The organism is Sphingomonas sp. Leaf21 (assembly GCF_916858675.1).
In the GTDB taxonomy this organism is placed as follows: Bacteria; Pseudomonadota; Alphaproteobacteria; order Sphingomonadales; family Sphingomonadaceae; genus Sphingomonas.
The window spans coordinates 1-57,671 of record NZ_CAKASM010000012.1; the positions used below are offsets into that span (position 1 = coordinate 1).

A 57,671-nucleotide genomic window follows, 5' to 3' on the forward strand; every position below is an offset into this window, starting at 1 on the left:
CGCGGTCCTTGCTTCGCGATCCGCCTCGGCATCTTCTGCCTGGATCGCCGCCACCGCAACGACCCTATATGTCCAGGCCTCGCGGCTAAAGGCGCCGGCGCATGTTCAAGCATGTCTCAGGGCCCGGTTCGGCGGCACAGCCTCGCCATCGACGGAGCTTTTGTACCGCTTGCCCGCCTTGCATTGGGCATCGGACGCGATAAGCTGGCAGCGTGCGGACCCCGGTCCGCATCGAGGCTTGAGGACCTTGCCTGGGATATTTTGGCCGGGACGAACGATCGTTCCGGGCTGCTGGCGTAGATGTCCAGGCCGCGCTCGTCGGCTAAAAACGCCCGCCACGTCCCTTGCGCGAGTGACCCGATCGCCGGCCCGGCCGGCTCGCCTCGGCGCTGGAGGCGTCCCATGTCTTCCGCAGACGCTGTCACGCGCGCCGCGCCGGCGCGTGTCCGCTGCTCGCCATGAGCAGTGGATCGGCACTCCCTCGCGCACGTCGCGCCAAGGACGACGATGCGCTCGTCGAGACGCTGTACGCGGTCGAGGCGCCTCGCCTGGCGCGATCGCGTGCAAGGCGCTCCGATCGCCAGGATGCCTTCGACCTCGTCCATGACGCGTTCGTGCGACTGCTCGGACTGGGGCCGGAGCGATTACGATCCCTGGCGCAGGAGAAACCGGTGGCGTATCTCTGGAGGATCGCAACATCGGTTGGACTGGACCAGGCCAAGCGCGACGTTCGCCGCGCCTCGGACATGCACGTCCCGCTCGACGGCGTCGAACTCGTTGCCCCCGATGTCGAGCGGCAACTCGAGGCGCGCGACGAATTGCGACGCATCGAACGCGCCGTCCAGGCCATGCGGCCTCGCACCCGTGCCATCTTTCTCGCGCACCGCGTCGACGGCATGAGCTATGCCGAGATCGCGCAGGCCTGCGGGATTGGCGTGAAAGGGGTCGAGAAGCAGATGAGCCGGGCGATCGCCATTCTCGCCCATGAACTGGATCAGGCCGACAATGGCTGACGATCGACGGCTCCAGCGCGAGGCCGCGGCATGGCTCGCGCGTCTCCAGGCGCCCGATGGCGAACGCGATCGGGCCCGCTTCGAGGCGTGGCGCAACGCGGACCCTGCGCATTCCGCCGCCTTCGCCCGGGTCGAACGGCACTGGCAGGACAGCACCATCATGGCGCGGAGCGGCCTGCGCTACGGCGCACCGCTGACAAGGCCCTGGTGGCATGTCGGTGCGTCCACGCCCGCCCGCCTCGCCTTCGGCAGCGCCGCCGCCATGGCCCTTGTCGTCGCGGCATGGAGCATTTCGGATGCGCCGCGCGTCGTCGGGCCGGAACGCGTCGCCAGCGCCGTCGGCCAGCTTCGTAACATCCGCCTTCCCGATGGCTCACGCGTCACGCTCGATACCGACAGCACGCTGGCGATCCGTTACTCGGCCCAGGTCCGACAACTCGTGCTCGAGCAGGGCCGCGCGCGATTCACCGTGGCCCATGATCCGCGTCGCCCGTTCATCGTGGCGGCAGGTGCGATGACCGTCGTTGCACATGGCACGGTCTTCGATGTCGACACGCGAGCGAGCGGGGCGGGCGTGACGCTGATCCAGGGCATCGTCGAGGTCATCGCCCGATCGGCAAAGTCGCCGGAGCAACGCGTCCGGCTGACGGCCGGCAAGCAGGTCACCGCCACGGCGGATATGACCCGTCTCTCCGCGCCAAGGACGGTGCCAGCGGGCGCGACAGGCTGGACGAGCGGAATGCTCGGCTTCGATTCCGCGCCGCTCGATCGCGTCGTTGCCGAAGCGAACAGCTACACGTCAACCAAGCTGGTCCTTGCCGATCCCATGCTCGCCCGGCTGCGGGTCACCGGGGCATTCCCCGCCGACAAGCCCGAGGATCTGGCGGCCAGCCTTGCCCGCATGTTCGGCCTGCGCGTCGAAACGCGAGCGGATGGTGCCATCCTGCTGCTGCCGACCGGCGGCACCTCACGTGCGTCGCAAGGGGGGTAGATGGATCGCGTGTCGTTGAACCCGGTGGAGCGGCGATCATGCCGCAGGGGGAACGACGATGAATCGCTTCTATCTCGGGGGTGCCGGCCTTGCCTGCCTGGCCTTTGTTGCACCGGCCAATGGGCAGGCACGCGACGAACACGCCTATGACCTGCCCGCCCAGCCGCTGGGATCGGCGCTCATGGCGATCGCCCGGACGACCGGGCAGGCCGTCATGGTCGATGCGGCCCTTGTTGCCGGGCGCCGCGCGCCGTCGCTCAAGGGGCGATTCGATGCTGCGGGCGCGCTGGCACGCGTGCTCGCCGGGTCGGGCCTGCGGGCGGAGCCGATCAACCAGGGATTCGTGGTTCGGCCGAGCGGCACGCCGCAGGTCCGGGCCGAGGCGGAACAGTCCCCGGACACGGACATCGTGGTCACCGGAAGCCGCGTTCGCGGCGCCCCGGTCGCCTTGACGCTGATCGTCCGCACCGCCGACACGATCCGCAACGAAGGCCAGGCGACGCTTGCCGACGTCATCCGGACCATCCCGCAGAATTTCGGGGGCGGCCAGAACCCCGGCATCGGCGCCAATGTGCCCGCGGCAAGCGGCGTCAATGTCGGGAGCGGATCGTCGCTCAACCTGCGCGGCCTCGGCAGCGACGCGACATTGACGCTGCTCAATGGCCGGCGGCTCGCCTACAGTGCCTCGCGCCAGAGCGTCGATGTCTCCGCGATCCCGGTAAATGCGGTCGAGCGGATCGAGATCGTCGCGGACGGCGCTTCCGCGCTCTACGGGTCGGACGCGATCGCCGGGGTCGCCAATATCCGGCTGCGGCGCGACGCCCAGGGGCTGACCACGAGCGCTCGCCTTGGCGCCTCCACCGACGGCGGCAATGTCGAGCAGGTGTACGGCCTCGTCGCGGGAAAGCGATGGTCCGGCGGCGGCATGCTGCTCGCCTATGAGTTCGGGCGCAGCACCGCCATCCGCGCCGTCGACCGCGACTATGCCCGCGACTGGGTGCCCGGGCTCGATCTCTACCCATCGCTCCGGCGGCACAGCGTGGTGCTGAGCGGCCACCAGGGGCTCGGCGACGCTGTCGAGCTGTCGCTCGACCTGCTCTACAACAATCGCCGCAGCTTCTCCCAGTTTCCGTTGAGCGCCGCCGGGGTGGCGCCCTTTCGACACGCCGAGCAGCCCTCCGAGAGCGACTCGGCCGCGATCGCGCCGGCACTGCGCTGGTCTCCGGGCGCGTGGCGCTTCGAACTCGCGGGCAGCGCGGGCCGGGACCGGGTCCATTATGCGACCAACCAGTTCACCGGCACCCAGCTGACCAGCCGGACCTTCGGCTGCTATTGCAATGATGCCCATAGCGTCGAGCTCGCGGCCGATGGCCCGCTCTTCGCCTTGCCCGGCGGTCCTGCCAAGATCGCGCTGGGCGTCGGCTATCGTGATAACCGGCTGGTCAGCCAGCGCGGCGATAACAGCGCACAAAACGTCGATGCGCATCAGGACAGTCGCTACGCCTATGCTGAGGCCAGCCTGCCACTCATCGGCCCCGCCCAAGCCGTCCCGCTTGTCCATCGCCTCGATGCCAGCCTGGCCCTTCGCCATGAAGACTATCCCGGCATTGATGCGGTCACCACCCCCAAGCTCGGCCTAGTCTACGCACCGACGCCCGACGTCTCGTTGAAAGCGAGCTGGGGCCGGTCCTTCCGTGCACCGACCCTCCTCCAGCGCTACCAGCCACTGGTGGTCGCCGCACTTCCGGCCACCGTATTTGGCGGGACCGGCCTGCCATCGGGGGCCACGGCCCTGCTCTTGTCCGGGGGACGCGATACCCTGCAGCCTGAGCGTGCACGTAGCTGGTCGACGACGCTGGCACTGCATCCCGGCAAGGTCGACGGGCTGAGCATCGAGATCAGCTATTTCGAGACGCTCTATCGGGATCGCATCGTGGCACCGGTCACCTTCATTGCCCGTGCGCTCGCCGATCCCGCCTATGCCGACCAGGTGCTGCGCTCCCCCAGCCTTGCGACCCTCGAGAGTCTGCGTCTCGGGGCGGGGCAGTTCCTCAACGCCACGGGTCGCGCCTATGACCCTGCGAGCGTGGTCGCGGTCATCGACAACGCCAACCGCAATGCCGGGCGGCAGCGCGTAAAGGGCCTCGACATGCTGGCCCGCCTCGATCGCAGCGTTGGCGCCGGGCAGATCAACGCCACCCTTTCCGGCGCCTATCTGCAAAGCGACCAGCAGCTGACGCCGGCACAACCCATCGTCGATCTGGCCGGCACGATCTTCAACCCTCCTCATTTTCGCGGACGAGCCACCCTCGGCTGGACCCAGGGCGGCTTGACGATCACCGGCGCGGTGAGCCGGATCGGCGGGGTCGAGGACCGACGGACCACGCCGGCGCGCCGTGTCGGCGGCATGACGCAGGGCGACCTTACGCTTCGCTATCGCACCGGCCCAGGACCAACATGGTGGCACGGTGTCGACCTTGTCGTCACCGCACAGAACATCCTGGATGCCAAGCCCAGCGCGATCGCGACGACGCTGCCGTACGACACGCCCTACGATTCGACCAATTATTCGCCCTTCGGGCGTGTCCTCGCGATTTCGGCGACCAAGTCGTGGTGAGCGTTATGCTGCTGGCCGCTGGCCTCGCTGTCGCTGATATCGATGCCGCGCCCCCGCCATGCCCCAGCATCATGCCGGCATTCACCCCGGCCGCCGCAGCGGGACGGCCGGTCTCGCTCGACGATCTCCTGGCCTTGCGGGACATCGGCCAGCCCGACCCCTCGGTCGGTGGACCGAGCCCGCTCGCCGTCTCGCCCGATGGTCGCCGGATCGCGTTCGTCATCTCTCGCGCCGCCCCCGTGGCCAATCGCGTCTGCCAGGCCTTGGTCGTGCTCGGCCTCGAGCCGCAGGCTCGGCCACGGATCGTCGATGAAGGCGGCGAGGCGATACGCGCGGAAAATGTCGTGCGCGGGTCGCGGACCGGCAGCGGCCTGCCTGCGACCATCGTCCCGGCATGGTCGCCCAATGGGCGATACCTGGCCTATCTCAAGCGTGTCGGCGGCCGGACGCAGGCCTGGCGTGTCTCGGTCGACGACGGCACCGCCGTGCGGATCACCGACGCGCCGGTCGATGTCGAGGCCATCGCGTGGAGCGAGGATGGGTCAAGGCTTGTCTTTGCGACGCGGCCCGGGCGAACGACCTTCGCCGACGCGGTGCGCGCCGAGGGGCGCAACGGATTCCTGTTCGACCATCGCGTCATCCCGCCCAACGGCTTTGCACCGCAGCTGCCGGGCAACCTCGATAGAGTCGTTTGGTCGGTTCCCCGGGAGGGCGGATCGGTTGCGCGTGCCGGTCGCCAGGACATCGCACGCCTGGGTGGTGAACCGATATTGAGCGAGCCCTCTCCTTTGAATGCCGTGACATCGGACGGGCGGAAGGCGGGCGCCGAGGCGGACGGTCCGTCCCCCTTTGCCGGCCGCCGGATCTGGGCCGACGGGAACGGCGGCCGGCTGGCCTGTATCGCCTCCGAATGCCATGGCTCGATCCGCGGGATGTGGTGGGGCCCCGATGGCCGCAGCCTTCTCTTCCTCCGCTATGAGGGCCCGAACAACGAGCGTACGTCGCTCTTTCGCTGGACGCCGGGCGAGGCTGCAGTCCGTCGCATCTTGATTACCGAGGATGCGCTGGTCGGCTGCACCATGGCGCCCCAGGAGCTGCTGTGCCTGCGCGAAGCATCGCTGGCACCACGCCGCATCGTGGGAATCGACCTGGCCAGCGGTACCGCACGAACCGTCCTCGACCCGAACCCAGAGTTCGCGTCACTAGCCAAGCCCCATGTCGAGCGCCTGCGCTGGACGAACCCTGCGGGCCTTCCCGCCTGGGGCGATCTCGTCCTGCCTGCAGGACGACCGCCCGCCAGCGGCTGGCCGCTCGTCATCGTCCAGTACACCAGCCGCGGCTTCCTGCGCGGCGGCACGGGCGACGAATATCCGATCCTGCCGCTGGCGGCGAATGGGATCGCGGTGCTGAGCTTTCAGCGGCCGCCGCTTGTCGTGCAAGCCAAGCCCAACCTCTCGAGCGCCCAGGCCGTCGCGGCAGTCTTGCGCAACTGGGACGAGCGCCGCAGCACCCATGCTTCGCTCGAAGCGGGATTAGCGAAGCTTGCCGCGCGCGGCGACATCGACCGCGACCGGATGGGCATCACCGGGCTGAGCGACGGATCGACCACGGCGCGCTATGCTCTGGTCGCCGGCATGCCGTTCCGCGCCGCGTCGCTCAGCACCTGCTGCCGCTACCTGCGAAGCGACCTCATCTACGGAGGCGCCGTCCTCGCCGACGAGATGCGTGCCATGGGCTTCCCGAAGGTGACCGCCGACGATCCCGCATTCTGGGCGCCGATATCCTTGCCCCAGGCGGCCCACCGGCTGCGGACGCCCATTCTCTTCCAGCTGGCCGACGAGGAAGGCCTGTTCGCGCTCGAGACATTCGCGGCCCTGCGCGAGAACGACGTCCCCGTCGAGCTGCGCATCTTCCCGGACGAGCATCACATCAAATGGCAGCCGGCGCACCGGGCCGCGGTCTATGCCCGCAATCTCGACTGGTTCCGCTTCTGGCTCAGGGGGGAGGAGGATCCCGATCCCGCCAAGCGCGCCCAGTATCGGCGGTGGCGGGACTGGCGCGATCATTCGGCACTGACCCGACCTCCGGCATCAGCCCCATGACCGCGCCCACGCCTCGGCGTCGGCGAGTTGCAGAAGGCGGGCAAAGCGCAGGTCGCGGGCCGGTCCCGGCGCCAGCGCGGCCTCCACCGTCGCCCGGTCGATGACGCCATGGACGGCCAGGCATCCGTCGAGCAGGAAAGGCCGCAACATGTCGGCCTCCCGCTCAACCAGTCGCGCGAGGAAGCCGGTCGGCGTCCCCTTGGATCGCCGCCCCACCACCGATGCGGGCAGGCGAGCGGCATAGGCTTGTCGGACGGGCACGCGATTGCGTCCCTCTTCGAACCACATCCAGCTCGGCACTCGAAGCGCGGCCTCAGCAATCGGCTGCGAGACGAGGGGCGACAGGAGCGCCGGCTGTCGGTCCGGATCGAGGTCATCCGCGACCGCCATGGCGGCAAGAAGCAGGCCGACCTGCGCGGCCTTGCCCGGCGGCGTTCCTCGCGGCGCCTCGAGCCATGGATGAGAAGGATCAAGGCCATCGACCACCCGGGGGTCAAGGAGACTGTGGTCGACCGGCCAGCGATAGGCCGCACGACGCGTCATCAGGCGCGCGCCGGCGCGGGCCAGGACAGCGGCAAGGCTGACCTGGGCCATCCGTGCGATAGAGGCCGCCGTTGCGAGTGGTCGGCCCCCCCTGGCCGTGGCGAGCAGGGCGTCGACTACCGGGGCCACGCTTTGCAGCGAGCAGAACATGTTGTCGCCGCCACCGCCATCGATGACCAGTGCCGAGCCGGTTTCTCTCGCCAGGTCGTCCGCGGCAGCAAAAGTGGCCTGGCGGAACTGGGCGCCGGTCGGTCGTGGCAAGCCACGCGCGAGGGGACGGGTAAGATCGACTTGCCGAGGATCGCGAACGACCTCGAACAACGGGACGTCGAGATGGCGCGCCACGGTCCGGGCATGGTCGCGTTCGTCGCCCTGCGCGTCCGCGACCGCCATTGTCAGGCAGGTGAAGCGGCGTCCGCTGGACGCCAGCGCCGCCGCCACGACCGACGAATCCAGCCCGCCGGACAGGAGCAGGATCGCCGGCACGTCGACGGGGGGGCGTGACACGACCGCAGCGTCGATCGCCCCCGCCAAGGCGTCCGCCGCCACATCGCGCGTATGGAATGCCTGCGCCCGGTCGGCCCATGACCAGGGAGACCAGTACCGCTCCAGGTGAATGCCGCGGTCGGAAACCTGGATTGCCTCGCCGCCGCCAAGTTCCTCGACGCCGTGCAGGCAGGTGCGCCCATTGCGAAGGTCGGTGGCGGCGAGGAATTGGCCCAGGGCATGCCAGTCGACAGCCGGAGTCGTACCCCCGAATGCGCCCAATAGCCGAACCGAAGAGGCCAGGACGACATAGTCGGGCGTCTCATGCCAATAGCATGACAAGCTGCCGAACGGCGCGCGCAAGGCGTAGGGGCCGTCACGCGAGGTGCCGAAGGCAACGTAATCGCCCCAATGGTCACGCGTCAGTTCACTTGCCGCGCTTACAGTCCCGGACGAGGCGCGGAGTGTCGCTTCCGTCAGCGGCGTGGCCTCTCCGCGTCGGAATAGCGATCCGACAATCCAGCTTCCCGGCGTTGGAATCGCATGCGACGCTGCGATCATCATCCGATCGTCGATGTGGCATAGCCCAAGGCCAGCCCCGCTGGCTGCCTTGGAAAAGAGAGCTTGCTCTCCTGCGCCGAAGGGCTTGGGCTTGGCCAGCCATGCAGCGAACGCCGGCCTGATCATATCACCAGGACCGGCGTGAACGCGTGAACGACATGCAACTCGTCGTTGAGCACTTCGGTGTCGCGCTGGACCCAGGCATGCGCCGCGAACGGGTTCAACTGCACGCCGAAGACAAGCCGGGCATCGGTAGAAGCACACCGCCGGGCCAGCGCCAGCGACAGGGGAAGACAGTTCCCCGCCGGGCTGACCAGCAGGCGCAGTCGCGCAAAGGCGCCCGCATGGCGATCGGCATGGCGGGCAGTTCCGCTCCACCGCTCTCGCCGACGCTGAAGCCCTGCAAGTTCACATCCTAGGCCACGCCTGCGTATGCGCCAGGTGCTCGCCGCGAAGCACAGTCCGGCAATCATCGTCGAGGACCCGGGCTTGGTGTCGATTACCTCGAGGCGACTGGTCCGCGCGCGCGGGAAATCGCAAGGCACAAGAGGCTCTCCCTTGGCGCTGTCGAGCAGTCCGGCCCGGACGAGTGCGAGGAGCGGTGCCGCCTCATCACCCGCAAGTTCTGCACCGGCGCATTGTCGGTTAAGGGCTTGGCTCATTGCGACTGGAAGCATCCAATAGCGATCCAAGCGGGCATCGAGGAAGATCACGCTCTCGCCGATTGAGCAGAAGCCGACCAACGGGGGTAGGAAGAACCTCATCGCGAAACGGCGGGGTGTTCCCGGGAACACCCCGCCACCCTTTTAATCGTCGGCCAAGCCGGCGCCGAGGAACCCCTGGACCTCGTCAATCGGGGTACCGGCCGGCCCCTGGGTCAGGGCACGGGCATCGCCCAGGTCGACCAACGTCGGGGCGTTGTCGTTATCGCGTTCCATGACGTTCTCCTTGAATTGCCGCGATCATTCGCGACCCTAGGAGAATGTGCAGGTTGGACAGATATACGAACTTTATACGGGCTTGATATCTCGAATGTCGGCGCTGCTGGCGCACTGAGTCGATCCCAGTCGTTCCAAATGGGCGTGACTCAGACAACCGCTCTCGGCTCATGGAATGCAGCTAACGCTGGCCCTTTACAGCCCATTGTCCGTTTATGACCGGGTACCCTGCATCACTGATAGTCCCTGACCAACGGCCCGCTTCGGGAAAAACAATCATGAACATGTCATTGGAAATTGGCTGCGAGAAGCGACTGCCGCTAACCTGCTGCCGGTTTTCTAGACCGCTTTGAGCTGAAACATTTCAGTTATGATGGAGGGCCGGGGAAGCGGAGCGAGCAATGAAGAGGTCGAAGTTTTCGGAGGCGCAGATCGCCTTCGTGATGAAGCAGGCCAAGGACTGCACGAACGTTGGCGAGGTGTGCCGCAAGACCGGGATCGGCGAAGCGACGTTCTATGCCTGGCGCAAGAAGTATGCAGGGCTGATGCCGTCGGAGATGTGACGGCTGCGCCAGCTTGAGGAGGAGAATGCCAAGCTGAAGCGGTTGGTGACTAATCTGAGCCTCAACAAGGCGATGTTGCAGGATGTCGTCTCCCGGAAGCTCTAAGGCCTGACCGGCGTCGGCAGTTCGTCGACGCCGTCGGAAGTGCATGGCAGGCCAGTATCAGGCGGGCCTGTGGAGTGCTCCGGCGGTCGCCGCCCTGCGACTTGGCCGCCGGCGTGCCGTGCTGAACGACCAGTTGCCGCCAGCGGATCGCGCCCGCTGCGCTCACCCCGAACCGCGCTGCCGCAGCCCGGCATGACATCCCACCATCAATCGCGGCGACCATCCGGTCCTGAAGGTCCTGTGATAGCACTCGCGGCATCGGTGCCGGCCTCCTGACCCGGCCCAGAGCTTGAATCAGAAAAACCGCGCCCGTGTGAATCCTCAAAGAATCAGAAGGCGCGGAGATTGATCTACTATATAACGCGCCACGTTTCCATTGTGGAAATAGAACTAATGGAGCGTCTTCAATACGATTTATCATCTATCTTTAAAGCAAGGCGAATAATGATAAAAACATCAGCTCCAACAAAGGGAGTAAGCGCCATATAGAAGCCATTTAATCCAGATTTACTCATTAAAATAGCTATCGGAAAATGGAGTAACACAACAATTAAGAAGAATGGAATGAACCACTTCTTCCTCCTGAGAGGCCAAAGCATTCTAATCGATATTGCGACGGCTAGCATACAAAAAGACATCATAACGGGAAGCGCAGAAGAAAAGAATCTTCCTATTATTTCTGATGAAGCGATAGCCGCCGCCGCTATTAAAAATGCGTCTAGCGTGGTTAAGTCTTGAGTCCTGTTAGGCATTTCACCTACTTCTTTATGCAGTTATCATAATTAGATTTCACAGATTGATAATCATAATAAGTTCCGACCAGAGCGCCAGCCAGGCCGATCTTACCCCAGTTTCTTGCGACAAGGCTGCGTGCTTCCGATAGTTTCGCTTGTGCGGATCCACCAGCCTGTAAAAACCCAAAGGTCGAAATTGAGAGCGACCGAATAGATCCCCACATATCTTTACGGTTGGTCGTGATGCCGGATGCGATAAGAGAGGTCCCTGATAGAGCCAGTTGAGCAAGGTATGCTTCTGGCGCAAATAATCCAACACCAATACCAAGAGCATCCAAACCGAGTGCCACTCCTTCTTTTGTCCATAAGGCTCGGCCAATACATCCAAATGTAGAAGGCTGAACTGTCGGGGTTCGTTGATAGGTGCCAGCCGGTAGATTAAATTGCGTTGAACCATAGGGTATGCTGAGCTGCAAAGGGTCATCAGGAATGTCATATGTGACATCGTGACACCTGACCCCAGTTACAACAATATCGCCATTTGTCGCGGTGTCGGATCGGCCAGAAGGCACGGGAGCCGGGCAGAAGCTATAACGCAAGGTGGTAAGCCCGGTTGGATCTACATTATTTATTGGATCACCTTGTGCGTAAGCATACCAATTTAGCCCGTCTCCGTAGCCGATGGGGTCGGTCTGCATGAACCGGCCCAGGCTCGGCGAATACATTCTTGCCTTGTAATCCCACATACCGAGCTCCGGCAGCCAAATCTGGCCCGTATAGCCCAATCGGCCCTGATTATTCGGCGCCGGAATCCCGTACTCGTCGTAGCTATTGATCGTAGCACCACCAGATCCGTTTGTCACAGCCACGATGCTTCCCCGCTCATCGGCCAAGGGCCACCGCCTGTCAGTTGTGCCCGATCCCTCATACCACACGAGCAGTTCATCCGGACCAGACCCATATACATAGCGCCTGAGTATATGATCGCTCGATTCTTGAGCGAGTTGTCCATTGACCCAATCGTAATTTATGCCAGGGGTCTGTCCTAAGTATCCCATCGGGCCACGATATATAAGCTGACCCGAACCGTTCATAAACAGCTGGTTTCGTGTATTATATTGATAAGAGTTGCCACCTGACTGCGTGAGATTTCCGCGCGTATCATAATTAAAATTTATACCGCCAGCACTGGTGTACTGATTAAGTGCGTTAGTAGCGTACGTGCGGTCAGCGCTAGTGCCGCTCGTCCAAACAAACGCATCGTTGTTGCTGCTGCGGCCTGTGATCTGTCCTGCGGCATTGTAACTAAATGTGTAGGTGTTTGGCGCCGCCCCGGTAAACGAAAGCGTTCCAAGCAAACCGTTGGCATTATAGGAGTAACTGGTTGATACGCCGTTTCCCCGAGAAAGAACTATTCGCCTGCCAAGATCGTCGTAGCTCATAGAAGCAAGGACAAAGTTACCGTTCTCACGGACAGTCGATAACTGACCTGCGGTATCATGTTCATACGTTACGAAGAACCCATCAGCCCACGTCTGTCGAATCAGCGCCCCAGATGCGTCGTATAGCAAGCTTGTGCTTGATACGTTGCTTGCCTGCGTTGTAGCCCTACCTAAGGCATTATAGCTAAACGCATTGTACCAACCGTTCCCGTCAGACGCGCGCAACAAGCGCCCCATATTATCGTATGTATAGTCAACACTTACTTCAGCGACATTGGTATTCGGATTATGATCTTGGACACGCTGATTTAGAGCGTCATACGTATGAGTCAGGATCTGGCCATCGCGTAGGCGTCGACTTACGATATTTCCGCTTGGATCGTAGCCGAGTTGCTCGAAGCTTTTGTCTGGGTAAGTAGTAGTTTGCAGCCTATTCATGCCATCATAGGCATAGCTTGTAAGGTTGTTATTCGAGTCTGTGATAGATCCGAGGCGACCCAAGCTGTCGTACGTCTTAGACTCAACTATCGGATTGCCACTTCCCAGCCCACTTGTGACGCTAATTGGCCTGTCCAGGCTGTCATATGCAATGCGTGTAATGCGATCTGGGCCCGCGCTACCTTGCGTAGTGGAGGTACAGGCATCGGTGGCTCCACCGAAGCCATCGGGGTTCATGCGCACAGCAGTACATAACGGCTGACCTGTAGTAGTATAACTAAACTCTGTAAGGCCAAACGTCGCACCGTTTGCTGATCGCCGCGTCGCTGCTGGACGCCCTTGGCTGTCAAAAGTGGTTGAAACAGACTGTAGAGGGGAGAACCCGCCCATGTCGCCGTCGGCCTGCCCCGACGTGGTTCCCTGATCAACAGCGGCGACCTGACCGTCTGGAGCGTATGTCGTACGTATCGCTCGATAGCGTAACGGCCCACCACCATCTGGATCTGGGCCGACAATTCCTGTCTCACGGCGCATTGAGTCGTAATAATAGCGCACTGAGTCGGCGTTACCTGGCAAAGGTCCGTCAACAGTCTTGACGTCACCTGTTGCATAGAACGTAGAATTTACTACCGATGAAACAGAATTATCGCCCGAGGTGCGTGATACGGTAGTTGGCAAAAGCGCGCTGGTTGCATCATATGATATCGTGGTTTTGACCTCGTCAGCTGAACCTGCACAACTCGCCTGCGTTTGACATTCGGAACTGCCCCCAAGTAGCCATATTGAATCGCCTTGCTTGCCGCCAAACGATGCCGCGGCCTGAACATAGCTCATTGTCGTCATGGGGCGAACCCCATTAGCTCCTGCAGGTCGAGTAATAGTCTGGATTGCGCCGAACGCGGTATACGTATAGTCGGTTCTATTTCCTCTTGCATCAACAGTATAGGTCGGCTGATTGCACGTTGCTTTATTTTCACATGATGCAGGAAACGATGAGCTGGTAACTATATCTGCCGGCGTTCCTGATGTAATTGATCGCTGGCGCTGTTCTACTAGGTTTCCCCGTCCGTCATAACCAAAAGTTGTCAAGCTATAATTGTTGCCGTCGCTAACACTTTTTAAAGTCATGCGACCGTTTGAGTCATATTGCATGCTTTCTGAAAGAGGATTTGTCGATGTCTTTTGATGACTTATAATTTGGCCGTTTGGTGCGATATTAAATAATTCCGGACTCTGTGAACCAGGATTATACCTTTGCATTACACCCTGTGATTGCTTCCCTATTCTGTTGTACTGCCATACCCCCTTGCCATCACTAAAGGAGCTAACAATGTAAGAAGGGTAGGAAAGTATTCCTACTCCGCGATAATCTTGGTCCTGTGTAACATTATAAGTTAACTTTCTGCCTGACGGCAGATTTATGACCAACACGCCATTTGCATCGACGGCAAAGTTGGCCTTCCGACCCAAATTGTCTGACATAACATATGTATTCATGTCCCTTGTAACGGTCGGCCATGCGGACGAGAGGGTGCAGGTCGGGGCAGAAGGATCGCAGTTTTCATTTGCCATGTTAAAGACTACAGTCTTTGACAGACCATTGAATGTTGGATAGTGAGTCCACTCCAACCTTAACTGGTAACCAAGGCTACTTGTTATTGCTGTCAAGTACTCCGACTGATAGCTTGCGCCTGTTTGATCCTGCATTGCGTATTTTGTATAATAATACCTAAGAACTTGACCGGCTGGATAAATCAAAGAACTAATAGAATAGTTATAACCACTAGACGTTGCGTGGAAAGTTGCTTTTGCGCCATCTCTCATTGTATATGTGAATTGGTCTGATCCGGGGTCGTATGTGAGGGAAGATCCATCCGCCTGATCTGATGTGAACGTCGGTGAGGACTGCGACCCAGAGAAACTAAACGTTCGCGTTGATCCTCCTAAAACTACACTCGTCTTGTTGCCTGAAAAGAAACTAGTATTGATATAACCTCGAATTTCAGGCCTTTGATCTTGATCGTTTGTGCTCCAATTAAACCCGAGGCTGCCCGGCCCGCCTGGCCCTATTTCTATGCCAAAAAAGCGGAATACTAGGCGTCCCGACGCAAGGTCGACGCCATTCTCATCGACGCTTTGGAAGACAGGCGGAGGAGTCGGATTAGTTTGTGCGCCGACCGGACTAGCAAGCGATGTGGAAGCCAATAAGCTGCCCGCGAATGCGGTGATACGAGCGGAACGATTGAGCATGTTGCCACCTCCCCTTCGGTAAACAAGTCTTGCCGCTATCGGCGACTTCCGGCGATGCTTAAAAATAAGCGACCAAATACTATTAAACGCACGCAATTTTCTAATCATACTAATTGACATTTGATGCAATCAATAGATTAGCATCTGCCCGGACCGCCGTGATTTATCACGACATTAATACTGCCTGAACTAGCTAAGCCACGGCTATCTGTTACGGTATAATTTCCGGTGAAAGTACCTGCCGTACTTCCAGCGCTAATGACCGCAATTCCCTGCGCAGAATTGCCGACCGATATACTAAAACCACCGTTAGATCTTACCGATGTGAGCGATATGCTATCGCCGTCTGGATCTGAGTCGTTGCTAAGGATGTTAAAACCGCCGCCGGAATTACAGTTGAGCGTGATATTATCGGTCGTAGCTACTGGAGGTCGATTTCCAGACGGTGTTGGCGTCGGTGTGGACGATGATCCCCCTGTGCACGCTGCGATTCCAATGCCTGTCGCGTAACGAGTTCGATTGCCTGCGCCATCAAGACAAATTACCGACCCTACAGAATTATTTGGACCGCCGCTAACTGCAACCCCGACCAGGCGTCCTAACGCATCATAGCTGTAGGATTTGGTCTCCGAGGCATTCGATGACGGCGACATACCCAACAAACCCGCTGTAAAGCATGGAATATATAGAAGACGACGCCTCATGTTCACACCCCTAATTATTTCATTAGCATGAGAGCAGCACAATTAAATGAGTTTCGCAATAACGAATATAAGACGTAGTCAAAGTGGGACTTGTACTGCGGACACACGATCGTGAAGCCTTCGTGAATTCCTAGTTACATGAAATTCATGAACCCCTTTTAGAGCCAAGCTCATTCAAGGTGAATTGGCCGGAGATTCCCATGGCGCTTGACGTCTGATTCGAGCTGCTAGTTGTGCAGAGGCCGGAAGGTATCCGCCGAGCCCATTCGGATGATCTGCGAGAACCTGTAGTTGCTTCGGTGCTGAGGTCGCCGGTCGTGTCGTGCGACAGCCGAGTTGTTCGGCATCAGCGTATCAAGTGCGGTGACGTGGCCTCGGCGTCTCCAGTCGACCGGCAGTGCCGCTGCCCGGCCGCTGGAGCACAGCCAGCCCCGTTCGCTTTCGGCCGAGCGGGTGTGGCTGCTAGGGCGGCCGGTAATCGCCAGACGCCGCGCAATGGCGCAAGTACCAGCGCCGCATCGATCCGGGTTGAGTCGTCTTCATCGACGAAGCCTGAGCCCAGGCCAACATGATGCGCTTGCGGGGCTGAGTGCTCGCGCCCTGCCGCTCGTCGACTAGGTCCCGCACGGCCATTGGCGCACGCTGACCTTCCTGGCCGCGCCACGCTGCGAACGGATGATGCGTCGCTGGCACTGGACGGGTCCGATCCACGGCGAGAGTTTCACGGCGTATGTCGAGCAGTTCCTGCCGCCTACGCCCTTACCCGCCGACATCGTCATCATGGACAACCTGTCGAGCCACAAGGCCCCTGCCGCGCGCGAGGCCATCGAAGCGGCTAGCGCCAGGCGACTCTTTCTTCCGCCCCCAGCCTTTGCCGGGGCAGACTCTACAGTCCCGACTTTAACCCAATCAAGCGGGTCTTCTCCTAGCTCAAGGCGCACCTGCGCAAGGCTGCCGAGCGCACCATCCAGGCCTCTGGAACGCCATCAGCCGCATCCTCCACCTCTACCCTCCACAGAAGTGCGCCAACTACCTCGCTGACGCTAGCCACGATGCAGACTGATCAGAAACCGCTTTAGTGGAATCACGCTTTAGTAAAATGAGTTAAGGGCATCCATTGCAATAATATTATCCCATTTTAAAAAATTGCTAATACTCTCACATTCAATATACTGTATTTATATGACCATTATTATTCATATAAGAGCTAGATTGTCGCCAGTATATATGAGATATACCTCGAATTCCCCTTGAATGATGCAATTGTACGATAACATCTATGATTGTATGTGCATAAGATATTAAATCGTTATTTATTCCAAAATGAGCCTTACTTGCTCCGAGCATCGCCAGTTGCTGGAACGCGCCATTAGGCGTGTCGGCATGGATCGTCGTCATAGACCCCGGGTGGCCAGTATTTGCTGCACGTAGGAAAGTAAGGGCTTCGGGTCCACGTAATTCGCCGACAATGATGCGATCGGGACGCATGCGCAGAGTTGCCGTAAGGAGATCGTCCGACGTCACGCTAGCTTCGCCGAGCTCTCCGCGAATGGAAATCAGTCCAATTGCGTTAGCGTGCGCGATCTTGATTTCAGGTGTGTCCTCAATCAACACAAGTCGATCACTCGATTTGACCTCCCGCAGAAGGGCATTTAGAAACGTTGTCTTGCCTGTCGAGGTGCCCCCCGAAACCAAGATTGTCTTCCGCGCACGCACGACCCCCCGGAGGAAGCCCGTCCAGTTACGTGCCTCGTACAGTGCTGCAAGCTGCTCGTCCCCGTCTGTCGGAGTGGTACCAGCGCGTGTCTCATCAAATGCACCCTGTCTCGCATAGTCGTCGAGTGAGATGTCCACGATAAGATGTTTGCGGATCGCGATCGCGATCGGGCCACGGGTGGCAGGTGGCGCGATGATCTGGATGCGCGAGCCATCGGGCAGCCGCGCGGACAAAAGAGGGTGCTCGCGGCTGATCCCCTGATGGGTTATGCTCGCCACCTGCTTGGCCAGTCGCCACAGCAAGGTGTCGGTCAGTCCCGGCGCATCGTGACGCTCAGGCTTTTGGCCGAGACGCTCTACCCACAGTTCGCCCGGCCTGTTGATGTAAATGTCGGTGACATCGCCCTGCTCCAGAAACTGGGTCAAGGGCGCGAGATAGACGCCGAGGTAAGACGCGACAGTGTCGGTCACGGTGTGGCCGACGCGAGGGAAAAGTCGAGATCGCGCGCGACGAACACGTTGATCTCGGCCCCCTGCTTGACGGTGATCTTGGGTCGCAAGTCGTTGGGAAGCAGGCCCTGGCCGACGGTGGTGTTGATCTGGTTGGAAGGCAGCCCGACGATCACCGAGCCATTGCCGGGGCGTGAGGCGAGATTGACGCCGACGGTCATCGCAGACTGGAGCAAGGCGGCCCCGAAGCGCTGGAAAAAGAAGCTATGCACCTTGCCGGGAACGCCGGCACCCCCAAGGGCATCAGCGGCTGGCGACGACAGCGCGATGGTCACGCCGTCAGGGCGGATGAGGCGTGTCCAGTTGACGAGCACGCGATTTTGCCCCCCCTGTACGACGGCCTGATACTCACCGACCAGCCGCGAGCCGCGCGGCACCAAGACGCGCCGTCCATCGAACCCGCGCGTATCGCTGCTGACAATCGCCCGGACGAGGCCGGGCCGCGCGGTGTCGATCGGCGTCTCGATCACGGCGGGGATCATCGTGCCGGTCGGCATGACCATGGTCGGGTTGCGAAGCGATACCGCCTGCGCGGGCGCCGTATCGCTACCCAATCCCGGCCCCTGCATCATGGGATTGCGCTGTTGATTGCCGTTTTGCGCCACTTTGGCGGCCTGGGATGTCCCCCCATCGGGCTGCCGTTCGATACCGCCATCGATGATCAGCGCCTGGGGCTCTTCGGCAGGCGCAGTCCGCCGCTCTCGCGCCATGGCGGATTGCGGCATCGGTATCGGCTGTGGCGGCGCGGCGACGATCACCGGCTGCGAGGGCTGCGGCGCGATATAAGGCCGCGGCATGACAGGCGGCGCGGTAGGGGCTGGCGGCGCGACCAGGACAACCGGCGGTTGAGGTGTCGCCTGTGGCTCCGGCGGGAGTGCTAGGCTCGGTGGTGACGGAAAGGCGCTGACCTGTTGGGCGGTATCTACCCTAGGTCCGGTGCGATCGTCACGGCGCCGCGCATCAAGGACCGCGAAGAGCAGCCCTGCGGCGAGCACCGCCCCCCCGGCGATCGCGACGCCCGGGACACCCGCGCGCGGCAGACGCACGGTCGGTCGTGGATCACGGCTGCGGGGCGTGGGCGCCGTCATCTCCGGTTTCCGTTTGCGATAGCCGTCGCCATGGCACGCTGTTTGCCCAGACGGAAGGTATAGCGCCGCGCGGCACCTTCGATAATGTAGACGCCGTCGACCATACGTCCGTTGACCAGCGTCTCTTTCATGCGGCCATCATCGGCAAAGATGGCTGGAAATGGCACGTTCGGCTTCCATCGGATACGGGTGCGTTGACCGTCGCCTGACATTTCTTCGGGGAACAGGCTTTTGTCGCCTGACAGGCGGAAGGTGCGGGCTTGTTCGCCTGCATCAGCACTCGCGCGCGGCTCGGGTGGCGGGGTGAAGCGGACGATGAACGGCGTGCCCATATCGCCGTTGCCCGGCTGGAGCAGGAATGCGTAACGCCGCGCTTCGGTGATGACGACGAGGTTCGTGGTCGTGGCCCCCGCCAGCGGCTTGACGACGATCTTGTCGCCAGCGCGCGAAGCGGTAACCTGCCAGCCAGCGCTATTGCCGACTACAACCGTATCGACGCGTTCCTCCGGCACCAGTTCGACGACCGTCGCATAGCCTTGCGCGACCGCCAGCGTCACCACCTGCCCCGGATTATAGGCAAGCGTCTGAATCCGGGGGTCGGAGGGCTGGAGCATCGCCTGCGGCGCGACCAAGGCCAGCATGGTTAGGATCATGGCTGGGCTGTCCCGGCAGGCGGCGCGTCCGCTCTCGGCGAAAGCGGCGAGCCCATCGGTAATTGATTGATCGGCACCGCGCGGGGACCACCCTCCTGATAGGATGCAGATTCGACGCGACGTGTCCTAGTCGTCTCCGGGCGCCCCAGCGTTATCGGCTGCACCACGCGACCAGGCGTGACGGGGGCCGGAATAGTGGCCAGCGGAGTCGGCTGTGCGCCAGCCGTTTGCGCGGAAGGAGGCAAGGCATCAGGTGGCGGTAAAGCTTCGGCATCGCGGCGATAACCCGTTACCTGGAAGCCAAGCGGATTGATCAAGCGATCCGAGAGCGCCATCGGCGCATCGACGAAGCGATAACGGATCACTGCAATCCAGGGTGACGGCGCAGCGACCTGCCCGTCGCGGTCGACCCGCTGGGTGTCGAAACGGACAAGCGCGACATTCTGGCCAATGCGCGACACACTCTTCACCTGCACGCTGATCGTCGTGCCCGCCGGATAGCGCGTCAGCGGGCTATTGGGATTGCTTGCTGGCATCGAGGCCAGATAGCGACTGCGCGCCGCTCCGGCCGACCATAGGGCGACTTTGCGATAATCCGGGCGAACCGTGGCCCGGTCGAAGCCTTCGCGGGCGATAACATATTGCGCCAGGTAGGATTGGGTGAGCGCATCGTCCGCCGCGATGCGCTGCGGCTGAAGCGGGTTGAGCGCCTGGACATAACCCGTCTGCCGATCGACCAGCAGGGTGATGGGCTCGACGGTCTTCAGGGGAGCGAGCATCGCAAGTGCGATGGCTTCGAACAGCCCCACCGCGACGGCAATGCCAGCAACCGTCCAGGCGGTACGGCGCGAGCGTGCCGCCTGAACCTCTCGATCGAGCGCCCAGCTCTCGGCTTGTGCGTGATAGTCTTTCTTCACCGCCCCACCTTGTCTCGCGATGCAGCAACCCGCGAACGGCGCAGCACCGTGCGACGCGCTGCCATTCCCTGCCCGCCGGGCGTCACCGCGAATTGATCCTGCGGCCTGCTTGCCGACGATGCACCGGGCGGCGTCATTGCCCCAGAGCCGCTATAGCCGCCCAACTGCTGTTCGCGTCGTACCGACATTGCCAAGGCTTCCGCGACGCCTGCGGCGCGGTCGCGCCCAGGAACGGCGTTGGTCCTGGTCTGTGCGGACGCCACTTGCGTGTTTGCCGAAACGGACACCTCCGAACGGCTGCTGTTCCGTACGGCAGAACCCCAGATGGTGCCAGCCGCTGGGGTATAGCGCAGGGCACTGCCCATCCGAACCGCGGCCAGCGTCGCGACCAGTATCGCCACGGCGCTGGCGAGTACCAGGGTGGGCAATGCCTGGGGGTCGACCACCGCCAGCACGCCACCACCCCGCCACCCCTGAAGCTTCAGCACTTCCTGTTCGATCGGGATTAGCATCACCGCTGTGACCATCGTGGCGGCAAGCCCGCCGAGCGCGGTGCCCACGAGCGCGCGAACCCAGCCATTGAACAGCCCGAGCGTGCCGTCGAAGAGCAGCGCCAAAATGGCCAGCGGCGCGAGCGCGAGCAATAAGCCGACCGCCAGATGCAGCGCCGCCAGCGTGCCGATCGTTGCCACTGCAAAAATCGATGCGCTCTGCGGCAAAGCATCCAGCCCCGGCTGACCAGCATTGGTTTGCGGCGCTGCGGCGGCCCCTGCCGTGCCAGGCTGCGATGTGGTGGACGCAGAAGACGACGCTCCCTGTTGCGGAGCACCTGTTCTCGGATCGCCACTGGCTCCCAGGCGCATGGCATCATAGACCTGTTGCACCCGCGACGGCAGATCGGTCGGCGACAAACCTGCGGCTGGCAGGATGACAGCGGCGATCTCCTCCGGCCCTTGTGTCGCCGTGTCGTAGACCAGTGTCTGGAACGCTGGCCAGCCGGTGACCAGCGCGAGCACGATGCCCAGCCGGAAGACCCGCCCTATGCCCTCGTCGAAACGCGGCGCATTGTCGAGAACCAGCCGATAGCCGATGATCGCGACAAAGATCGTCACCAGCGCCGACAACAGCCCCGCTGCAATCGGGCCGCCGATCATCGCCTGAAAGCCGTCCGCGCCGATCATCTGGGCGGCACACTCCGCGTTCGCCGCAAAGCGAAGGACGACGCCTGCATCCGCATCGACGGGAACGCAGCCAAGCGTCACCGTGCCGCCTCGAGCAGTCGGGGTAGCCAGTTCTGCGGATTGTCTCCCGTTTCCGCCCGGATCGCGTCGAGCAACCGCACGGTACGCTCGCGTCCGGACAATATGGTCAGCAAGTCCCCTTCGCCCGAAAGGTCCAGCCGCGCGACCACGCTCTCCTGGCCATGCTTGATCAGAAAGGCCCGGGCATTGTCGGGGAGGCCGCGCACCAGGTCATATTCGTGGGTGCTGAGGCCGAAACCATCGACATAGTCGCGCGCCTGCGCCTTGGGGTTGGCCATGAAGATCTGTGTCGCCGCCTGCTCCACGATCGCCGAGGCAATGCGGCTTTCCAGGGCATCCTCCGCGCTCTGTGTGGCGAAGCCGACGATGCCGTTGCGCTTGCGGATCGTCTTTTCCCAGTCGCGGATGCGTGCGGTGAACGCCTCGTCGTCCAGCGCCTTCCAGCCTTCGTCGACGACGATGATCGCCGGGCTTCCGTCCAGTCGCTCCTCAACGCGGTGGAACAGATACATCATGGCGGGCGTACGCACGACCGGCGTGTCGAGGATACGCGTCATGTCGAAGCCGACGACACGCTGGCTGAGGTCGGTCAGATCCTCGGCGTTGTCGAACAGCCAGGCATGTTCGCCGCTTCCCCACCAGGGTGCCAGGCGCGCTGCCAAATCCCCCGCGCGCGGGCGATGTCCGCCCTGCAGCAGCTGGGCGAAATGACCGAGCCGACGATAGGTGCGCGGCGCCTCCATATTCGCATCCACCGCCTCCTTGATCCGCGCCAGATCATCGGCATCGAGCGGGCGGCCCGCATCGCCGACGAGCAGGCTCAGCCACTCGACTAGGAAGCGTCGGTTCTCGGCTGTGTCGTCGAGCAGCAGCGGGTTGAGCCCGGCGGGCTCGCCGGCGCGCAGCACGTCATATCGCCCGCCGATCGCTCGCAGGAACAGCTCGGCGCCGCGGTCCTTGTCGAAAAAGACGATCCGCGGATCGAAGCGACGAGCCTGTGCGAGCAGGAAATTCAACACCACGGTCTTGCCCGAGCCCGATGGGCCGATGACGGTGAAATTGCCGAGATCGCCGTGATGGAAGTTGAAATGGTAGGGCCCGGCCGCCGTCGTCTCGAGCACCGTCAAGGCATCGCCCCAGTGATTGCCGGTTGCGCTCCCCACCGGGAAATTATGGAGACTGGCAAGCCCGGCGAAGTTCCGACTGGCAACGAGCCCGCGCCGCGGAATGTAACGGAAGTTGCCGGGAAATTGCGCCCAGAAGGAAGGCTCCAGCGCCATGTCCTCGCGCACCGCGATGATACCCAGATCCGTCAATGCCGCCTGTACCTCTGCGACATGGGCGTCGACCATTTCGGGCGTTTCACCGCGCACGGATACGGTCAGGTGATGCTCGCCGAACGCCGCGCGACCCGCCGCCAGATCGTCGCGCGCTCCGGCGAGTTCGCCGCGCAAGCTCAGCGCCTCGTCGTCCGCCGCCCGCATCCGGCGCAGCGTCAGGTTGACCTTGCCGAGCGCGGCCTGTCGGTCGACGAAGCCGAAACTCTGCGTCACCGTCAACTCGATCGGCAGCCGCATCAGTTCGTCGAGCATCCCCGGCCCCGTCGCGCCCGGATATTCCTTGACCCCGACCATGCCGACAAAGCCGCGCGGCGCATCGCCTGCACTGCCGAATTCGATCGTGTCGGCCCCAAAGCTGATCCGCCGGTCGGGTAGAGCCTGGCCGATGTCCCTCTCCGGCAACTGCACCGGCCGGGGAGAGCCTCCATAGAGCAGCGCGAGATAGTCGAGGATTTCCGAACAGGTACCCCCGGCGAGCGGGTAATTACCCAGCCGTCGCGCGCCATAGGCGCCCAGCGCCGCAAGCATCGCGTCGGTGGCCGCTTCGAGCTGGCGCCGTTCTTCGATCAGCACAGTCGAACGCCCTTCGGTCGAGATACGGCCGAACAGATTGGCAAGCCGATCCGCAAAACCGCCTCTGCCCTGCGCCGGTCTCCGGATGAGGCACAGGAACAGCTCGTTGACGAACAACTGCTTGGTGGCCAGCCGCTGCTGCCACGCCGCATCGACACGCGCGCTGAAGGGATCGGGGAAAGCACCCTCGATCGCGATATCGACGCGTCGGCGCACAATATGATGGTAGAGCGCGAAGCGCGACGAGCCGATCGCCTGCAGCATCGCGTCGCGCAGAGCTTTGCGGTAGTTGATCTCACTTGTCTCGGCCGTTTCAAACAGCAGGCCATCAAGTGCGATGACCTGCATCAGCCGCCCGTCGCGCAGCATCAGCGTATGCTGATCGATCTGCGCCAGGTACGGCAGGTGTGAGCCTGCCGCTGCCTCGCGCGCCCAATCTTCAGGCTGACCTACGGGCGGTACGAGTTGCAACGCCACAACCGGTAATTCTTGATACGAGGACAGCGCTGCACCTTGACCAACCAGAGGTCGAAGATGCGAGGATCCTGCAGACATGCCGCAAAGCCGAGAATATGGATCACCACGGCTGCGGCCAGCACCCAGGCCGACTTGAAGATCAGGAACAGCTCGGTGGTCAGGATCGCATTGGCGATGGCAAAACCATAGGTGACGCCGAGGAGCATCTGCGGACGCGTCAGACCCGTAAACAGCACGTCCCGATCGAGGCTGTCCATGTCAAAGGCCGCCGCCAGCCGATGCCTGAATGCCCCCGACGATGCTTGCCGCGCCGAACAGGATGAAGCAGCCCAGGATCACCGTCGCGCCGTAGCGCCAGTTCATCCGACCGGATAGCATGAGGAAGCCAATCAAAGCTACGGCGATGATGGCGGATACCGTCGCGACCGTGCCGAGTAGCGTATGCTGCAGCCATTGCATGGCACCCACGATGGGACCCGAACCGGCAGGGTCGGCAAAACTATCTTGCGCCAAAGCAACTTGCGGCCAAGCAACGAGAGAGATGACACTGATTTTAGATTTGATCGACACCATTCATCCCCGCCTAAAACAGTACCTACTTGTTGACGGTATGTTTGCTATCGTCAATCCTTGACCTTTCAAATTTACCTCACCGGTAAATCTGCTTGCCAGCTGCAAAAATGTCGGAAGATGCCCGTGTTTGCGGGACGGATGCTCCGGCATAGGGGTCATAGGCAGCCATGGGTGGCGCTCTCACGACGATGGGCGGATTTGATGCAGGGAGCGACATTTCGGCCCGTTCCGGCATAGGCAATGCCGAAATCCCCCGCGCGATGGCTGGCGCTCCAAAAACGACGAAAATGCCAAGCACGATCTCGGCGCCACGTCGCACTGGCAATCGGCCCATCATGATTGCTAGCCCAGCAGTGCCGACGGCGATCGTCGCAACCAACGTAGCCAATGAGCCCGTGATCATATGCTCGATCCAAACAACTGCCGATACGATGCTTTCCGACATCACCCCTTATAATCCTTTCCTTGGTTGGGCGGAAGCATGCCTCACCGCATTACGTATCCTCCGGATTTATCCGGCCACAACCAGAGCCTCCGGGGGAAGGGCAAAGAATCGAGCTTCATCTTATCTACAGGCAGAAACTTTCAAAATACGCCCTATGTGTTCCATGAGCCCTTTGTGACCAATTCAACAATTGCTGACGACGGTGACAGTCGCAGCGCCTCTACCAACCGTTCCGGGGCCTGACGCGACGGCAATGGTGGCTGTGGCCGTTGCACTATAACAATTACTGCCCGCGCCGGGGATAGTAAAATATTTGAAATCGTCGGTGGGCGCAAAGGTCAACTGGCCGGTGCGGCCCAGTCCATCGTTGTAGTTGACAACGACATTTGCTCCGCAGGCACCTGTCCGCCGCACGATGACGTCGAAGCTGAATTCGCTGTTTCCGCTGGCATCCTCAATGTTGAATGTGCAGCTTCCGCCAGGCGATGTTTGTCCGGTCGTCGAGATGAGTCTCGTTCGGTTCGCCATCGCATCGTGCGTGATATCGACGGTGGCCCCGGACGCAGGGCCGCCGCTGCGTACGACCTTCGTCAGCCGCCCCAAATTGTCATAGGAATAGGTGACCGTTTCCGCCGCTTGAACAGGTGTCAGTGCACCAGCCAATGCGATCATCATGACCAGAACAGAGGTTTTTCTCATGTCAGCCCCCGAAGCGAGCCATCTCGCGCATTAGCAAACTTTCATAATTTGATGACGGTAGCATGACACGAAGATGACGTCATAGCGTCATTTAATTTTCATGATCACGTCACAAACGTAATCGATCCTATCCCCATACGGGAGTTGGCACGGAGTCGTGGCCAGCAACACATCGGGGGATAAGATGAAAGCGAAGCTTTTGTTTTTGCTTGGCTCGTCGATCGTAGCTAGTGGCATTTTTCTCCCATCAATCGCCATCGCCCAAGCCGCCAGCGATCAGCCGACGCCGCCTGAACACTATCAGCGTGACGAGCGCGGCGTGGACCTCATCACCGGTAAATTCTATTATTCGTCTTCCGAAATCAGCATTGGTGATGTTACCAACGACTTCGGACTGTCGTATTCGCGAATTCAGCGGGATCGTGGCTATGACGATGATTATACGACCAGCTTCACCAACGCTGGCGGTTATCTCAACGTTACCATAGGCGCGACGACCGACAAGTTCAGCTTCTCGCACAACGACAGCGTAAACGGAACTGGCGCCGTCATCTCGACGAATGCGCAGGGGCATGTGTATACGACCGCGGACGGCGTCATATACCAGTTCAGCGCGGCGGTTCGGTCCGAGACCGTGCGTGTCGCCGCTGAGCGCGTCGTCAAGATCACCTATCCCAACGGCAAGATCGTCGACATCGCCTATGAACTGGGACAGGTCCCCTTCTGCGCCGGCGGGTGCGGCACTTACCAGATCAGCCGGGTCTCGACCGTATCGAGCAGCGATGGATACCGATTGCTCTTCAGCTATCGTTACGGTGGCCAGGAAGGGCTCGATCAGAATAACGCGCGCAACTGGATGACGATTTCCGGTGTCGTCGCGACAAATTCGGCCGAGCAATATTGCACCATCCAGACCTGCTTCCTCGATAGCCCGACATGGAATAACGCGCGGTACACCGCCAGCGGGACCGTGGAGTCACGCACTGACGCCGAGGGGCGGCAAACGGACCTTACCTACGATGGATCTGGTCGCATCGTGGCGATCCGGCCTGCCGGTTATCCGGAGAATTTCATTACGATCGCCTATGACGAAGGCAATCGTGTCACCAGCTATACCAAGGGTGGCTCGACCTGGCAGTACAACTATGCTGTTTCAGGTAACGACCGCACTACGACTGTCACTGCGCCCTCAGGCCTGCAAACCGTAGTCACCGGCCTTTTCGATCAAAAGCTGCTGACGAGCATCCGAGTTGGAACCGGTGGCACCACCCGCTATGAATATAGCGCGGGGAACTACCTTACCTCCATCGTCAGCCCGGAGGGTAACCGTACCAACTACGCGCGCGACGGACGCGGCAACATCGTCACCACGACCACCGTCGCCAAAGGCGGTGTCGAACAGATATCGACCTCGGCCACCTACGCGGCGTCCTGTCCGGTAGGCGCCTGCGACAAGCCTGTCACCACGACCGACGTCCGCGGCCAGGTCACGAACTACGAATATGGCGCATCGCATGGTCAAGTCACCAAGGTTACATGGCCTTCGGCGGGCAATGGCGCCCCACGTCGCGAAAAGACCTTCGATTACCAGCAACTATACGCCTATTATCGCGATGCTGCTGGCACCTTGACGCAAGGCCCTTCGCCGGTCTGGAAGCTGACTAAGACGACGGAATGCTCGGTCGCAACGACCTGCGCGGGTACCGCGAACGAGACGGTTACCGAGATCGCGTACGGCACGCCTGGTCAGCCGAACAATCTGCTGCCGACAAGCATTACCGTCCGCGCTGGCGACAACTCGGTCGTGGCCACGACGACAATGACTTACGATCTCTATGGCAATCCCGTCACGGTGGATGGGCCGCTTGCGGGCAGTGGCGACACGGTCGCGACGCGCTACAATCGCATGCGTGAGGTCATTGGCCAGATCGCGGCGGCCCCTGCGGCCGATGGCTCGGGCACCAGGCGCGCCACGCGAACGACCCGCGACGGCGCTGGACGGGTCAGCTCAGTCGCAGTTGGCACAGTCACCGGACTCGATGATGCGGCATGGAATGCATTCTCAGCTTCGGAATCCGTCACCACGCTATATGACGCTAAGGGCCGACCGAGCGCGACGGTGACACAGGGAGGCTCTGTTTCGCAGCTGACCGACTATGCCTACGACAATGACGACCGGCTGCGTTGCACCGCAGCGCGAAGCGGCGGTGCGTCGGGCGATGCCTGTGCGGTTCTGAACGGCGGTGCCAGTTCGGACGACGTTCGGGAACGTCTCTATGGTAGCGATGGACGGCTTGCGAGCGAAAAGCTGAATGGCGTCGTCATGGTGAACTACGTTTATAGTGGTAATGGACAGATCACTAGCATTGCAGACGCAAAATCGAACGTGACGGCCTATCAATATGATGGCTATGATCGGCTAATCCGGACGACCTATGCTGACCAGAGCTATGAATATATAAATCGCAACGGCTACGGCGATGTGACCTCGCTGCGCCAACGCGATGCATCATCAATTTATTACGGTCAAGATGCGCTGGGACAGATAACTACCATCAGCCTTCCAGCTGGCGGAGCAAACAGCAATATCTCCCAAAGTTTTGATCTCCTTGGTCGGGTCATCTCATCATCGAATAGTAACGGTCAGGCCCCATGGACTAATACGACGTCGATGGCGTATGATGCGCTCGGTCGAATGACGTCGGAAACCAGCAATCCGGGTGGAATCGGAGCCCGCGCCACATCGTATATGTACGACGCTGCAGGCAATCGTACGCGAGTGACCTGGAGTGATGGCTTCTTTGCCTCCTATGAATACCGCCCCGACGGGCTGTTACAGCGCATCCGCGAAAACGGTGCGATGGTGTTGGGGGAATACGGTTATGATGCACTCGGGCGTCGTACCACGCTCTCTCGCGGTAATGGCACATCGAGCAGCTACGGCTATGATGGCATTTCGCGTCTGTCGAGCCTGACCCACGACCTTGCCGGCACGACGGCTGATGTCACATACGGCTCGACCTTCGATCAATTGTCTCGGACGACGATCCAGACGCGTTCGAACGACAGCTACGCCTGGACCGCCCAAGTCGCAGCCGATCGTGCCTATACGGCCAATGCCCTCAATCAGTATACGCAAGTGGGCGCGGGAGCGTTGGGCTATGACGGTCGCGGAAACCTCATATCGGATGCCAATGGTGGGATCAGCTATTCATACGATACGCTCGGCCATCTGACGGGTTCGAGCACCGGCGCTCAACTTGCCTATGACGCCCTCGGCCGCCTGACCTATACCGCCGTCAATGGCGGCGGTATTACCAGGTTCGGCTACGCAGGCGACCAGATGATTGCCGAGTATGATGCGGGCGGCAACATCACGCGGCGTCACGTCCCCAGTACCGGTAACGACGATCCAATCGTGAGCTACGGTCCGCAGGGCCGGATCTGGCTCTATGCCGACGAGCGCGGTTCAATCGTTTCGACGGCTGACGATGCCGGCAATGCCAGCCAGATCATGGCCTATGATGAATATGGCATTCCTGGCGGCACTTATGTGGCGCGTTTCCAATATACTGGGCAGGCTTGGATTCCTGAACTGGGCATGGCCCATTATAAAGCTCGCATATATTCACCGACTCTTGGTCGCTTTATGCAGCCTGACCCCATCGGCTATAGGGCCGGCTTGAACCTTTATAATTATGTGGGCAGCGATCCCGTCAATCTCACTGATCCAACAGGACTTTATCAATTTTGTCGAGAGCAACTGACCGGTGGCTTTCCTACATATACCGGTACTAATGGAGACATTGTAGTTGGTGGCGGCCATTACGTCACGCAGTGCACTTACATCCCAGACTTCCCATCAAATCCTGGCTTCACCCCTGGCGGCGGAGGATTCACTCCTGGGCAGTCGGCGCCAGCACCAAAAAATTCACGGAAGAAGCCGCCGTGTTTCTCAATCCGAGACAGGCGGCAAAACCATGACAATTATGTCAAGTTGGAGGCGGCAAGACTTCGGGCGGCCGGTTATCAGGTTGCTACCGAGGTGTCACTCAGGGTGTTCACTCCCTCCGGAAGCGTATTAGCTCGAGCTGATATCATTGCGAGAATTCCAGGAAGTCGATATTATCAGATACACGAGATCAAGACCGGTGAGGCCCAACTGTCAGGCAACCAAGATCTGGTATATAATTCGGTTGGGGCCATCGTTGCCGGAAAGAATGGATTGCCCGTTGATCTGAAACCCGGGGAGTTTCTTCCTTTGTCAGGTTATGGTATAACCCGGTGCCCCGGACTCTAACCGACAAAGCGAGTGGTTTATGACTGATGAAAGTGTAGGAATGCGATTTACCACTCTCATAGAGCATAAGTCGCTAGTTGACGATTACTATAAAAATAGCGGATTTTCCCCCATGCGGGTTGAAGAAAATAGTGACGGAACTGTTACGTTCATCTTTAAAAAAATGCCCCTCAAACAACTCGAAAAACTCGTCAATGTCGTCCCACACAAGTACAGCGCCATACAAGGCTTTACTTCTTAATAGTTAGGTTGACTTGATAGGGGTTTGATTCCAATTTCCAATTGGAACTCGCGAGCCATTTTCATTAAGTGGCGTGCGCAGCTTTGACCTAGCATTACAGTTGCGTTTTTGATCGTATTCTGAATCAATGGGTCACCATGACGAGGAGGTCTTGGTGACGGAAGCATCGATCGAGGCGACGTTGGAGCTTTGGGCATCATCGCTGCGCGAGGTGAAGGCGCGGATGCGGCCCTTGTTCAGCTAGGCGCGTGCGGCGGCGTCGGCGAACAGGTTTCTGGATGGCCTGCTGGGTGACGAGCGCCGCAAGACCGGGTGGATGCGTGCCGAAGCGGCCAGCGACGCGGGACCATGGCGGCGGCAGGCGATCCTGGGCCGCGGACCGTGGGATGCGGATGCCCTGCACGACGTCGTGCGCGACTATGCGCTCGATTACCTGGGCGCTGATGATGCGGTGCTGGTCATCGACGAGACCGGATTTCTGAAACAGGGCAAGGCATCGTGCGGCGTGGGGCGCCAATACACCGGGGCGGCCGGCAAGGTGACCAATTGCCAGATCGGCGTGTTCGCCGCTTATGTCTCGGCCAAGAGCCATGCTTTCGTCGACCGTGCGCTTTACCTGCCGAAGGGCTGGACCGCTGATCCGGCACGCCTGGCCGGAGGGCACGGCATTCGCAACCAAGCCGGCGCTGGCGGTGAAGATGACCGAACGCGCGATCATGGCCAGTATGCCGTTCGCCTGGGTCGCGGCGGATGCGGTCTGCGGTGTCGGCGACATCGAGCAAGTGCTGCGCCGTGCCGGCAAGGGCTATGTGCTGGGCGTGAAGGGCGACCATCGCTTCGGCTCATGGGGCGACAAGCCGGTCGTCGCGGGCACCGCCGCGCAGATCGCAAACGACCTCGATTTTGCTGCCTGGCAGCGTCTGTCGGCGGGGCAGGGCACCAAGGGCGAGCGCGTTCATGACTGGGCCTATTTCGAGCTCGCCGACCTCGAAGCCGACGAATATGTCTATGGCGTAATCGGAACATGGACCAGACGCCTGCTGATGCGCCGCCACGTCGCTGGTGATGACCTTGCCTTCTTCACGACCTGGTGCCCGGCCGGCACAACCATTGAAACCCGTGTTGGGGTGGAAGGACATCGCTGGGCCATCGGGGACAGCTTTGAGACCGCCAAGAATGAACTCGGCCTCGACCACCACGAAACCCGCTCCTGGCATGGCTGGCGCCGGCACGTCTCGCTCGCCATGCTGGCCTTCGCAAGGCTGGCGGCCATCCGTACCCGCGACAATGCCGCGCCCCCAAAAAGAGCCTGGACGAGCCACCGACCTGATCCGCTGGTCCGTCCAGGAAATTCGCCGTATCGTCATCAGGCTGGCACAGCGACGCATCGAGCCTCGTCACGTTATCGCTTGGTCATGCTGGCGACGTGCCCATCAAGCCGCCGCACAGCGCTCGCATTTCCGATTAAAAACGCAACCGTAATCTTAGGTCGTGTCTGCATTTATCGCAGCCAGATCATGGCGCATGCGAGATGAACGATGCCCATGAAGGCGGAGATGGTTTTCTCGCAGCGCAGGGCAATGCGGCGGAAGCGCTTGAGCTTGTTGAAGAAGCACTCGACCTGATGACGTTCCTTGTAGAGGCGCCAGTCGATGGGAGGTTTGGCGGTTCGGCTCGGGTTGGCCTTGATCTGCGCGGTGGCGCCGAGGTCGTGGGCGATGAAGGTGCGTAGGGGATCGGCGTCATAAGCGGCATCGGCGATGACGTGGCCGACGCCCTTCAAGCCAGCCAGCAACGTCTCGGCTTCGGGACGATCGCCCCGTTGGCCGGGCGTCGGATGGATGCGGATCGGCAGGCCGATGGCATCGACGGCTGCATGTAGTTTGGTCGTCAGGCCGCCGCGGGACCGGCCGATCGCGGCAGCTTCAGCCCCCCTTTTGCGCCTGCCGCATCGGCATGGACTTTCGAGATGGTGCTGTCGATCAGGACGTACTCGAAGTCCGGCGTATCGGCCAGGCTATGGAAAAGTCGTTCCCACGGGAGTGTCAGGAATTTCGTGTGCGGGCGGGCGGATGAACATCACGCCGCCATGGCCTTGATGAAGCGTTCGCCGAAGATGACGGCGAACTGGGCCTTTGCCATGGTCCACTCACGTGGCGGCATTCTCCACTCTTTTTCCGAGCGGTTCAAGATCAGGTAGAGCAGCTTGGTAGCGGCCTCGTCGCTGGGGAAATGCCCCCGGGCCCGCACGGCCCGGCGCAGCTTCGAGTTCAAGGCCTCTATGGAATTCGTGGTATAGATGATCCGCCGAACCTCGTCGGGAAAGGCGAAGAACGGGATGACCTCGGTCCAGACGCGTCGCCAGCTCTGGCCGATGGCAGGGTAGCGGGTGCCCCACGTGCCGCCCTCGAACGCCGTCAGCGCCTGTTCGGCCGCCTCGGCGCTGGGTGCGCGGTAGACCTCCTTCAACGCGGTCGCGAGCCCCTTGCGGTCTTTCCAGGACACGAAGTCCATCGAGTTTCGCAGCAGGTGGACGATGCAGGTTTGAACCACGGCGTCGGGAAACACGGCGGTGATCGCCTCGGGAAAGCCTTTCAGCCCGTCGACGACGGCGAGCAGGATGTCCTCGGTGCCGCGGTTCCTGAGCTCGTTCATGACCCTGAGCCAGAATTTGGCACCCTCGTTCTGCTCCAGCCACAGACCCAGCACCTCCTTGGCACCATCGGCACGGACGCCCAGGGCGATGTGGATCGCCTTGTTGCGCACCATGCCCTCGTCCCGGATCTTCACCCGCAAGGCGTCGAAAAAGACGAGCGGGTAGACCGGATCCAGCGGCCGCTGCTGCCAGATCGCCACCTCGTCGAGTACGGCGTCGGTCACCGTCGAGATCAGATCGGGCGACACGTCGATGCCGTACAGATCGTGCAGGTGACCCGTGATCTCCCGGGTACTCATACCGCGCGCGTACATCGACACGATCTTTTCATCGAAACCTGGAAAGCGCCGCTGGTATTTGGCGATCAGCTGCGGGTCGAAGCTGGCTTGCCGGTCGCGCGGTACGTCGATCGCCAACTTGCCGGTATCGGTCGTGATCGTCTTCCGACCGTAACCGTTGCGGCTGTTGCCCGCGCCATCTTCACCGGCGAGGTGATGATCCATCTCGGCATTCAACGCGCGCTCGGTCAGCGCCTTCTTCAGCGCGTCGAGCAGGCCACCCTGCGCCAAAGCGGTGCCCGCGTCACCGCCGGCCAGCAACTGATCCAGTAACTCGTTCGGTATCGCAGGCTCTTTGCGTCGGGACATATCGGGTCTCCTTCTTTCCCTCTATGCCCGCCCGCACACGAAATTCCTGACACTCCCGTTCCCACACACCGGCATGCGACCAGCGCCGGAACCGGGCATGTACCCCTGTCCACTTGCCGAACACCTCCGGCAGGTCACGCCAGCGCGCAGCATTGCCGGCCATCCACAAGATCGCGTCCACGAACAGCCGGTTGTCCACGCCGCTGCGGCCGCGTGTTCCCTCGCGGCCCGGAAGATATCCAGCGATCCGCTCCCATTGCTCATCCGTCAGCGTGCGTCTGCTCAAGGCTCGGCTCCTTCGCCAGCCTTGAATCAGAACTTACCGCGAATGGGAATCCTCCAAATGCAGACGCAACCTAGCGTCTAACGAGACGAAGGCAAAGCCACCGTTCATCATGCCGTCATGGCCCCCGGCACGGAACAGCAGCAGAATCTGAAGCGCTGCCGTCACCCTTAGCGCCTTCACGGCGCACGCTACGACAAAGAAGAATTGCGTCTATCATGTGAGCACTTCGCTCGGTGCCAGCGTTGCGCTACTGTCGTCCTCGCGTCGGATTATGATGCCGCCATCCGGTAAGGCACGCGACTTAAATTATTGTCTGGCAATAATTAATTTCGCATATGATGGTGATCATCGTTGCTGACTTTATATCAATAGATGGCGACTGGTCGGCAAAGCAGTATCTGAACCAGACTTGCGCCTAACCCCGCAGGAGCGCGCGCACGATCTCGGCGATGAGTTGCTGGCGGCGACGATGATATTGGCGCCAGCCGGTGCGCAGCGCCGCTGCGTCGCCTCTGTCGACCGCCGCCGACAACCGTGCCAACTCCTCGGCGGTGTCGGCCAGCAGGTCGGCCTCGACTAAGCGGACCGCATGCAGGCGTGCGTTGATGTCGCGCATGGCGCGCAGGTGTTCCTCGTTGCCCGATGCGCAGGCGAGCCGCTCCGCAAGCGCCGCCGTGGCACCCGCGATATCGCCGCCGTGCTCCTGTTCGCGCGTGTCGACGGTAAGTCTGCCACCCGTCGATCGCAGAATGATCCCGATGACCTCCTCGTTCCAGCGATAGAGGTCGGCCAGCGCGGGCGCGTCGATCATCGGGACATGGAAGCCCCCGCCGGGGCGCGCATCGACCAGTCCTGCGCCGCACAGCTGGTTCAACGCCTCGCGCACCGGTGTTGCGCTGGTAGCAAGTCCATCCGCCAGCACGGCCGGGTCGAGCCGCGCGCCGGGTCGCAGGCCGCGCATCAGGATCATCCGCCGGACCGCCTCATGGACTCGCTCGGTCGTCGCGCCAGCGTTCATCCGCCCGGCCGTTGCCCGGCGACGAAGGCCGCGACCATCTCGGCCTGGTCGGGCCGGAGCGCGTCGACCGCGCCGATCGCCGCGTCGATGTCGTCGCCGAGCAGGATCGAGGGACATTGGCCCTCGTAATTGCCGAGATTGGGACGATGCTGGCGATAGCCGACCAGCGCCGCCAGTTCGGGCGTGAAGCTCCGCGCCACCGCTGGTGGATAGGCGAGCCACTGGTTCTCATAGGGCTTGAGCCATCCCAGCGCATAGCCGACCACCACGCCCCGCCGTACTGCGTCGCTCCGGTTCGGCCCCGCGCCGTGCAGCGTCGAGCCCAGGAACAGCAGCGCCGAGCCGGGCGCCATCACCGCCGCGCACGGCGGCGTATCGGGATCATGGCTCGCGGCAAGCTGGCCATGGCTGCGCGGCCAGACCAGCGTCGCGCCGTTGTCGGCCTCGAACGGCGTCAGCGGCCAGATCACGTTGACAAGATACTCCATCGCGCCCGGCTCGACCCGCCACATGTTCTGGTCGCGGTGCGGCACCTGCTGCGGCGCGCCCGGATGGACGGCGATCGCCTGCGCGACATTGAGCTGGAGCGTGTCGCACCACGGCGCGAGCAGCCCTTCCACCACCTCGCGCACCAGCGGATGCATGACCAGCGGCTCGGCATGCCGCGACCGGGCGAGCAGGCGGCCGAACCGCTGGGTCGTCTCGCCGTAGAAGCCGCCGCGGCCGAATGGCGTCGCCGCGAAGGCGGCCGCAAGATCCTCGTCTAATTGCGCGAGCGTCTCGCCCGGCAACAGGCCGGAGATGATGCAATAGCCGTCGCGCAGCAACTGCGCGCGCCAAGCCTCGGCATCTTTGTCGGGCTGGGCCGCCACCGCGAGCCCGCTCATGCCGCGACCGCCACGGGCACGTCCGCCCCGACGATCCCGGTGGCGGCGAGCAGCGCTCGCGTGTCTGGCTCGATCGCGATCTCAAGCGCCGTGATCTGCTCCCCGCCGATCGCCTGCACGGGTCCGAGCGGGCGGCAGCGCCACCCGAAAGCGAGGATTTGCCGGGACCAGCCGCGCCCGGCGATCGCGGTGTAGTGCGCGATGCCGTTGGCCAGGGCATGGTCGACCAGCGCCACCACCAGCGCGTCGCGCGCCGTGCGGCGGGCGCGGGCATCGAGCGACCGGTCGAGGCAGAAGCGCGTGATCTCGAATATCGCCGGCCCCGTCGGCGGCGCATCGGCGCACAAACCGGGAAAGAGCGTACCGAGCAGATGCGGGCGGGTCGTCGGCAGCAGCCGTGCCGAAGCACGATGCGCACCCGCCGCATCGGTCACGATGAGGTAGCGGGCGTGGCCGTCGTCGAACTCATCGAGCTCGAACCGGCCGTCGACCACCGGCACGTCCCATCCGAGCAGGTCGACGAACACGGCCTTGCGCGCCGCGAACATGCGCCGGAGGATCGGATATTCGAGCGGTCGTGGGACATTGCGGATCAGCTGTATCATGGCGGCTCTCCTTGCTGTGCCGCCATGATGATCACGGGGAGGGTCGGCGCTCGCCTATCCCGGAAAAGGGGGATGGCCGGGGCGAAGCACGTCGCGGAAGCTGATCGTCCCATCGAACAACGTCCGGATCACCAGCGATGTCCGCTTGTTCACCTCATATCGCTCGCAGGCCTGCCGGACATGGCAGGTGATCGTCTCCTCGCTGATCCCCAGGATCCGGCTGGTCTCCCAGTCGGTCTTGCCCCGCGCGATCCAAAGCACGCAGTCGCGCTGCCGATCGGTCAGGCTGGGCGCAGGGTCGGTTCGTGCGCCGCGTGCCATCCACAGCCGCCGCGCCGCCTCGAACGCGAACGCGCCCGCCAGCTGGGCGAGCGGCAACGCTTCAGGTGCCATGGCATGACCGGTGCCAAGCGCGAACGAACAGGACCCATGCGCTTCGCCGGGGACGTTCGCCGGCACGGTGAAGCCATCGCCGATCCCTTGTTCGCGCCCCAGCGCCAGCGTCCGGCGATCGGCCGCGGTCAGCGGGATCATCGCCGGGATGCGCGACCAGCAGAAGCCGACGCTGGTCACATGGCTGGCGCGGTGGACCGGGTCCGAGACCCCCAGCCGGTTCGCCTCGTAATAGTCGACCCATTCCGGCGGGTAGTCGTGCAGGAGGATCGCCTCGCCCCGTGCCGCGCGCAGGTCGACATGATGCGCCAGCGCGTAATGGTCGAAGCCGAGATGGCGGGTGATCCGCGTCATCGCGCCGGCCAGGTCGTCGGCATCGCGCGCGGCGTCCACCAGGTCCATCAGCTCGAACGCCATCGCACGCATCTGCATCGCGCGGCACCCCGGCCCAGGGCGGCGTTTCAAGCCACCGGCGATCCCCCGGCCGTCCTTTTCTTCCCCGTTGCGCGCCTCTCCGGCTTCTCACCCCGGCCGCGCGGCTGCTTCCCGAGCCTCGGAGGCTATCACAGCCATAACCCGGGCGAAACGAAATACCCGTCCGGAACGGTACTGACCCGTCAACATGCGGAGACCCCCGCTTGGCAACGGCGTGACTGAATGGCCGCATCCGACCGACTGGCGCGATCCCGCGCCCTACCGGCGCCTCGCCCGCACCGATCGCGCCGGCCTTATGTGGGAATGGCTGCGCCGCGACCCTGCCTATGTCGCCTGGTATACCCGCGCCAGCATGGCCACCCGCGGCGCAGAGCCGCCCACCGGCGCGCTCCAGCGCTGGGGGTTGCACTTTTGCCGAGGATCCGGGGATCGGCGCGCCCGCCGCACGGATCCTGTGGCATGAAGCGCTCGATCCCGGCACGCTGTCGGTCACCGTCACGCCGGCCTCCGGTCCGGATCCCGACGCCGTCAACCTCGACCGACTGGCGCCGTGGCTGACCGTCGTCGAGGGTCGGGACGCACGCGAGCATGCCGTCCTGTCCGATGGCTGGCGTCGCATCCGCGTCGATGTCGAGGCCGGCACGCTTCGGGCGGGCGGCACCGTCATCCTGGCGTACCGGTTGCGGGGGCTATGCTCCGCCGAGTCCCGGCTGCTGCCGCTCAGGCGGCTCGTCACCCTGTGCCGCGCCGGCGGCTTTGCCGCGACGCTCTATCCGCCCGACCGGCGCATGCCACGCTGGATCGATATCCTGCGGGTCGCCGATGCCCGGGCGAGCGGCGCCAGCTACCAGGACATCGCATGCACGCTGTTCGGCGAGGCACGCACCCGGCGCGACTGGCATGCGCCCGGCCGGTCGCTCCACTCACAAGTCCGCCGACTCGTCGCCGGCGCGCGGGCCATGGCCGCCGGAGGCTATCGCGACCTGCTGCGACGGCGCGAGCGCGGCACCAGTGCGCCGGACGCGTGACCCGACCGGGTGGACCGGTTTCCTTGCGGCGCCACTCCGGCTAGGTTGTCCCGCGATGCGAAGCGACCTCGAACACCTGCCGGACAAGAAGCGCCGCGATCTCGACCGGATCGTCGAAGTGCTGTTCGCCGAGTTCGAGCAGGCGACGTCACTGTCGACGCAGAAATGGCGCCGGCAGGGCCGCATCCTCAAGGTCATCCTCTACGGCTCGTATGCGCGCGGCGACTGGGTCGACGATCCGGTTGGCGGCTACCAGTCGGACTATGACATCCTTGTCGTCGTCAGCGACGAGCGGCTGACCGAGCCCGGCGAGTTCTGGGCCAAGGCGGATGACCAGTTCGTCCGCGAGGTGACGATCTCGAAGCGAATCTCGGCGCCGGTGACGTTCATCGTTCACAGCCTTGCGGACGTGAACAACCAGCTGACGCAAGGCCGGCCCTTCTTCATCGACGCGATCGAGCAGGGCATTGCGCTCTACGAAGTCGAAGACTTCCCGTTCGTCACGCCCAAGCCGCTTGAACCCAAAGCCGCGCTGGCGGAGGCGCGGAAGCATTTCGACCAGTGGTTTCCAAGTGCGTCCGAGTTTCTCGAACTGGGAAAAATCGCAGCTGGGAACGGCATGCTGAATAAAGGCGCGTTCCTGTTTCATCAGGCTGCCGAGCAGTTTTATCACTCCGTTTTGCTTACCCTGACGCTCTACAGCCCGAAGTCGCACAAGCTGAACTTCCTGCGCAGCCAGGCCGAGCCGCTGGTCCACGAGCTCATCGCCGTCTGGCCGCGCGATACGCGCTTTGCCCAGCGCTGCTTCGAGCTGCTCCGCCAGGCCTATGTCAACGCCCGCTATTCGCCCCACTACAAGGTGACGCCCGCCGAGCTCGAATGGCTGGCCGAGCGCGTGGCGCTGCTCCAGCAGCTGGTCAAGCATGCCTGCGAGGCACGGCTCGCCTCGGGCTGATCGCCTGATCTCAAGGTAACGCAAGCAGTTGGCGCCCCGGGCGCTGGCGCACCCGGTCGTGCTCTCGCGGCACGCCGCCGAGCCGCGGGCGCGTCTCGGCCATTCGGCGTCGATCACTGGCGCGGGGATGGAGTCGCCGCATGCGCGGCGGCGTCGTGGGTCGGGGCTTCCCCGGTCAGCGGGAGTGGCCGGCGCGCCCGCCTAGGCCCGGCGCGGCCGGCGGCAACCCGCAAGGCTTGCGGGTGCTCCAGTGCCTTTCGCCCTGCGGTGCCGCCGCCCGCTCGAACCGGGCCTTCCGGTCGCTGGTCGCCGCCCACCCCTCGCTGTCCGGGGAGCCATGCTGGGCGGGGAAAGGAGATCGGGACATGCATAGGAACACCAATGAACGTCGTGTTTCGGGAGAGCACGGGAAGGCGCGCGAGGATCGCGCGTCGCTTTACGACGAGGTGACGGGGCGGATCATCGCCGACCTGGAGGCGGGGCATGTGCCTTGGGTTCAGCCTTGGGGCGCGGATGGCTCCGGGGTCGGTCCCGGCCTGCCGCGCAACGCGCTGACCCGCCGGTCCTATTCGGGCATCAATATCCTCATCCTGTGGGGCGAGGTCATCGCCAAGGGCTACCCGTCGCAGGGCTGGCTGACCTTCCGGCAGGCGCTCGCGGCGGGTGGCCATGTCCGCAAGGGCGAGGTTGGAACGACCGTCGTCTATGCCGACCGCTTCGTGCCCGAGGCGGAGAAGGAACGTGCGCTCGCCGAGGGTGGCGATGCCCGCGCGGTTCCCTTCCTCAAGCGCTTCACCGTCTTCAACGCCGCGCAATGCGAGGGGCTGCCCCCCGATCTCGCCGCGGATCCGGCGCCCTTGCCCAAGCGCGAAATCGTGCCGGTCGCCGAGGAGGTCATCGCCGCCTCCGGCGTCGCGTTCCGGGTCGGCGGCGACAAGGCCTATTATGCGCCGTCGCAGGATTTCGTCGTCGTGCCGCCGCAGCCGGCCTTCTTCGACCAGGTCAATTACTACCGGACCTGCCTCCACGAACTGACCCATGCCACCGGCCATCACGCGCGCCTGGGTCGCGACCTGTCCAGCGCCTTCGGGACGCCGGGCTATGCCCGCGAGGAACTCGTCGCCGAGATGGGATCAGCCTTTCTCTGCGCCGCGCTTGGCATCGTGCCGACCGTCCGCCATGCCGACTATATCGCTGCGTGGCTCGCCGTCCTGCGCGAGGACAACCGCGCCATATTCCGTGCGGCCGGGGCCGCGTCGCGCGCCGCCGACTGGCTGCTCGCCCGGCATGCCGAGGCGCAAGCCCGGAGGGTGGCGGCATGACGCTCCTGACCCCCGACCTGCGCTTCGCCCTGCGCACCAACGACCTGGCCCGCCGCGCCGCCGGGCGCGCCGGCCAGGCCGAGCCGGATCCCATGCCGGTGGTGAAGCTGTTCAACCCGCTGGGTGCCGGAACCTGGCTAGCGACCGAGCTCTGGGAGGACGGCGACACGCTGTTCGGCCTCGCCGATCTCGGCTTCGGCTGTCCCGAACTCGGTGCCTTCTCGCTGCGCGAACTCGCCTCTCTCCGCTTGCCCTACGGGCTCGGTATCGAGCGCGACATCGGCTTCGAAGGCCTCGCACCGCTCTCGGTCTGGGCGGCGACCGCGCGAAGCGCCGGGTCGATCATCTGGGCGGAGGCGCTGTTGCGACGTAAGCCGCTCGCCGATCCGGAGGACGGATAACGCGTACGAAGGGGAGCCGGTCGCCGTCGTACCGGCTCCCCGGTACTGCGCGGAAGCGCGCGGCATGGTCGCACCGGTTGTCCCCGGAAAAATTCGCGCGCCGCCGCCCCGCTGCGGGGGCGGCGGCGCGCTGTCGAGAAAAGTAACGGCTTGTTATCCGGGGCACTCCAGGATGCGGGCATGACGATCACACCGCAGATCCCACTCGTGGTGGGCATGAACCCGAGCAAGCACGCCCCAAACCAGTCCTGGGCACCGACCGCACGCTCGACGCAGCTGATCGCGGACTTCGTATTCGGTGATCCCGATAGGGTCGATGAGCTCGTTGAAGGGCTCGAACTCGACAACCTCAACCCAACGATCCCTGATGGCTGCGAACGGCGCATGCGCGTCGACCCAGCCGCCGCTCGCATGACGCTCGGCGCATGGCATGCCGGCGGGCGGCTCCGGCATCGCACCATCGTCCTGCCTGGTGATGAGGTCGCCAAGTGCTTCTTCGACTGGCTGGACGTGAAGCATCCTGGCCGTGCCGAACCGTTCGACACCGGCCTCCTTCCCAAGGCGCCCGGCCTGCGCATCGTGATGCTACCCCATCCCGGTCGCATCCTTCGCCTGCGCCGCCGCTCGGCGGCCAAATGGCGCGAGGCGCTCGGCCACGCCGAAACGCGATTCCACAGCATCGCTGCTGCGTTCGCCGAGGGCGAGGCGATCCTTTTCGCGGAGGCGCGCCGCATTGATTGGGAGCTGATCGAGGACGACGCCCGCGTGGCAAACCTGCTCGCCATCGATGAGCAGAACCAGCTCCTTGAGGAGGAGGAGGAGGACATTGCCCGCGCGCTCTACGACGAAGCCTTGCGCGAGTTCCGCCGGGACGATGAACACGACGAGCAGCTCGACCGGCTCGACGACCATGTGAACGGCGGGTGGTGGCACGGCGACGACTAGCGGCGGCGTACCCGGGCCGTGACACACCGGCAGAGCGCGACTTTCGCACCTTGGCCACTTCTCTGCCCGCGTCGCGCGAGAGTTCCCCTGAGGCGATCCAGGCGATTAACGTCCACCGCCCCGTAGCGGCTGTTCCGGCAGCGCATGGCGATCGAACCGGTCGACATGGAATAGTCGCACTGGACGCGGTCTGTCGGCAATCGGACTCAGCCTTGGTCTTTTCTCCGCAATATGCTGCGCGAACGGGGTTTCGTCGTCAATCATCACGGCGCTCCCGACCTGTTCGGCGCCTGATCCCTGCCCGCCAGAGCCGCCCTCCCACGGCCTCGCCGACGGCGGGTCTGGCAGGCCCGCTCCTGTTCCCGCGCAACGGCTGCGCCGTCCTCCACGTCCGTTTCGGCCTTCGGTGCGCGTCGTCGCGCGCCTGCCGGTCGACCGCCTGTCGAGGCCGCAAGAGGGCGGCTCTCGCGAGCAAGGAGACAGTGACATGGCACAGATCGGCAGCTTCGTCCGCGATGACAACGGCGTCTTCGCAGGCACCATCCGCACCCTGACGCTCAACACCAAGGCGACGATCCGCCCCTGCGAACGCGACAACGACCGCGCGCCCGACCACCGCATCTACGCCGGTGCGATCGAGATCGGCGCGGCCTGGACCAAGGCCACACGCGAGAGCGGCACCGAGTATCTCAGCCTCAAGATCGACGATCCCTCGCTGCCTGCACCCATCTACGCACAGCTGGTGCAGGGCGACGGTGCGGAGTGGAAGCTCATCTGGTCCCGCTGACCGGCCCAGGGGGTGTCGAAGACCACCGATGCGGTTTCCGACACTCCCGCCGCGAGGCCGAATTCCGCAGTCCTGGGGTCCCAGGCGACCGGTCCCAGGTCGCCGATTTGCGAAGGACATCGGAAGCATGGACCTCGACGACGAGATCACCCGCGCGGACCGCGCCAAACGTGGCTCACCCTTCCTTAACACCGACCAGGCCGCCGCCTATCTCAAGCTGTCGGGCCGGCAGTTGAAGCGCCTGCGCCGCGCCGGCAAGGGGCCAGTCTATCGCCGCCACAGCCGCTTCGTCCAATATCATATCGACGACCTCGACGGCTGGAGCCGCGACCATGCCAGGCGGGATTTCGAACGATGAGCGCGCGTCGAACCGGCATCGTCGGCACGCCCTTGCTTGACTGGGACGATACGCTCCGCGCCGCCAAGGCAAGGCATCGTCGGCGCGTCCGGCGGATCGGAATCGGCGCGGTCGGCATCACTCTCGTGCTGTCGACCGTCGCGCTGCCGCCCGCGCCCCGCCTCGTCTGGAACGCGAGCGCCAGCGCGCCGATCGGCCTCTATGCGGTTTCCCCCGGCACTGCCGCACACCCTGGCGACATGGTGGTCGCCCGGCCGCCCGAGCCCCATCGGCGGCTCGCTGCCACGCGCCGCTACGTGCCCCTGAACGTGCCGCTGGTGAAGCGGGTCTCGGCTACTGTCGGTGACGAAGTCTGCGCGCTAGGGCGCCAAGTCTTCGTCAACGGGCGGCCGGTCGCCGAGCGCCTGGACGTTGATCGCGCGGGGCGTTCGTTGCCGCAATGGTCGGGGTGCCGGCGGCTGCGCGGGGACCAGCGCTTCCTCCTGATGGACGCGCCCGCATCGTTCGATGGGCGCTATTTCGGGGTGACTGAGGGCTCCGATATCGTCGGCAAGGCACGACTGCTATGGGCGCGGTGAGGCTCTGGATCGTCGCCGCGTCGGCCCTCTATGCTGGTCCCGCGCACGCGGAAACGGTCGCCGACTGGCGTACCTACATCGTCGAGGCCTCGAGCCGTTTCGGCGTGCCGACCTCGTGGATCGAGCGCGTCATGCATGCCGAGAGTGGTGGGCGCACAATGCTCGACGGGCGTCCGATCCGCTCCTCGGCGGGGGCCATGGGCTTGATGCAATTGATGCCCGGCACTTGGGCGGACATGCGCGCCCGGCTCGGCCTCGGCGGCAATCCCGACGACCCGCGCGACAACATCCTCGCCGGCACGCTCTACCTGCGGCTGATGTACGATCGGTTCGGCTATCCCGGCCTGTTCGCCGCGTACAATGCCGGGCCGGGGCGCTATGCCGACTATCTCGCGGGACACGCTCGCCTGCCGGCCGAGACGGCGGCCTACCTCACCCGAGTCGCGCCGCCGTCCGGCCAAGTTACGGTGCCGATAAAGGTCCCACCGCCATCACTGTTCGCCGTGCGCAGGGAGGTGCCGGTGGTCGATCCAAGCAGTGTGCAATCGGCTGTCGGATCGTCGATTTTTGTCGCGCTGTCGAAGGCGGATCGAGCGCGATGAGGCTCACATATTCGCTCCACGGCGCGCTACTTCGCCACCATCCTTCTAGCTGCTTGGCCGCCCTCCCGACGCTGTTCCCGATGGTGAGGATGACCACGCGGAAGGTCGTCATGGGCATGGCCGAGGGCGCAGGTGCGGCGTCGGACCGCGAGATGAACGCATCGTGCGCTTGGGTGGAATGGCCGTCTGGACACAGTGCCGGCAAGGCGTTGGCACACCGGTTTCTGGCGACCGGGGAAGCGGCGTTCCGCTGGAATACATGCGGCAAGGAAGGCCAGGCCGGGCGCACGATATCACGCTCGAAGCGCACGCATCGCGAGCTTTCTTGGCGGGATAGACGGCGGCGGCTCGGCGGCGGTTCTGCCCCATTTTCGAGCCTGGGAGATGCAAAGGAAGGGAGGAAGGGGAAACAAGATAAAGGCAGTGTCTCGCGACCCTGCATAAGTGATTGTCTGCACATCCTTTTTTCAGGAGACGTCCGCTTGCGGCTGCGAGACAGTCCTGCAAGGAATGGCGCAAATGCGTCATTTCCGCCCCGAAATCGCGAGACTTCGGGGCATTTCGATGCCTGACGACGACTTCAAGCCGAAGCTCGGAAGGAGCCGGAGCAAGAACGGCAAGCGCGCCACCAAGTATGGCGGGCGCATCCTCGCCGCGGCGCGGCTCGCCGGCACGAAGACCGGGGTGAAGGCGAGACGCTTCGACGGCAGCCGGATCGGGCGCGGCGCGAGCGTCGGCCGGCTGCTTTCGAGCCGTGATCGATTTACAGGCATGCGCGCGCGGCGGGCGGTGGTGAAGGCCAGCCTGATTCGGCTTCGCGGGAAAGGCGGCCAGGCCGCCCGCGCCCACATGCGCTACATCCAGCGCGACGGGGTCACGCGTGAGGGCCTGCCGGGCGAGCTCTACGGTCCCGAGACCGACCGCGCCGACGGCGACGATTTCCTCAGGCGCACTGCCGGCGACCGGCACCAGTTCCGCTTCATCGTGTCGGCCGAGGACGGCGCCGAATATCCGGACCTCAAACCCTATGTCCGCCGCCTGATGGCGCAGGTCGAGCAAGACCTCGGCACCAAGCTCGACTGGGTCGCGGTCGACCATTTCAATACCGAGCGCCCGCACACCCATATCGTGCTGCGCGGCGTCGACGATCGGGGCGACAACCTGGTCATCGCGCGCGAGTATATATCGCACGGTCTGCGAGAGCGCGCGTCCGAGCTGGTGACGCTCGATCTCGGCCCCCGCACCGATCGCGAGATCGAGGACCGCTTGCGCCACGATGTCGATCAGGAGCGGTTGACCGCGATCGACCGTCGCCTGTTGCGGCGGATGGATGCCGATCGCACCGTGTCGCCGGCGGACAATGATCCCTTCCAGCAGTCGATCGCGGCGAGTCGGTTGCGCAAGCTCAAGGCGATGGACCTGGCCGAAGATCTGGGTGGCGGCCGCTACCGGCTGGCGGAAGGGCTTGAGGACACGCTGCGTCGCATGGGCGAGCGCGGTGACATCATCCGGCTCATGCAGCGCGAACTGACCGCCCGCCGGCTCGACCGCGCCGGGGTCGAGCAGGTTATCGCCATGGAGTTACGCGAACCGCTCGTTGGACGTGTGATCCACCGCGGCTTTTCCGATGAGCATCGTGATCGCCATTACATGATGATCGATGGCATCGATGGTCGTGTCCATTATGTCGACATCGGCCGCGGCGACGCAACGCCATCCGTGCCAGAGGGCGCCACGGTGCGGATCGAGCCGACCAAGGCCCCGGCGAGCCAGGCGGATCATACGGTCGATACCATCGCCCGTGCCCATGGCGGTCGCTACTCGGTCGACCTGCACCTGCGCCATGATCCCGGTGCGAGCGAGGCGTTCGCGGCCAGCCATGTGCGGCGGCTGGAAGCGATGCGCCGCGCGGGCGCCGGACCGGATCGGTTGGCGGATGGTAGCTGGTCAATACCCGAGGATCATCTTGTCCGCGCCGAGGGGTTTGCGCAGCGCCAGCAGCGCGACCGCCCCGTCGCGCTGTCAATATTGTCGTCGCGGCAAGTCGGCGACCTCTCCACGGTCGAAGCGCCAACGTGGCTCGATAGGGGACTGGCGACCGGTATCGGCGACCCAGTGCGCGATGCAGGCTTCGGGCGAGAGGTGCGGACAGCGATGGCCGCGCGGAGGCAGTGGCTGATCGAGCAGCAATTGGCGACAGGCGAAGGCCGGGAATTTCGGCTGCGCAATGGCGCGCTGGATGAGCTTGGCCGGCGTGAGATGCGCGATGCCGGCGGCCGGCTCGCCCAGCAGTTCGGCAAGCCGTTCGAACCGGCGCAAAACGGGGACCGCATCGAGGGCGTGATCGCACGTCGCGTTGACCTGGAAAGCGGAAGCTACGCCGTTGTCGAACGGTCGCGGGATTTCACGCTTGTACCATGGCGTGATGTGCTGGAGCGCAACATCGGCAAGGCCACTTCGGGGATCATGCGAGCGGACGGCATCAGTTGGCAGTTCGGGCGAGGACGATCAGGTCCAACTATCGGATGAGGGATGTCAACTCGCCGATCCGCTGCCGAACTGAAAACTGGTCCGCTCGCAGAAAAGATTTTGTGTATGCCGGGTCTCTAGAGCAGCAGACGACCACTGATCCAGGAGGAGGAGGACCAGCGCCACGCATAAGCCGCAAGATTCACGAACTTTTTAGTCGTCTCGCCCAACCTGGCCAGCGAGTGTCGATCGTCATTGACCAACCGGCTCTTTGGCTGGAACATGTCGGAAACTTGGGGGCGAAGCTTGGCGGCAAATCCGAACGTGGCGGCATGGGTGCGGTTTTTGCGCAACTACGGGCCGATTCCCACCAACGACAATATGTACGACGAGTCGATTCAGCGCGCACTCCGTCGGCACAGAATTCGTCCGATCACCTTGCCGGCGCCGTTGCGCGATGAACTCGTCGCGATGTTCAAAGGCGACCAGCCGGTTTCGCATATCATCACTGGTACGGCGGGCGATGGTAAGACCTATCACTGCCGCGAGGTCTGGGTCGCGCTCGGCGGAGACGTCGCTGCTTGGAACCAGGGCGACAAGATCCAACGGCTCGCACTCGGCGACCGCACGCTCGTCATCGTCAAAGACTTGAGCGAGCTGCGCGACGATGAAAGCAGCGATCTCATTGCCGAGTTTGCCCGCGATGTCGCGGATCCGTCGACGACCACTTTTTACCTCTTCGCCGCCAATCACGGCCAGCTTCTCGAAAAGCTCAAATCCGTCCCCGACACCGACGCCATCGCACGCGTCAGCAAAGTTGTCGAGGATCTGCTCGTGATCGGCATCACCAGCGATCCGGGCATCGCGCTCGATCTGACCGACCTCAGCCGCTCGCCGGCCGCCACGATGGCGATGGCGATCATCGACGAGGTCACCGGTCACGAAGGCTGGGCGGGGTGTGAAAGCTGCGCCGCGAACATCGATGTGAGCTGCCCGATCTTCGAGAACCGCCGCCGCCTAGTCGGCGATGAGCTCGAGGATCCATTCAAGCGCCGGCTGACCGCTCTCATCGAATTGAGCGAGCGCAACGGCAGCCATTTCCCGGTACGGCAATTGCTGGCGCTCGTCACCAACGCCATTCTGGGACACCCCGATGCGCGCGACGGATTAATGAGCTGCGACGATGTCACACGGATAGCAGCCTCGGGCAAGGCCGATCTTGCCAGCATCTATCGCAACATCTTTGGCGAGAATCTAAAGCCCAGCAAAGCCGAAAAGACCGAGCTGTTCCGCAAGCTGAACGCCTTCGGTATCGGGGCCGAAACCAGCAACCGCGTCGACAATCTGCTGGTCTACGGCGCGGACGACCCGATTCATGCCGCCGACTATGCCGCACTCGTGCTCAACGACCCGGTCTATGGCGCGACACCGGCCTATGCCATGGCGCAACGGACCTATTTGGAAGGCGCCGACGATGGCGATCGCACCGGCTTTTTGAATGTGCTGCGCGCGCAGCGCCAGCGGCTCTTCTTCACCATGCCCGAGGGACGGGTCGACGACTACGCGCTCTGGGATCTCACCGTCTTTCGCTATGCCGGGCTCTATCTCGAGGTCGCCGAAAAGATTGCGGCGCGCCAGGCCGTGCCACGAACCGCGCTCAACATGGTCGTGCGCGGCCTCAACCGCATTTTCACCGGCATGCTCGTGCAGAACCAAGATGAGCTCGTGCTCGCCACCTCGGGCAGCTATTCGCAGTCGAAACGCAGCCCACTTCTCGACGAGCTGATCTCGGTCCCGCGCTCAGGCGGCGAGGAGGTCTGCATCGTTTCCGACCCCGTCGACGGCTCGTTCGGCGTGATGGTGAAGCTCGTGCGCGGCAACGAGATCCCGCCGGTGTTTCTGTCCTTGTCGCCGACGCGCTTCGAGTTCCTCGGCCGCGTTGCCGAAGGTGCGCTGCCGAGCAGCTTTTCGCTCGAATGCCATGAGGATCTACTGGCATTCAAGGCGCGCCTGCTGCGCGAAACCGAAAACCGCCGCCGGCTCGATGGGGATGACGAGGACGGCGATGGCGAGCTTGTGTTGCGCTTTATCGAACTCAATGCCGATGGCCGCGCGCAGCCGCGCCGCGTGATCGTACGGGTATGACCATGGAAATTTTGCCCCGTCCGACCGAATTCGAGGACCGCGCTGGTCCCGCTTTTTGGATCGACGAAGCGATCTGGGGACACCGCTTGCATGACGAGCAGGCGCCGTGGCTGATCTTTCTCGAGTTCATGAACGTGCTTCTCGCCGAGCATCGCGCGGGGCAGGCGCTCCGCGAGGACCGCTTGAACAGCCTCTCGTACAAGCCGCAGTTGCAGCTTCATCTGCGCAACCTCGTCTTCAACAACCCGCATGTCATGACGGTCAGGGCCGAAGCGCGCTCCGACGAGGCGGCCTGGTCGATGTGGCTCGAGAAAATGGCCGAGAGCACCGGCGGGATCGACCGGCCCGACTTCAGCTACTTGCGCGATCGCTTCGAGAGCTTCGACGATTTCGCCGCCGTGCTCGACTTCCTGCAGGGTTCGGCGATCGAAGGCACCAGTAACAAGCGTTGGAGCTCGAAATTCGTCTTCCCGTTCGGCCCGCACGCGCTCTACGAGGACGTCAATGTCAAGCCGAGCGGCAGCGTCTCCAACGACCGGCGCTTCTTCGCGCGCAGCGGCGAACTGCTCTATCTAATGCTCGCGCGCAGCCGGCATGCCGACGCGTTGCGCGGAGCTCTGGTGTCGAAGTTTCTTGAGAGCCCGGCGCCCTATGACAGCATGGCGCTGGCGCTGCAGGGCGAGCCCCAGCTCGCCAAGCAGGAACGCGCCGGCGCCTATCTGCCCTGCTCAAGCCATCCGATCTTCGATCGTCTCGCGAGCGACTGGCTGGCGATTCTTAATCTGCCGATCCCGGCGCACGACGCGATCCCGCATCTCGTCGCGATGACCGGCTTGAACTTGATCCTCTACCAACTCGACCGCGCGCGCGAACTGCTCGATCGGCCACCGATCACATTAGTGTGCGAGATCGTATCGCCTCGCAAATCGGTCGTGCGCGACCTGTCGGCTGATAGCTACCAGCACAACAACATGCTGCCGCAACAAGCGATCGAGCGGTTCGTGCGCCGCGTCACGGAGACCGATGCGTGGGAGGCGGCGCTCGCCTCCGACGACCCCACCCTGAACGCGACCGATATCCTGAAACGCGAGTTCGGCTGGCCCGATAGCGACGATGACGAACTCACCGCTGAGCCGCGCGACTTCGTAGACAAGCTCGTCGAGCGGGCGACGGTTCGCCACAAGCAGCATGTCGGCAAGATTCATATGACCTGGTCGCGCGCAATCGGACTGTCGTCTCGCCGGTCGAGCCGGCGCGTCCGCTACGCACCCACCGACCGGCTGCTTAAGACCTTGGTCATCGCCTGTGTCGGCGAGCGGCTCGAATTCAAGGATTTCCTCGTTCGCATCCATGAGCGCTACGGCTTTGTAATCGGCGATGCGCAAGCGCGGTCCTTCATCGATGCCGGCACCGCCGATCAGGAAGATTTTTCCGACAATGCGCACCGGTTGGAAGAGCGACTCGCGAGTCTCGGTCTTCTGAAGCGGCTGTCCGACAGCTGCGCCTATGTTGAAAATCCCTTCCAGCGAGCACAAGCCGCGTGACCCCCTCAGATCTGATCGGCGCCGCTGGCGCCACATCCATTCGCCTGCGCCTCGACGCGCTGACCGCCGAGGATGAGCTCGCCCGCTATCTGCTCGACCGATTGACTGGTGAACAGGTCGCCGCGATCACGCGCGCGCTGCTTGCAGATCCCGTTGCGGTGGACAAGTTGATGATCGCGTTGCCGCGTGATCTCGTCGGTCCGTTCGGGCTTCCCGAGACGGTCATCACCGACGAGCGCACCGTCCGTGTCCGCAACTCGGCGTGCGACAAGCCAGCGATGCTGCTCGCCAATACCGATGACGACCAGGGGGCCTCACTCGGCGACGTGACGCTGATCGGCGCCAAGCAGCTGACCCAGGACCCCGAGTCCTGGGTCGATGCCGCTGCGGCCGGGCTGGGTCTCAGCGACGGGCAGATCGCCGGCTGGAAGGCGGCATTGCGGGGTCTCAATAGCGCCGATGACTGGACCCTGCACCAGATCGGCACCTATGTCGCGATGACCCGGGAGCGGATCGAAACCGACGCCGTCCCTGTCGCGCTGGCGCTAGGCTGGGCACTTCCGGCGCTGCGCCTGCCGCGCGACAGCGGCTATTTCATGGGGCTCGGCGACAAGGATCGCGAGCAGCCGCGCCGCTGGAAAAAGCTGTTCGAAAAGCTCGTCTCCGACCGCAAGCCATTATTGGTCAAGCAGCGGCCCAATCGCCAGATCATCGAAGGCGAGGAACTGCGCAGCCAGTTCGACGAGGTGCGCGACGATATCCCGGCCGAGGTGCATTCCGCGATCGAGGCGTTCGTCGACACCGCGCCCGGCTGGGGACCCGAGGCCGAAGCGCTCGCGGGCTATGAATGGGAAGGGCAGAGCGTCCTCCAGCTCTTCTCTGGCATCAAGCTCAAGAGGACCTCGTTCGCGCAGGAAACGATCAACTTTTTCGAGTTCACGCTGCCCGACCGGCTGAGCCCGGCGGACGAAGAGTATCTTGTCGCGCTCAAGGGGCGCTCGCTCAAGGAAACGCGCGACGACGATCGCGACTTCTTTGAGGCGCATCGCGACGATCTCGGCCAGGACAAGGCGCTTCGCGTCAAATGGGAGCGGTTCGTCTTCGGCCGTCCGATCGAATGCACCGACTTTCTCGAAGGCCTATTGCGCGCGATCGAGCGATTGTTTGGGCAGGTCAGTCTGGTCGGTGGGCCGCGCAAGCTCGTCATCAAGTCCTCGCGCCGCACCCGTGCGCAATTTCTCGATCTCAATGCCGATGTCGGTCTCTCCTTCGGGCTGCGCTACCGCGGCCTGCCGGCGCTGATCGGATCGGCGGTTGAATGGGATGTGCCCTATCTCTTCGCTTATGAAGAGCTGCTCGAGCGCGCCAAGGCGCGGCAGAAGAAATATCGCCGAAATGAATCGACCGCGCGCGGGGCGATCCAGATCAAGTTCGATATCGCGCTGACCGTCGGCAGCGACAAGGCGACGGTCCAGCTCGTCTGGACCGGGCAGCCCGGCGTGATCGGCCTTGAATTGCCGAAGGATATCGCCCGGCTGCTCAAACGGCCATTCGTGCGCAGCCAGGTCGCCCGTCTGCCGGTCAGCCGCAAGGGCGCGCTGCAGTCCGTCTCATTGGGCGATGTCGGCACGTTGCAACCCGCCTTCGGCCAGGATGCAGGTACGCTCATTCCGCGCACCAATGCCGGCGAAGATATCGCGAAGCTCTTTCCCAAGGCGCTGAAAGCTGCCCGCGACCGCGGGCGGATCGACGCCGAGGGGATCGCCGCGATCGAAGCAGCCTGGAGCCGCTTTGCCGAGCTTTATGGCGAGGCGCTCATCGCCTTGCAGAGCTCGGGCTATGCCTCAGCGAGCCTCGTCGCCCAAGCCGAAGCCTATGGCGCGCTGCTCGGCGCCATGCTTCGTCATGCGCCCGGCGACCTCAACCGGCGCGATCTATGGGAGCCGCTGCTCAGTCTCGGCAGTGTGCGCGTGGTGGGCGGGGCGCCCTCGGCGATCGTCGCGCCCTGGCACCCGCTGCGCCTAGCCGCGAGCGCGTCTAAGATGCGCTCGATCGCGGGTCTCGCCGCCTATCTCCTGTCCGACGTCGATGTGAATTTCGGCGACTCGCGACTGTTCTTCGCCGATTTGCGGGACGAGCTCGCGCATCCGCTCTTCCCCGAGATCGCGGTCGGCTATGACGGCGCCGAAGCCGTGCTGCTCGCCGAAACCAGCACCGTCAACGACTATAGCCTGCTCGAACGCCCGGTCCGCGACCCCTCCGAAGCAACCACCGACGTCGATCCGGCCGAAGCTGCTCGGCAAATCCGCAGCCTGCTCGAACGTTATCTCGACTTGCAGCCGCACGAGCGCTCAAACTTGAGCATCATGCTCTATAATTGTGATGCGGCCGGGCTTCCGCTCGCGACCGTCAATGCCTTGGGCTCAGTGCAGGACCAGGACGAGGTGCACTGCAATGTGCTGGTGCGTCACCCTGATCGCACTCGGCTGTCGCGCGTCTATACAGAGCTGCTCGAACGCTCGGAAGGCGATCCCGACGCGGTGGTGGTCAGCGAAACTTCGCGCAACTTCATGTCCAAGCTGCGCATCGGCATGATGCTCGATAGTGGCACGGCGACCGGAAGCGAGACGCGCGCGATCGACGTCGCCTTCCTTCACGATGTCGTATCGCGCCAGGCGCGCGAGCAATGGTTTCCGGTACCGGCGATCGCCGACAACCCGCCAATCCTCGAGCATGTCCCGGCGCGCTGGTCTTATCGGCGTGTCACCGCCGAAGACGAATTGAAGGCAACCAGCTATCTGACCTGTCCGCGCCAGCCCGATACCGGCTGGGCCTATGTCGATGCGGTCGCCAATGTCGTGCGGCGCCAGTCGCATGGGCCCGACGAACATTATCTGCCGGCACGGCAGATCTCGTTCCAGGATAGCGGCCTCAAGTCGATGTTCGAAGAGGTCCACGGCCTTGCCGAATGGGTCGCGACCTATGACGACTTGCTCGACAAGCGCCAACTGGCCGCCCAGGGAATCAACGTCATCCGCTACCGCCGTCAGCGCACTCATGGCCGCAACATGGTGGTCTCATCGACCTCCGAGCTGCGCATCCTCCATGTGCTTGTGCTGCGCCGTCTGACCGAATTGTCACTCGGGCTGGATGATGCCCGGCTCGCAGGTCTCGCCAAGCGGATGATTGAGGACGCCAATGCGATTTCGGGCGACATCGTGCTGCGTGCCGCCAAGCGCGGCGTCTCCGCCGGCGAACTGATCGGGTTGGTGCTGAGCCGCGCGCTCATTGCCGAGGAAATGGGCAGCAGCGCCGCGATCGCCTGGTTCCTGCTCGACGACTATGCCGAATGGCTAGGACAGAAAGAGGAAGGCATCGCCGATATTCTCGGCCTGTGCCTGTCGACGGGCGCTGATGGCGAGCCCCAGCTTCGCGCGATCGTTACCGAAGCAAAATATGTCGACCAGTCGGGCGCCGCCGAGGCGACCCGCAAGTCGCGCAGCCAGCTCAGGCAGACCGTGACGCGGATCGACGATGCGCTGTTTGGCGATCCCGGGCGGCTCGACCGCGATTTGTGGCTCTCGCGCATCGCCGACTTGCTGCTCGACGGGACAACCGCACTCGGTCAGCCCAACTTGCTCGAACGCGTGCGCGACGGCATCCGGCGCGGCGTCGTGCCGATCGATCTGCGCGGTTATTCGCATATCTTCATTTCGGGGCCGGCAGGGGACGCGAGCAGTTTTGGCGACCAGGAGCCTTTGGCTGGAATTAACGGAGGGCTGCAGGAGACGTTTACGCGCGAAGGCCTGCGTCAGTTGATCAAGGCCTATGAGGCGGGCGCGCCGCTCGCCGCGATCCGCGCCGGCCTTGGCGCTAACCACCTTTGGGACAAGTCCAACTTCCAGGATCCCGCGCCGCGCGTCGAATGGACCAAGACCATCGACGTCGAAATTGCGGGGGGCTCGAGCACCAAGCCGATCGTTCACGATTATGACGAGGATGACGACGATGGCGACCCCGAAGGCGGCGTGTCCGTCGAGGAACCGCCGCAAGATGGCCCGCAGGGCGGCGGCGCCGCCGCGGCGACCGAGCCAGGCGGATCGGGCGTCCATCCTGCTCCGCAATTGGAGAAGCCCAACCCAAGCGAGCCGGTAGCGCCCGCGGCCGGCAAGCCGACCTTTTCTCAAGCGGTGGATTCGGTTGCGCCCGTGGCGCCGCCGCCGGCCGCGCCTTCATCTGGAACTGTCGAACCCGAGAGCGCTCCAACATCTGGGGCAAGCACGGGGATCGGCGGGCTGGTCCAGGCCCGTGCCGAGGCCGCGCATGAGGAGTCGGCCGAGGCACAGGCATGGCTCGAAGCGACCGCGCAGAAGCTACGCTCGGCGCTGTTGGGCTATAATCTCCAGGCGAAGGTCACCGCGACCCGCCTGACCCCGAATGCCGCGTTGATCCGCTTCATGGGCTCAGACCGGCTGCGCGTCGAAGACATCGAGGCGCGCCAGTCAGCCTTGCTGACGACCCATGGTCTCCGCCTGATCTCGGTTTCGCCACTGCCGGGAGAGATCGTCGTTGGGGTCGCACGCCCACAGCGCCAGCTCGTGTCGCTATGGGACGTGTGGGGGCGCCGCGAAATCAATCGCAATGCCGCGGGCGTGAACACCTCGTTCGTGCTGGGCTTGAAGGAGCTCGACGGCGAAATCCTCTATCTCAACCTTGGCGGACCCTTTGCCGGCGGGCAGCAGCACGAGCCGCACACGTTGGTCGCCGGTGCCACTGGGTCGGGCAAGTCGGTGCTGATCCAGGCGCTGTTGCTCGACATCGCCGCGACCAATCCAAGTCAGCTCGCGCACATCTATCTGATCGATCCCAAAATGGGGGTCGACTATGCCGCGGTCGAGCGGCTCCCGCATCTGCAAGGCGGCGTGATCGTCGACCAGACCCGTGCGGTCGAGGTCATGGAAGGGCTCGTCGCCGAAATGGAGCGGCGCTACGAACTGTTTCGTGCCCATGGCGCCCGCGATATCCGCTCGTTCAACACCAAGGTCGCCGCCGACGAACGCTTGCCCTATGTGTTCCTCGTCCATGACGAATTCGCCGAATGGATGCTGACCGAGGATTATAAGGCGGCGGTGACCTCGAACGTCTCGCGCCTTGGGGTTAAGGCACGTGCGGCGGGCATGTATTTGATCTTCGCCGCCCAGCGTCCGGACGCGAATGTGATGCCCATGCAACTGCGCGACAATCTCGGCAATCGACTGATCCTCAAGGTCGCGAGCGTTGGTACCTCAGAGATCGCGCTGGGGGTTAAGGGGGCTGAGCAGCTACTTGGTCTGGGTCATCTGGCGGCGCGGCTGAGCGGAGAGCCGGCAATCATCTATGCGCAGGCACCGTTCCTGTCGGACGATGATATCGATGCTGCGGTTGACGCGATTGTCGCGAGTGACGAAAGGTAAAACGAGGAACGACCATGGGAACATGGAACAGCAGCCCGCACCCCATTTCCGATCTCCGCGATTGGGCACTGAGCGATCGTCTTGAGCTGCGGCCATCCTTCCAGCGCAAAGAGGTCTGGAACCCGGCTGCTCGTATTATGCTGATCGACACGATCTTGCGGCAGGTGCCGATGCCCAAGATGTTCCTCTGGAATGACATACGGAACGATCACACCTATCGGCAGGTCATTGATGGACAGCAGCGCATCTCTGCCATCCTGGCGTTTCTCCGCGACGAGTTCGCCCTTGACGAGCCCTATTCGGGGGAGTTCGCCGGACTGAGATTCTCCGAACTGCCGCAGGAAATTCGGAACCAGATTCTTCAATATAAGATCGACTATAATGAGGCCATCGGCTTTACCGAGGACGAAGTGCGGGAGGTGTATTCGCGCGTCAACAAATACTCCCTACCATTGAACAAGCAGGAGCTGAGGCGTGCGGACTTTCCCGGTCGCTTCCTTGATTTGGCGACTGAACTGTCCCTCAATGAATATCTCGAGGAAAGCCGGGTGTTCACCGTCGGACAGCGCCGGCGCATGGGCGATGTAGAGTTCGTTTCAGAAATCCTCGCGGGGATGCTCGAAGGGCCGCAGGACAAGAAAGGGGACCTGGACTATTTCTACGCGCGCTACGCCGTGTGGAATCCAGCCGACGAGGCGACCACCAAAAGCGAGTTCCTTGCTGTCCTGAATGATTTACAGACGATTTTTTTGCAAGAGCGTATTTCTCTCGCGAAGACGCGCTTCAAACAGAAGTCGGATTTTTACTCCCTGTTTCTAACGATCTATGAATTTCACCGCAGCGGATGCACGCTGGCAGGCCGTGACCTCGAACCGCTGCGCGGCGACATCCGCCTGCTCGACGACAACATCGCACCGGAGTCCGAAGTCAATGTTCTAAGCGAGTATGCGATCAAGTGCGTATCGCAAGCGAACACTATCGCCAGTCGATCCTGGCGAAAGAACTTCCTCTTGGACATTTTCACCGGAACGTACCGGCAGCGGCGACCCGAGGAGAATGTCCGCCAGCGCTTCGAGTCCATGGCGCTTCAGCTCGATTTCAGCGCACATGGTAAGCTATTCGACGATTGCGGCTCCTGCGGTGAACCGCTGCACGATCATGGCGGCGGCGATCGCGTGCTAGATTGGCCGGCCGACGCTGCAGTGTTCCAGCTCTCAAATGCGTGTTGGCGTGTGGTCGGCTGCGGCGAGGCGGCGTGACATGGCTGTGCTCTTCACCGGTCGAGGAGACGCGACGCCGCGTGAAACCGTCGTCATTCCGGACGAGGTCCACTCCTCAGTTGGTCGGCAATATGAGGTTGGCGATCGGATTGCGGCTGGGGGAAACGGTGTCGTCCACAGGTGCATCGATCTCAGCGACGGCACGGAATATGCGGTCAAGTTTCTTCTCGATTTTCGTGACGATCGGCGCGCCCGTTTCGATCGCGAACGCGCGCTGCTGGCGGATCTCAAACACGAGCATCTCATCGTCTACCAGGATGCTGGTGCCGTCGATGGGGAATTGAGGCGACCGCGCAGGCCGAACCAGAACAAGGTGGTGCCGTTCATTGTTATGGTTCTGGCAATCGAAGCGCTCACCGACCTGGTCAGGCGTGCCGAAGTTCCCAGCGAGGTTTTCCAGGCGCAATTCCGTGGGCTCGCCGCGGGGCTGGGCGAGTTGCACACCAAGGCAATCCATCGCGACATCAAACCCGACAATATCCTCGTAGTTGGCGATCGGTGGGTCCTGAGCGATTATGGTCTCTGCGACGTCTTGGGTTTGCCGGTTGAAGAACGGGTGACGCCGGACTGGCAGATTGTGGGCCCACGCTTCTGGA

43 protein-coding genes and 5 pseudogenes (1 of these 48 running past the window's edge) are annotated in these 57,671 nt (G+C 63.0%); 25 read left to right on the top strand and 23 right to left on the bottom strand.

The features are described 5' to 3' along the window. The 5 genes from LRP66_RS10890 to LRP66_RS10910 all read left to right on the top strand — a co-directional run. The coding region (locus LRP66_RS10890; RefSeq protein ID WP_230482626.1) for a hypothetical protein at positions 1 to 300 on the top strand (300 nt) is incomplete at its 5' end. A gap of 158 nt (positions 301 to 458) precedes the next feature. After that, entirely contained in the window at positions 459 to 1,013 is a 555-nt protein-coding gene (locus LRP66_RS10895; protein WP_230482627.1) for an RNA polymerase sigma factor, read from the top strand. Continuing rightward, on the top strand, positions 1,006 to 2,004 hold the full coding sequence (locus LRP66_RS10900; protein ID WP_230482628.1) for a FecR family protein: 999 nt from the start codon (positions 1,006 to 1,008) through the stop codon (positions 2,002 to 2,004). The genes LRP66_RS10895 and LRP66_RS10900 overlap by 8 nt, the downstream gene beginning before the upstream one ends. Positions 2,005 to 2,062: 58 nt before the next feature. After that, positions 2,063 to 4,621, top strand: a complete 2,559-nt coding sequence (locus LRP66_RS10905) for a TonB-dependent receptor (RefSeq protein ID WP_230482629.1) — start codon at positions 2,063 to 2,065, stop codon at positions 4,619 to 4,621. Between the two features lie 5 nt (positions 4,622 to 4,626). Beyond that, positions 4,627 to 6,723, top strand: coding sequence for an Atxe2 family lasso peptide isopeptidase (locus LRP66_RS10910; protein ID WP_230482630.1), 2,097 nt, complete (start codon positions 4,627 to 4,629; stop codon positions 6,721 to 6,723). Here the strand turns inward: LRP66_RS10910 and LRP66_RS10915 are convergent. The 3 genes from LRP66_RS10915 to LRP66_RS10925 all read right to left on the bottom strand — a co-directional run bounded on the left by LRP66_RS10915 (position 6,712) and on the right by LRP66_RS10925 (position 9,251). Further along, complete coding sequence (locus tag LRP66_RS10915; RefSeq protein WP_230482631.1) at positions 6,712 to 8,313, bottom strand: asparagine synthase-related protein; 1,602 nt, start codon at positions 8,311 to 8,313, stop codon at positions 6,712 to 6,714. The genes LRP66_RS10910 and LRP66_RS10915 overlap by 12 nt on opposite strands. A gap of 122 nt (positions 8,314 to 8,435) precedes the next feature. After that, positions 8,436 to 9,026, bottom strand: a complete 591-nt coding sequence (locus tag LRP66_RS10920; RefSeq protein WP_230482632.1) for a lasso peptide biosynthesis B2 protein — start codon at positions 9,024 to 9,026, stop codon at positions 8,436 to 8,438. A gap of 93 nt (positions 9,027 to 9,119) precedes the next feature. Continuing rightward, the gene (locus LRP66_RS10925) at positions 9,120 to 9,251 is read right to left on the bottom strand and encodes a benenodin family lasso peptide (RefSeq protein WP_230482633.1); all 132 of its coding nucleotides are present in this window, start codon (positions 9,249 to 9,251) and stop codon (positions 9,120 to 9,122) included. Positions 9,252 to 9,652: 401 nt separating this feature from the next. Here LRP66_RS10925 and LRP66_RS10930 point away from each other — a divergent pair. Then, a pseudogene (locus tag LRP66_RS10930) lies at positions 9,653 to 10,011 on the top strand (transposase); the annotation flags it as partial. Positions 10,012 to 10,323: 312 nt separating this feature from the next. Here the strand turns inward: LRP66_RS10930 and LRP66_RS10940 are convergent. From LRP66_RS10940 to LRP66_RS18365, 3 genes are all read right to left on the bottom strand, one after another. Further along, positions 10,324 to 10,671, bottom strand: coding sequence for a hypothetical protein (locus LRP66_RS10940; RefSeq protein ID WP_230482634.1), 348 nt, complete (start codon positions 10,669 to 10,671; stop codon positions 10,324 to 10,326). Positions 10,672 to 10,676: 5 nt separating this feature from the next. Further along, positions 10,677 to 14,783, bottom strand: a complete 4,107-nt coding sequence (locus LRP66_RS10945; RefSeq protein ID WP_230482635.1) for an RHS repeat-associated core domain-containing protein — start codon at positions 14,781 to 14,783, stop codon at positions 10,677 to 10,679. A gap of 137 nt (positions 14,784 to 14,920) precedes the next feature. Continuing rightward, a complete protein-coding gene (locus LRP66_RS18365) occupies positions 14,921 to 15,487 on the bottom strand; it encodes an Ig-like domain-containing protein (RefSeq protein ID WP_443026690.1) in 567 nt (188 codons plus the stop codon). Positions 15,488 to 15,738: 251 nt separating this feature from the next. Between LRP66_RS18365 and LRP66_RS10950 the strand changes: the two are divergent. Continuing rightward, positions 15,739 to 16,550: pseudogene (locus LRP66_RS10950) on the top strand (transposase). A 101-nt stretch (positions 16,551 to 16,651) separates the two neighbouring features. Here LRP66_RS10950 and virB11 read toward each other — a convergent pair. The 10 genes from virB11 to LRP66_RS11000 form a co-directional block, all read right to left on the bottom strand. Then, positions 16,652 to 17,629: a P-type DNA transfer ATPase VirB11 gene (gene virB11, locus LRP66_RS10955; protein ID WP_230482636.1), complete on the bottom strand. Its 978-nt coding sequence runs from the start codon at positions 17,627 to 17,629 to the stop codon at positions 16,652 to 16,654. Positions 17,630 to 17,670: 41 nt separating this feature from the next. Beyond that, complete coding sequence (locus tag LRP66_RS10960; protein ID WP_230482637.1) at positions 17,671 to 18,801, bottom strand: TrbI/VirB10 family protein; 1,131 nt, start codon at positions 18,799 to 18,801, stop codon at positions 17,671 to 17,673. Further along, positions 18,798 to 19,454, bottom strand: a complete 657-nt coding sequence (locus tag LRP66_RS10965) for a TrbG/VirB9 family P-type conjugative transfer protein (protein WP_230482638.1) — start codon at positions 19,452 to 19,454, stop codon at positions 18,798 to 18,800. The genes LRP66_RS10960 and LRP66_RS10965 overlap by 4 nt, the downstream gene beginning before the upstream one ends. Beyond that, on the bottom strand, positions 19,451 to 20,371 hold the full coding sequence (locus tag LRP66_RS10970; protein ID WP_230482639.1) for a virB8 family protein: 921 nt from the start codon (positions 20,369 to 20,371) through the stop codon (positions 19,451 to 19,453). The genes LRP66_RS10965 and LRP66_RS10970 overlap by 4 nt, the downstream gene beginning before the upstream one ends. After that, positions 20,368 to 21,633 (bottom strand): type IV secretion system protein, encoded by a 1,266-nt coding sequence (locus LRP66_RS10975; RefSeq protein ID WP_230482640.1) that lies wholly within the window; start codon positions 21,631 to 21,633, stop codon positions 20,368 to 20,370. The genes LRP66_RS10970 and LRP66_RS10975 overlap by 4 nt, the downstream gene beginning before the upstream one ends. Beyond that, the gene (locus LRP66_RS10980; protein ID WP_230482641.1) at positions 21,630 to 24,023 is read right to left on the bottom strand and encodes a VirB4 family type IV secretion/conjugal transfer ATPase; all 2,394 of its coding nucleotides are present in this window, start codon (positions 24,021 to 24,023) and stop codon (positions 21,630 to 21,632) included. Before LRP66_RS10980 ends, LRP66_RS10975 begins: the two co-directional genes overlap by 4 nt. Then, on the bottom strand, positions 23,996 to 24,280 hold the full coding sequence (locus tag LRP66_RS10985; RefSeq protein WP_230482642.1) for a type IV secretion system protein VirB3: 285 nt from the start codon (positions 24,278 to 24,280) through the stop codon (positions 23,996 to 23,998). The genes LRP66_RS10980 and LRP66_RS10985 overlap by 28 nt, the downstream gene beginning before the upstream one ends. Position 24,281: 1 nt before the next feature. Then, the gene (locus LRP66_RS10990) at positions 24,282 to 24,596 is read right to left on the bottom strand and encodes a TrbC/VirB2 family protein (RefSeq protein WP_230482643.1); all 315 of its coding nucleotides are present in this window, start codon (positions 24,594 to 24,596) and stop codon (positions 24,282 to 24,284) included. Positions 24,597 to 24,672: 76 nt separating this feature from the next. Continuing rightward, a complete protein-coding gene (locus LRP66_RS10995; RefSeq protein ID WP_230482644.1) occupies positions 24,673 to 25,041 on the bottom strand; it encodes a TrbC/VirB2 family protein in 369 nt (122 codons plus the stop codon). A gap of 183 nt (positions 25,042 to 25,224) precedes the next feature. Beyond that, entirely contained in the window at positions 25,225 to 25,740 is a 516-nt protein-coding gene (locus LRP66_RS11000) for a hypothetical protein (RefSeq protein ID WP_230482645.1), read from the bottom strand. A 184-nt stretch (positions 25,741 to 25,924) separates the two neighbouring features. Between LRP66_RS11000 and LRP66_RS11005 the strand changes: the two genes are divergently transcribed. After that, positions 25,925 to 30,040, top strand: a complete 4,116-nt coding sequence (locus LRP66_RS11005; RefSeq protein WP_230482646.1) for an RHS repeat domain-containing protein — start codon at positions 25,925 to 25,927, stop codon at positions 30,038 to 30,040. Positions 30,041 to 30,418: 378 nt separating this feature from the next. Continuing rightward, a pseudogene (locus tag LRP66_RS11010) lies at positions 30,419 to 31,591 on the top strand (IS701 family transposase); the annotation flags it as partial. Between the two features lie 191 nt (positions 31,592 to 31,782). Here LRP66_RS11010 and LRP66_RS11015 read toward each other — a convergent pair. The 7 genes and pseudogenes from LRP66_RS11015 to LRP66_RS11045 form a co-directional block, all read right to left on the bottom strand. Continuing rightward, positions 31,783 to 32,318: pseudogene (locus LRP66_RS11015) on the bottom strand (IS5 family transposase); the annotation flags it as partial. 42 nt (positions 32,319 to 32,360) lie between these two features. After that, positions 32,361 to 33,584, bottom strand: a complete 1,224-nt coding sequence (locus LRP66_RS11020) for an IS256 family transposase (RefSeq protein WP_230482647.1) — start codon at positions 33,582 to 33,584, stop codon at positions 32,361 to 32,363. A 55-nt stretch (positions 33,585 to 33,639) separates the two neighbouring features. Beyond that, a pseudogene (locus LRP66_RS11025) lies at positions 33,640 to 33,870 on the bottom strand (transposase); the annotation flags it as partial. Positions 33,871 to 34,285: 415 nt separating this feature from the next. Beyond that, the gene (locus LRP66_RS11030) at positions 34,286 to 34,888 is read right to left on the bottom strand and encodes a GntR family transcriptional regulator (protein WP_230482648.1); all 603 of its coding nucleotides are present in this window, start codon (positions 34,886 to 34,888) and stop codon (positions 34,286 to 34,288) included. Further along, positions 34,885 to 35,775, bottom strand: coding sequence for a phytanoyl-CoA dioxygenase family protein (locus tag LRP66_RS11035; RefSeq protein WP_230482649.1), 891 nt, complete (start codon positions 35,773 to 35,775; stop codon positions 34,885 to 34,887). Before LRP66_RS11035 ends, LRP66_RS11030 begins: the two co-directional genes overlap by 4 nt. Then, positions 35,772 to 36,380 (bottom strand): acyl-homoserine-lactone synthase, encoded by a 609-nt coding sequence (locus LRP66_RS11040; RefSeq protein WP_230482650.1) that lies wholly within the window; start codon positions 36,378 to 36,380, stop codon positions 35,772 to 35,774. The genes LRP66_RS11035 and LRP66_RS11040 overlap by 4 nt, the downstream gene beginning before the upstream one ends. Before the next feature lie 54 nt (positions 36,381 to 36,434). Then, complete coding sequence (locus LRP66_RS11045) at positions 36,435 to 37,238, bottom strand: LuxR family transcriptional regulator (RefSeq protein ID WP_230482651.1); 804 nt, start codon at positions 37,236 to 37,238, stop codon at positions 36,435 to 36,437. Between the two features lie 265 nt (positions 37,239 to 37,503). Between LRP66_RS11045 and LRP66_RS18370 the strand changes: the two genes are divergently transcribed. The 16 genes from LRP66_RS18370 to LRP66_RS11120 form a co-directional block, all read left to right on the top strand. Beyond that, positions 37,504 to 37,671 carry a transcriptional regulator domain-containing protein gene (locus tag LRP66_RS18370; protein ID WP_443026691.1) on the top strand — a complete coding sequence of 56 codons (168 nt, stop codon included), beginning with the start codon at positions 37,504 to 37,506 and terminating at the stop codon, positions 37,669 to 37,671. Positions 37,672 to 37,888: 217 nt separating this feature from the next. After that, positions 37,889 to 38,236 (top strand): DNA -binding domain-containing protein, encoded by a 348-nt coding sequence (locus LRP66_RS18375; RefSeq protein WP_443026692.1) that lies wholly within the window; start codon positions 37,889 to 37,891, stop codon positions 38,234 to 38,236. Between the two features lie 55 nt (positions 38,237 to 38,291). Further along, a complete protein-coding gene (locus LRP66_RS11055) occupies positions 38,292 to 39,191 on the top strand; it encodes a HEPN domain-containing protein (RefSeq protein WP_230482653.1) in 900 nt (299 codons plus the stop codon). A gap of 365 nt (positions 39,192 to 39,556) precedes the next feature. Continuing rightward, positions 39,557 to 40,513 carry an ArdC family protein gene (locus LRP66_RS11060; RefSeq protein WP_230482654.1) on the top strand — a complete coding sequence of 319 codons (957 nt, stop codon included), beginning with the start codon at positions 39,557 to 39,559 and terminating at the stop codon, positions 40,511 to 40,513. Further along, positions 40,510 to 40,914 carry a DUF2958 domain-containing protein gene (locus LRP66_RS11065; RefSeq protein ID WP_230482655.1) on the top strand — a complete coding sequence of 135 codons (405 nt, stop codon included), beginning with the start codon at positions 40,510 to 40,512 and terminating at the stop codon, positions 40,912 to 40,914. Before LRP66_RS11060 ends, LRP66_RS11065 begins: the two co-directional genes overlap by 4 nt. A gap of 180 nt (positions 40,915 to 41,094) precedes the next feature. After that, entirely contained in the window at positions 41,095 to 41,859 is a 765-nt protein-coding gene (locus LRP66_RS11070) for a hypothetical protein (protein WP_230482656.1), read from the top strand. Positions 41,860 to 42,346: 487 nt separating this feature from the next. Next, positions 42,347 to 42,646 (top strand): DUF736 domain-containing protein, encoded by a 300-nt coding sequence (locus LRP66_RS11075; RefSeq protein ID WP_230482657.1) that lies wholly within the window; start codon positions 42,347 to 42,349, stop codon positions 42,644 to 42,646. 127 nt (positions 42,647 to 42,773) lie between these two features. Next, positions 42,774 to 43,004 (top strand): helix-turn-helix domain-containing protein, encoded by a 231-nt coding sequence (locus LRP66_RS11080; RefSeq protein ID WP_230482658.1) that lies wholly within the window; start codon positions 42,774 to 42,776, stop codon positions 43,002 to 43,004. After that, the gene (locus LRP66_RS11085; protein WP_230482659.1) at positions 43,001 to 43,582 is read left to right on the top strand and encodes a S26 family signal peptidase; all 582 of its coding nucleotides are present in this window, start codon (positions 43,001 to 43,003) and stop codon (positions 43,580 to 43,582) included. Before LRP66_RS11080 ends, LRP66_RS11085 begins: the two co-directional genes overlap by 4 nt. Next, positions 43,570 to 44,184, top strand: a complete 615-nt coding sequence (locus LRP66_RS11090; protein WP_230482660.1) for a lytic transglycosylase domain-containing protein — start codon at positions 43,570 to 43,572, stop codon at positions 44,182 to 44,184. Before LRP66_RS11085 ends, LRP66_RS11090 begins: the two co-directional genes overlap by 13 nt. Positions 44,185 to 44,694: 510 nt before the next feature. Next, a complete protein-coding gene (gene rlxS / locus LRP66_RS11095; protein ID WP_230482661.1) occupies positions 44,695 to 46,713 on the top strand; it encodes a relaxase/mobilization nuclease RlxS in 2,019 nt (672 codons plus the stop codon). Positions 46,714 to 46,908: 195 nt separating this feature from the next. Next, the gene (locus LRP66_RS11100; RefSeq protein WP_230482662.1) at positions 46,909 to 48,798 is read left to right on the top strand and encodes a hypothetical protein; all 1,890 of its coding nucleotides are present in this window, start codon (positions 46,909 to 46,911) and stop codon (positions 48,796 to 48,798) included. A 2-nt stretch (positions 48,799 to 48,800) separates the two neighbouring features. After that, a complete protein-coding gene (locus tag LRP66_RS11105; RefSeq protein WP_230482663.1) occupies positions 48,801 to 50,342 on the top strand; it encodes a hypothetical protein in 1,542 nt (513 codons plus the stop codon). After that, on the top strand, positions 50,339 to 55,795 hold the full coding sequence (locus LRP66_RS11110) for an FtsK/SpoIIIE domain-containing protein (protein WP_230482664.1): 5,457 nt from the start codon (positions 50,339 to 50,341) through the stop codon (positions 55,793 to 55,795). The genes LRP66_RS11105 and LRP66_RS11110 overlap by 4 nt, the downstream gene beginning before the upstream one ends. A gap of 14 nt (positions 55,796 to 55,809) precedes the next feature. Beyond that, positions 55,810 to 57,054, top strand: a complete 1,245-nt coding sequence (locus tag LRP66_RS11115) for a DUF262 domain-containing protein (protein ID WP_230482665.1) — start codon at positions 55,810 to 55,812, stop codon at positions 57,052 to 57,054. 1 nt (position 57,055) lies between these two features. Then, positions 57,056 to 57,671 carry the 5' portion of a protein kinase domain-containing protein gene (locus tag LRP66_RS11120; RefSeq protein ID WP_230482666.1) on the top strand. 257 nt of this gene lie beyond the right edge of the window, so 616 of the gene's 873 nt are visible here — the first part of the coding sequence; the start codon lies at positions 57,056 to 57,058; its stop codon lies beyond the right edge, outside the window.

Bases quoted from the DNA above. Each gene is read 5' to 3' on its own strand.
- LRP66_RS18365 (WP_443026690.1), bottom strand. From the start codon at position 15,487: ATGAGGCGTCGTCTTCTATATATTCCATGCTTTACAGCGGGTTTGTTG.
- LRP66_RS10915 (WP_230482631.1), bottom strand. From the start codon at position 8,313: ATGATCGCAGCGTCGCATGCGATTCCAACGCCGGGAAGCTGGATTGTC.
- LRP66_RS10965 (WP_230482638.1), bottom strand. From the start codon at position 19,454: ATGATCCTAACCATGCTGGCCTTGGTCGCGCCGCAGGCGATGCTCCAG.
- LRP66_RS11105 (WP_230482663.1), top strand. From the start codon at position 48,801: ATGGAAATTTTGCCCCGTCCGACCGAATTCGAGGACCGCGCTGGTCCC.
- LRP66_RS11085 (WP_230482659.1), top strand. From the start codon at position 43,001: ATGAGCGCGCGTCGAACCGGCATCGTCGGCACGCCCTTGCTTGACTGG.
- LRP66_RS11040 (WP_230482650.1), bottom strand. From the start codon at position 36,380: ATGATACAGCTGATCCGCAATGTCCCACGACCGCTCGAATATCCGATC.
- rlxS (WP_230482661.1), top strand. From the start codon at position 44,695: ATGGCGCAAATGCGTCATTTCCGCCCCGAAATCGCGAGACTTCGGGGC.
- LRP66_RS11055 (WP_230482653.1), top strand. From the start codon at position 38,292: ATGCGAAGCGACCTCGAACACCTGCCGGACAAGAAGCGCCGCGATCTC.
- LRP66_RS11080 (WP_230482658.1), top strand. From the start codon at position 42,774: ATGGACCTCGACGACGAGATCACCCGCGCGGACCGCGCCAAACGTGGC.
- LRP66_RS10905 (WP_230482629.1), top strand. From the start codon at position 2,063: ATGAATCGCTTCTATCTCGGGGGTGCCGGCCTTGCCTGCCTGGCCTTT.
- LRP66_RS11020 (WP_230482647.1), bottom strand. From the start codon at position 33,584: ATGTCCCGACGCAAAGAGCCTGCGATACCGAACGAGTTACTGGATCAG.
- LRP66_RS10895 (WP_230482627.1), top strand. From the start codon at position 459: ATGAGCAGTGGATCGGCACTCCCTCGCGCACGTCGCGCCAAGGACGAC.
- LRP66_RS10910 (WP_230482630.1), top strand. From the start codon at position 4,627: ATGCTGCTGGCCGCTGGCCTCGCTGTCGCTGATATCGATGCCGCGCCC.
- LRP66_RS11115 (WP_230482665.1), top strand. From the start codon at position 55,810: ATGGGAACATGGAACAGCAGCCCGCACCCCATTTCCGATCTCCGCGAT.
- LRP66_RS11070 (WP_230482656.1), top strand. From the start codon at position 41,095: ATGACGATCACACCGCAGATCCCACTCGTGGTGGGCATGAACCCGAGC.
- LRP66_RS11090 (WP_230482660.1), top strand. From the start codon at position 43,570: ATGGGCGCGGTGAGGCTCTGGATCGTCGCCGCGTCGGCCCTCTATGCT.
- LRP66_RS10960 (WP_230482637.1), bottom strand. From the start codon at position 18,801: ATGACGGCGCCCACGCCCCGCAGCCGTGATCCACGACCGACCGTGCGT.
- LRP66_RS10995 (WP_230482644.1), bottom strand. From the start codon at position 25,041: ATGTCGGAAAGCATCGTATCGGCAGTTGTTTGGATCGAGCATATGATC.
- LRP66_RS11000 (WP_230482645.1), bottom strand. From the start codon at position 25,740: ATGAGAAAAACCTCTGTTCTGGTCATGATGATCGCATTGGCTGGTGCA.
- LRP66_RS10945 (WP_230482635.1), bottom strand. From the start codon at position 14,783: ATGCTCAATCGTTCCGCTCGTATCACCGCATTCGCGGGCAGCTTATTG.
- LRP66_RS10900 (WP_230482628.1), top strand. From the start codon at position 1,006: ATGGCTGACGATCGACGGCTCCAGCGCGAGGCCGCGGCATGGCTCGCG.
- LRP66_RS18370 (WP_443026691.1), top strand. From the start codon at position 37,504: ATGTGGGAATGGCTGCGCCGCGACCCTGCCTATGTCGCCTGGTATACC.
- LRP66_RS11030 (WP_230482648.1), bottom strand. From the start codon at position 34,888: ATGAACGCTGGCGCGACGACCGAGCGAGTCCATGAGGCGGTCCGGCGG.
- LRP66_RS10940 (WP_230482634.1), bottom strand. From the start codon at position 10,671: ATGCCTAACAGGACTCAAGACTTAACCACGCTAGACGCATTTTTAATA.
- LRP66_RS11005 (WP_230482646.1), top strand. From the start codon at position 25,925: ATGAAAGCGAAGCTTTTGTTTTTGCTTGGCTCGTCGATCGTAGCTAGT.
- LRP66_RS10925 (WP_230482633.1), bottom strand. From the start codon at position 9,251: ATGGAACGCGATAACGACAACGCCCCGACGTTGGTCGACCTGGGCGAT.
- LRP66_RS10985 (WP_230482642.1), bottom strand. From the start codon at position 24,280: ATGGACAGCCTCGATCGGGACGTGCTGTTTACGGGTCTGACGCGTCCG.
- LRP66_RS11060 (WP_230482654.1), top strand. From the start codon at position 39,557: ATGCATAGGAACACCAATGAACGTCGTGTTTCGGGAGAGCACGGGAAG.
- LRP66_RS11035 (WP_230482649.1), bottom strand. From the start codon at position 35,775: ATGAGCGGGCTCGCGGTGGCGGCCCAGCCCGACAAAGATGCCGAGGCT.
- LRP66_RS11075 (WP_230482657.1), top strand. From the start codon at position 42,347: ATGGCACAGATCGGCAGCTTCGTCCGCGATGACAACGGCGTCTTCGCA.
- LRP66_RS11065 (WP_230482655.1), top strand. From the start codon at position 40,510: ATGACGCTCCTGACCCCCGACCTGCGCTTCGCCCTGCGCACCAACGAC.
- LRP66_RS10990 (WP_230482643.1), bottom strand. From the start codon at position 24,596: ATGGTGTCGATCAAATCTAAAATCAGTGTCATCTCTCTCGTTGCTTGG.